This window comes from Lagierella sp. (assembly GCF_029983815.1).
Taxonomy (GTDB): Bacteria; Bacillota; Clostridia; order Tissierellales; family Peptoniphilaceae; genus Mediannikoviicoccus.
In genome coordinates, this window is record NZ_JASBYU010000008.1 from 1 (window position 1) to 57,671 (window position 57,671).

The 57,671-nt window shown below is 36.1% G+C and carries 49 protein-coding genes and 1 riboswitch (1 of these 50 running past the window's edge); of the genes, 44 read left to right on the plus strand and 5 right to left on the minus strand.

Features of this window, described 5'->3' with window-relative positions; genetic code table 11:
- Positions 1–35: 35 nt before the first annotated feature.
- Positions 36–1,490 (minus strand): nicotinate phosphoribosyltransferase, encoded by a 1,455-nt coding sequence (locus tag Q1K37_RS04525; RefSeq protein ID WP_300409827.1) that lies wholly within the window; start codon positions 1,488–1,490, stop codon positions 36–38.
- 127 nt (positions 1,491–1,617) lie between these two features.
- On the opposite strand from Q1K37_RS04525, the gene Q1K37_RS04530 reads away from it, so the two are divergent.
- From Q1K37_RS04530 to Q1K37_RS04580, 11 genes are all read left to right on the plus strand, one after another.
- Positions 1,618–3,966, plus strand: a complete 2,349-nt coding sequence (locus Q1K37_RS04530; RefSeq protein ID WP_300409829.1) for a heavy metal translocating P-type ATPase — start codon at positions 1,618–1,620, stop codon at positions 3,964–3,966.
- A 12-nt stretch (positions 3,967–3,978) separates the two neighbouring features.
- Complete coding sequence (locus Q1K37_RS04535; protein ID WP_300409832.1) at positions 3,979–4,188, plus strand: heavy metal-associated domain-containing protein; 210 nt, start codon at positions 3,979–3,981, stop codon at positions 4,186–4,188.
- A 173-nt stretch (positions 4,189–4,361) separates the two neighbouring features.
- Entirely contained in the window at positions 4,362–4,841 is a 480-nt protein-coding gene (locus Q1K37_RS04540) for a CarD family transcriptional regulator (protein WP_300409835.1), read from the plus strand.
- Between the two features lie 35 nt (positions 4,842–4,876).
- On the plus strand, positions 4,877–5,959 hold the full coding sequence (locus Q1K37_RS04545) for a PIN domain-containing protein (protein WP_300409839.1): 1,083 nt from the start codon (positions 4,877–4,879) through the stop codon (positions 5,957–5,959).
- A 185-nt stretch (positions 5,960–6,144) separates the two neighbouring features.
- Positions 6,145–6,849 carry a 2-C-methyl-D-erythritol 4-phosphate cytidylyltransferase gene (gene ispD, locus Q1K37_RS04550; protein WP_300409841.1) on the plus strand — a complete coding sequence of 235 codons (705 nt, stop codon included), beginning with the start codon at positions 6,145–6,147 and terminating at the stop codon, positions 6,847–6,849.
- Entirely contained in the window at positions 6,846–7,319 is a 474-nt protein-coding gene (gene ispF / locus Q1K37_RS04555) for a 2-C-methyl-D-erythritol 2,4-cyclodiphosphate synthase (protein ID WP_300409844.1), read from the plus strand. Before ispD ends, ispF begins: the two co-directional genes overlap by 4 nt.
- Before the next feature lie 51 nt (positions 7,320–7,370).
- A riboswitch (SAM riboswitch) is annotated at positions 7,371–7,464 on the plus strand.
- 84 nt (positions 7,465–7,548) lie between these two features.
- Positions 7,549–8,727, plus strand: a complete 1,179-nt coding sequence (gene metK / locus Q1K37_RS04560; protein WP_300409847.1) for a methionine adenosyltransferase — start codon at positions 7,549–7,551, stop codon at positions 8,725–8,727.
- Between the two features lie 212 nt (positions 8,728–8,939).
- The gene (locus Q1K37_RS04565) at positions 8,940–10,385 is read left to right on the plus strand and encodes a DUF1700 domain-containing protein (RefSeq protein WP_300409850.1); all 1,446 of its coding nucleotides are present in this window, start codon (positions 8,940–8,942) and stop codon (positions 10,383–10,385) included.
- 147 nt (positions 10,386–10,532) lie between these two features.
- Positions 10,533–10,847 (plus strand): PadR family transcriptional regulator, encoded by a 315-nt coding sequence (locus Q1K37_RS04570; protein ID WP_300409853.1) that lies wholly within the window; start codon positions 10,533–10,535, stop codon positions 10,845–10,847.
- Positions 10,844–11,461 (plus strand): DUF1700 domain-containing protein, encoded by a 618-nt coding sequence (locus Q1K37_RS04575; RefSeq protein ID WP_300409856.1) that lies wholly within the window; start codon positions 10,844–10,846, stop codon positions 11,459–11,461. The genes Q1K37_RS04570 and Q1K37_RS04575 overlap by 4 nt, the downstream gene beginning before the upstream one ends.
- Entirely contained in the window at positions 11,458–12,267 is an 810-nt protein-coding gene (locus Q1K37_RS04580) for a hypothetical protein (RefSeq protein ID WP_300409858.1), read from the plus strand. Before Q1K37_RS04575 ends, Q1K37_RS04580 begins: the two co-directional genes overlap by 4 nt.
- A 108-nt stretch (positions 12,268–12,375) precedes the next feature.
- On the opposite strand, the gene Q1K37_RS04585 is transcribed toward Q1K37_RS04580, so the two are convergent.
- Together Q1K37_RS04585 and Q1K37_RS04590 are read right to left on the minus strand one after the other, a co-directional pair.
- Positions 12,376–13,644, minus strand: coding sequence for an MFS transporter (locus tag Q1K37_RS04585; protein ID WP_300409861.1), 1,269 nt, complete (start codon positions 13,642–13,644; stop codon positions 12,376–12,378).
- Positions 13,644–14,924 (minus strand): ectonucleotide pyrophosphatase/phosphodiesterase, encoded by a 1,281-nt coding sequence (locus Q1K37_RS04590; RefSeq protein ID WP_300409865.1) that lies wholly within the window; start codon positions 14,922–14,924, stop codon positions 13,644–13,646. The genes Q1K37_RS04585 and Q1K37_RS04590 overlap by 1 nt, the downstream gene beginning before the upstream one ends.
- Positions 14,925–15,043: 119 nt before the next feature.
- On the opposite strand from Q1K37_RS04590, the gene Q1K37_RS04595 reads away from it, so the two are divergent.
- The 7 genes from Q1K37_RS04595 to Q1K37_RS04625 all read left to right on the plus strand — a co-directional run bounded on the left by Q1K37_RS04595 (position 15,044) and on the right by Q1K37_RS04625 (position 22,208).
- Positions 15,044–16,102, plus strand: a complete 1,059-nt coding sequence (locus tag Q1K37_RS04595; protein ID WP_300409868.1) for a rod shape-determining protein — start codon at positions 15,044–15,046, stop codon at positions 16,100–16,102.
- Positions 16,103–16,320: 218 nt separating this feature from the next.
- Complete coding sequence (locus Q1K37_RS04600; protein WP_300409871.1) at positions 16,321–16,866, plus strand: ferritin family protein; 546 nt, start codon at positions 16,321–16,323, stop codon at positions 16,864–16,866.
- Positions 16,867–16,917: 51 nt separating this feature from the next.
- Positions 16,918–17,175: an HPr family phosphocarrier protein gene (locus Q1K37_RS04605; protein WP_300409872.1), complete on the plus strand. Its 258-nt coding sequence runs from the start codon at positions 16,918–16,920 to the stop codon at positions 17,173–17,175.
- A gap of 271 nt (positions 17,176–17,446) precedes the next feature.
- The gene (locus Q1K37_RS04610) at positions 17,447–18,064 is read left to right on the plus strand and encodes a DUF2812 domain-containing protein (RefSeq protein WP_300409875.1); all 618 of its coding nucleotides are present in this window, start codon (positions 17,447–17,449) and stop codon (positions 18,062–18,064) included.
- Between the two features lie 174 nt (positions 18,065–18,238).
- Positions 18,239–18,808: an O-acetyl-ADP-ribose deacetylase gene (locus tag Q1K37_RS04615; protein WP_300409878.1), complete on the plus strand. Its 570-nt coding sequence runs from the start codon at positions 18,239–18,241 to the stop codon at positions 18,806–18,808.
- A gap of 50 nt (positions 18,809–18,858) precedes the next feature.
- The gene (locus tag Q1K37_RS04620; protein ID WP_300409880.1) at positions 18,859–20,340 is read left to right on the plus strand and encodes a hypothetical protein; all 1,482 of its coding nucleotides are present in this window, start codon (positions 18,859–18,861) and stop codon (positions 20,338–20,340) included.
- A gap of 359 nt (positions 20,341–20,699) precedes the next feature.
- Positions 20,700–22,208, plus strand: coding sequence for an LTA synthase family protein (locus Q1K37_RS04625; protein ID WP_300409881.1), 1,509 nt, complete (start codon positions 20,700–20,702; stop codon positions 22,206–22,208).
- 142 nt (positions 22,209–22,350) lie between these two features.
- Here the strand turns inward: Q1K37_RS04625 and Q1K37_RS04630 are convergent, their stop codons facing one another.
- The gene (locus tag Q1K37_RS04630) at positions 22,351–23,739 is read right to left on the minus strand and encodes an aspartate ammonia-lyase (RefSeq protein WP_300409884.1); all 1,389 of its coding nucleotides are present in this window, start codon (positions 23,737–23,739) and stop codon (positions 22,351–22,353) included.
- Positions 23,740–23,888: 149 nt separating this feature from the next.
- On the opposite strand from Q1K37_RS04630, the gene Q1K37_RS04635 reads away from it, so the two are divergent.
- From Q1K37_RS04635 to Q1K37_RS04715, 17 genes are all read left to right on the plus strand, one after another.
- Positions 23,889–24,839 carry a LysR family transcriptional regulator gene (locus Q1K37_RS04635; protein WP_300409886.1) on the plus strand — a complete coding sequence of 317 codons (951 nt, stop codon included), beginning with the start codon at positions 23,889–23,891 and terminating at the stop codon, positions 24,837–24,839.
- Positions 24,829–25,533 carry a formate dehydrogenase accessory sulfurtransferase FdhD gene (fdhD, locus tag Q1K37_RS04640; RefSeq protein WP_300409889.1) on the plus strand — a complete coding sequence of 235 codons (705 nt, stop codon included), beginning with the start codon at positions 24,829–24,831 and terminating at the stop codon, positions 25,531–25,533. The genes Q1K37_RS04635 and fdhD overlap by 11 nt, the downstream gene beginning before the upstream one ends.
- 45 nt (positions 25,534–25,578) lie before the next feature.
- Entirely contained in the window at positions 25,579–27,342 is a 1,764-nt protein-coding gene (locus tag Q1K37_RS04645) for an ABC transporter ATP-binding protein (protein ID WP_300409892.1), read from the plus strand.
- Positions 27,332–29,125, plus strand: a complete 1,794-nt coding sequence (locus Q1K37_RS04650; protein WP_300409895.1) for an ABC transporter ATP-binding protein — start codon at positions 27,332–27,334, stop codon at positions 29,123–29,125. The genes Q1K37_RS04645 and Q1K37_RS04650 overlap by 11 nt, the downstream gene beginning before the upstream one ends.
- Positions 29,126–29,312: 187 nt before the next feature.
- Positions 29,313–30,980 (plus strand): MBL fold metallo-hydrolase, encoded by a 1,668-nt coding sequence (locus Q1K37_RS04655; protein WP_300409898.1) that lies wholly within the window; start codon positions 29,313–29,315, stop codon positions 30,978–30,980.
- Between the two features lie 391 nt (positions 30,981–31,371).
- Positions 31,372–33,261 carry a 1,4-alpha-glucan branching protein GlgB gene (gene glgB, locus Q1K37_RS04660; RefSeq protein ID WP_300409901.1) on the plus strand — a complete coding sequence of 630 codons (1,890 nt, stop codon included), beginning with the start codon at positions 31,372–31,374 and terminating at the stop codon, positions 33,259–33,261.
- Positions 33,262–33,270: 9 nt separating this feature from the next.
- Entirely contained in the window at positions 33,271–34,410 is a 1,140-nt protein-coding gene (locus tag Q1K37_RS04665; RefSeq protein ID WP_300409903.1) for a glucose-1-phosphate adenylyltransferase, read from the plus strand.
- 10 nt (positions 34,411–34,420) lie between these two features.
- Positions 34,421–35,539, plus strand: coding sequence for a glucose-1-phosphate adenylyltransferase subunit GlgD (gene glgD, locus Q1K37_RS04670; protein WP_300409905.1), 1,119 nt, complete (start codon positions 34,421–34,423; stop codon positions 35,537–35,539).
- A gap of 1 nt (position 35,540) precedes the next feature.
- Positions 35,541–36,980 carry a glycogen synthase GlgA gene (glgA, locus tag Q1K37_RS04675; protein WP_300409907.1) on the plus strand — a complete coding sequence of 480 codons (1,440 nt, stop codon included), beginning with the start codon at positions 35,541–35,543 and terminating at the stop codon, positions 36,978–36,980.
- The gene (locus Q1K37_RS04680) at positions 36,973–39,348 is read left to right on the plus strand and encodes a glycogen/starch/alpha-glucan phosphorylase (RefSeq protein ID WP_300409910.1); all 2,376 of its coding nucleotides are present in this window, start codon (positions 36,973–36,975) and stop codon (positions 39,346–39,348) included. Before glgA ends, Q1K37_RS04680 begins: the two co-directional genes overlap by 8 nt.
- A gap of 8 nt (positions 39,349–39,356) precedes the next feature.
- The gene (pulA, locus tag Q1K37_RS04685) at positions 39,357–41,258 is read left to right on the plus strand and encodes a type I pullulanase (protein WP_300409913.1); all 1,902 of its coding nucleotides are present in this window, start codon (positions 39,357–39,359) and stop codon (positions 41,256–41,258) included.
- A 1-nt stretch (position 41,259) separates the two neighbouring features.
- Entirely contained in the window at positions 41,260–41,820 is a 561-nt protein-coding gene (locus Q1K37_RS04690; protein WP_300409916.1) for a hypothetical protein, read from the plus strand.
- Between the two features lie 9 nt (positions 41,821–41,829).
- Positions 41,830–43,524, plus strand: a complete 1,695-nt coding sequence (locus tag Q1K37_RS04695; protein WP_300409918.1) for a phospho-sugar mutase — start codon at positions 41,830–41,832, stop codon at positions 43,522–43,524.
- Between the two features lie 185 nt (positions 43,525–43,709).
- Positions 43,710–44,294, plus strand: a complete 585-nt coding sequence (locus Q1K37_RS04700; RefSeq protein ID WP_300409921.1) for a xanthine phosphoribosyltransferase — start codon at positions 43,710–43,712, stop codon at positions 44,292–44,294.
- A gap of 87 nt (positions 44,295–44,381) precedes the next feature.
- Positions 44,382–44,891, plus strand: coding sequence for an FHA domain-containing protein (locus Q1K37_RS04705; protein WP_300409923.1), 510 nt, complete (start codon positions 44,382–44,384; stop codon positions 44,889–44,891).
- The gene (locus Q1K37_RS04710) at positions 44,881–46,221 is read left to right on the plus strand and encodes an FtsW/RodA/SpoVE family cell cycle protein (RefSeq protein ID WP_300409925.1); all 1,341 of its coding nucleotides are present in this window, start codon (positions 44,881–44,883) and stop codon (positions 46,219–46,221) included. Before Q1K37_RS04705 ends, Q1K37_RS04710 begins: the two co-directional genes overlap by 11 nt.
- The gene (locus Q1K37_RS04715; protein ID WP_300409929.1) at positions 46,209–47,636 is read left to right on the plus strand and encodes a penicillin-binding protein 2; all 1,428 of its coding nucleotides are present in this window, start codon (positions 46,209–46,211) and stop codon (positions 47,634–47,636) included. The genes Q1K37_RS04710 and Q1K37_RS04715 overlap by 13 nt, the downstream gene beginning before the upstream one ends.
- A 164-nt stretch (positions 47,637–47,800) precedes the next feature.
- Here the strand turns inward: Q1K37_RS04715 and Q1K37_RS04720 are convergent, their stop codons facing one another.
- On the minus strand, positions 47,801–48,583 hold the full coding sequence (locus tag Q1K37_RS04720; RefSeq protein ID WP_366524087.1) for an NAD(+)/NADH kinase: 783 nt from the start codon (positions 48,581–48,583) through the stop codon (positions 47,801–47,803).
- Positions 48,584–48,979: 396 nt separating this feature from the next.
- Between Q1K37_RS04720 and Q1K37_RS04725 the strand changes: the two genes are divergently transcribed.
- The 9 genes from Q1K37_RS04725 to Q1K37_RS04765 all read left to right on the plus strand — a co-directional run.
- Entirely contained in the window at positions 48,980–49,534 is a 555-nt protein-coding gene (locus Q1K37_RS04725; RefSeq protein WP_300409933.1) for a YtxH domain-containing protein, read from the plus strand.
- 40 nt (positions 49,535–49,574) lie between these two features.
- Positions 49,575–50,015, plus strand: coding sequence for a hypothetical protein (locus tag Q1K37_RS04730; RefSeq protein ID WP_300409935.1), 441 nt, complete (start codon positions 49,575–49,577; stop codon positions 50,013–50,015).
- Between the two features lie 90 nt (positions 50,016–50,105).
- On the plus strand, positions 50,106–51,008 hold the full coding sequence (locus tag Q1K37_RS04735; protein ID WP_300409937.1) for a YegS/Rv2252/BmrU family lipid kinase: 903 nt from the start codon (positions 50,106–50,108) through the stop codon (positions 51,006–51,008).
- 2 nt (positions 51,009–51,010) lie between these two features.
- On the plus strand, positions 51,011–52,018 hold the full coding sequence (locus Q1K37_RS04740; RefSeq protein WP_300409939.1) for a LacI family DNA-binding transcriptional regulator: 1,008 nt from the start codon (positions 51,011–51,013) through the stop codon (positions 52,016–52,018).
- Between the two features lie 65 nt (positions 52,019–52,083).
- Positions 52,084–52,344, plus strand: coding sequence for an HPr family phosphocarrier protein (locus Q1K37_RS04745; protein WP_300409941.1), 261 nt, complete (start codon positions 52,084–52,086; stop codon positions 52,342–52,344).
- Between the two features lie 104 nt (positions 52,345–52,448).
- A complete protein-coding gene (ptsP, locus tag Q1K37_RS04750) occupies positions 52,449–54,158 on the plus strand; it encodes a phosphoenolpyruvate--protein phosphotransferase (protein ID WP_300409943.1) in 1,710 nt (569 codons plus the stop codon).
- 340 nt (positions 54,159–54,498) lie between these two features.
- Entirely contained in the window at positions 54,499–55,362 is an 864-nt protein-coding gene (locus Q1K37_RS04755) for a hypothetical protein (RefSeq protein WP_300409945.1), read from the plus strand.
- A gap of 25 nt (positions 55,363–55,387) precedes the next feature.
- On the plus strand, positions 55,388–56,320 hold the full coding sequence (gene arcC / locus Q1K37_RS04760) for a carbamate kinase (protein ID WP_300409947.1): 933 nt from the start codon (positions 55,388–55,390) through the stop codon (positions 56,318–56,320).
- Between the two features lie 216 nt (positions 56,321–56,536).
- On the plus strand, positions 56,537–57,671 hold the 5' portion of the coding sequence (locus tag Q1K37_RS04765) for a catalase (RefSeq protein WP_366524088.1). It continues 542 nt past the right edge of the window; the window shows 1,135 of its 1,677 coding nt (coding positions 1–1,135); it begins with the start codon at positions 56,537–56,539; the stop codon falls past the right edge of the window.

The window sequence follows — 57,671 nt, forward strand, 5'->3', positions numbered from 1 at the left end:
ATTTATACTTCATGAGTGCTTTTTTTAAATTTAATCTATTTGTGCTTTGTCTCTTGTATAAGTCTATTTTTTATGTCCCATACCTTTTGTGAAAGGTCTACGATATAGATATGAGGGTAGTCGAAACGCTGAACTTCATCCCAAAGTCTTTTCACTTCTTCTATCCTCTTGTTTTTAATCTCCTCTAAGGTCGGTAGGTCATAGACCAATTTACCTTCTTTAAAGATAGGAACGAGTAGTTTTCTAACTGTGAAGTTTTCTAAAGTCTTTCTCTTCCAGGTATGCACTGGGTGAAAGATTTCTATTGGCTTGTCTTCATCTATCTTTTCGTCATGTAGACAGACTAAATCTGCAATGGCCTTATCGTCTTCTTTGCTATAGAATCTAAAGACCTGTTTAAAGCCTGGGGTAGTTATCTTTTCAACATTTTCGCTGATCTTAATCTTTGGTATGATTGTACCATCTTTTTCAGTTGCTACAAGTTTATAGACTCCACCAAAAACTGGATGGGAAGAGGAGGTGATAAGTCTTTCGCCAACTCCAAAGGAGTCCACCTTTGCTCCTTGTTCCAACATCGCCTTTATTTTAAATTCATCTAGGGCGGAGGAAGCAACTATTTTACAGTCATCATAGCCTGCTCTGTCCAACATCTTTCTAGCTTCCTTGGATAGATAGGCTATGTCTCCGCTATCCAGGCGAATTCCTACAGGCCTTTTTCCCATAGGCTTTAAAACTTCATCAAATACTCTTATTGCATTTGGAATTCCAGATTTTAAAGTGTCGTAGGTGTCCACCAAAAGCGTGGTATCGTTAGGGAAGGTCTCTGCGTAGGCCTTAAAGGCTTCGTATTCATTTTCAAACATCATAACCCAGGAATGGGCCATTGTTCCAAGGGCGGGAACTTTGAATAGTTTGTCTGTAAGGGTATTTGCCGTTCCAAGGACTCCACCTATATAGGCGGCCCTTGCACCTATGGTTGCGGCGTCGGCACCCTGTGCCCTTCTAGAACCGAATTCCATGACGGCTCTTCCGTCGGCGGACTTTACGATTCTATTTGCCTTTGTGGCAATAAGGGTTTGATGATTTATTAAAATTAGTGACATGGTTTCGATTAACTGGGCTTGAATAGCCGGCCCTCTTACGATAAGTAGAGGCTCGTTAGGGAAGATTACCGTTCCCTCCTCCATGGACCAAATATCACATTTGAATTCAAAGTTCTTTAAGTAATCTATAAATTCTTCTGAAAAAATCTTTTTGCTTTTGAAATATTCGATATCCTCGTCATCAAAATGTAAATTTTCAATGTATTCTACAAATTGTTCCAGACCTGCAAAGATTGCAAAACCTCCATTGTCTGGTACAGATCTAAAGTAAAGATCGAAATATGTTATAGTATCCTGTATATTTTCTTTGAGGTAACCGTTTGCCATTGTAAATTCATAAAAATCCGCTAAAATCGATAGGTTACGCTCATTTTTCCAATTTATCATATGCTCCTCCTTCTGGGTATAATTATATTATACGATATCTCAAGGCTTTTTGTTAGTGGCGAAAAGGTGTATAATTTAATTGGATATCAATAATGATTATCATATTATTGGGAATGGAGGAATTAGTTTGAAAAAACTTAATATAGAAGTACAGGGGATGACTTGCGAAGCCTGTTCAGCAAGAATTGAAAAAGTCCTTTCAAAACTGCCTCAAGTCTCCCAGGTAAATGTAAATTCAGTTACCGGTTTGGCTACGGTGACTTTAGAGGATGAAGAAAATTTAAAGCAGATTCCTGAAAAGATAGAGAAGGCTGGATATGAGGTCCCTTTAGAAACTGTAAAACTGGATATTCAAGGGATGAGCTGTGAAGCCTGCAGCAATAGGATAGAAAAGATGCTCGGTAGGCTGCCAATTGAGGAGGCTGTAGTCAATTCCATTACAAATTCTGGAGTTGTACGCTTTAAAAACGGTCTAGTTACCGAGGAAGAGATAGTCGGACAAGTGGAAAAGGCCGGGTATTCAGCTAAGGTCATTAGGGATGAAGAAAATGTAATCGATAGGGATGAGAAGGAACTTAAGGGTTTAAAGAGGGACTTGATTATCTCTGCGATCTTTACGATACCGCTATTTTCTGCGATGTTCTTTCATATGGCGGGAATTCACACGCCTCTTTCCAATGGCTGGGTCCAACTTATTTTGGCAATACCCGTTCAGTTTTATATTGGTAGAAGATTTTATAAAGGTGCCTTCAACTCCCTACGAGGTGGAGGGGCCAATATGGACGTATTAATAGTAATGGGAACTTCGGCTGCCTTTTTCTTTTCCCTATATCATACGATAATAGGTTCACCGGACCTTTACTATGAGTCTTCTGCTGTTATCATCACTTTGATACTTCTTGGTAAGTTCTTTGAAAAAAGGGCTAAGACTAGAACTACTGACGCCATAAACAAGTTGATGGAGCTTCAAGCAAAGACTGCTGTAGTGGAAAGGGATGGAGAAAGGTTAGAAATACCTGTGGAAGAGGTTGTCATAGGGGACATAATCCAAGTAAAACCCGGTGAAAAGATTCCCGTTGATGGTAGAATTGTCCATGGTAATACCAATGTAGATGAGTCCATGATCACTGGTGAGTCCATACCAAGGGAGAAGAAGGAAGGGGACACTGTAATTGGTGGAACTATAAATAAGAATGGATTTATTAAGTTTGAAGCCACCAAGGTTGGAAAGGATACGATGCTTTCTCAAATCGTCAAGCTTGTGGAGGAAGCCCAAGGTCATAAGGCTCCGGTACAACGATTGGCGGATAGAATTTCTGGTATATTTGTACCGTCGGTTATAGTGATTGCCCTGTTAACTTTTGTTTTGACCTGGATATTAAAAAAATCCATGGATCAAGCTGTGATGCATGCCGTTGCGGTCTTGGTAATTGCATGTCCTTGTTCCTTGGGGCTTGCAACTCCTACGGCTATTATGGTGGGAACTGGTCGAGGTGCAAGCCTTGGAATACTCATAAAGTCTGGAGAGTATTTAGAGAGGGCATGTGACATACAGGCCTGTGTCTTTGATAAGACGGGAACATTGACTAAGGGAGAGCCCTTGGTTCAAAGTGTAAATAATCATTCTGATATAAGTGATAAAAAATTCTTAGAGATATTTTCTTCTTTAGAGAATGCTTCGGAACACCCACTAGGTGAGTCGGTGGTAAAATATGCAAAGGAAAAGGGAGTTTCACTTTTAGATGTGGAAGGTTTTAATTCTTTGACTGGAATGGGAGTTGAAGGAAAAATAGGGGATAAAAAGTACTATATTGGTAGTAAAAAGTTAATGGAGGAAAAGAAGGTCTCCTATGACTCTAATGAGATTGAAGCCTTTCAAGAAAAGGGGGAAACACCTCTTATGCTATTTGATGAAGATAGGCTTCTTGGTATAATTTCAGTGGCGGATGAAATAAAGGATAGTACTAAATCTGCCATTGAAAAACTTCACCAGATGGGTATAGAGATATATATGATTACTGGGGATAGTTTGAAGACGGCTTTGGCAATAGGTAAGAAACTTGGAATTGAAAAGGTACTTGCGGAGGTGTTGCCTCAAGACAAGTCTGAGAAGATAAAGGAAATAAAGAAAGAAGATAAGGTCGTTGCCATGGTTGGTGACGGAATCAACGATGCGCCGGCCTTGGCGGAAGCGGATATCGGGTTTGCCATAGGTACGGGAACGGATGTTGCAATTGAAGCTTCGGATATTACCATAATCAATGGGGATATCAATTCTGTACCAAAGGCAATCCAGCTATCTAAGAGGACCATGAGAACCATTAAACAAAATCTATTTTGGGCGTTTTTCTATAATATTATAGGAATTCCAATTGCTGCTCTAGGATTTTTAAATCCGATGATTGCAGGGGCTGCAATGGCCTTTAGTTCTGTTTCTGTGGTTGCAAATTCCCTTAGATTAAAGAGTTTTAAATAATTGGAGGTAAAAATGAATACTATATTAGTTGTAGACGGGATGACTTGTTCCCATTGTGAATCATCCGTTACAAAGGCTTTGGAAGGTGTTTCTGGAGTTAGTAATGTGGATGTGGATTTGGAAACAAAGGTTGTTAAGGTGGAACATTCTGAGGATGTAAAAAAAGAAAGTTTGAAGGAAGCCGTTGAAGACATTGGCTTTGACGTTTCTGAAATAAAATAATAGTTTGTTAAATGAGTCGTGTGTTCCACGGCTCTTTTTTTTAATAAATTTTTAAATCTTTATATAAAAATTCCCTGTATTAGGGAGGGGGTTGACAGATTAGATAATTTTTGATGTAATAATATGTTTACCAAATTTGAAATATGGACTATAATAATAGTAGAGGTGAAAAAATGTTTGAAATTGGAGATAAAATTGTCTATCCAATGCATGGTGCAGGAGTTATAGTTGAAAGGACTTTGAAAACCATACTTGGAGTTGAAAAAGAATACTTTATTCTGCTGATTCCAGTAGGAGAAATGAAGATTTCTGTACCTATTGATAAGATAAATGACGTAGGAATAAGGGACATCGTTAATAAGCCTGACTTAAAAGAAGTTATAGATACTTTAAAGCTTAAGGATGTGGAGATAACTTCAAATTGGAACGCAAGATATAGGGAAAATCTTGAGAAGTTGAGAAGTGGAGTCCTTATAGACATTGCTGAAGTTTTTAGAGATCTCTATACTTTGGATTTGGATAGAGGTTTGTCCATGGCGGAGAAAAAACTTTTACACACTTCGAAAAAAATGCTTATCTCTGAACTATCGGTAGTGGGAGAAAAAAATGTTGCTGAGGTAGAAAAGGATGTTTTAAGTATTTTTCAAGAATAATTTTTTATAATATTTTTAGAAAGGAGGTTGTGCACTTGGCTAGAAGAGTGGTCAATCTTATGATGACTCTATTGGGAGGTATTTTTGGCTTTACCATTGTATATCTATTGGATAAGGCAAAGCTTATTTCAGACCTTTCAAAGAATTGGAGAATCGGGATCTATGCTATTGGTATTATAATTTTTTCTATTGTTTTTTATAATTTTTTCCCGAAGATGTTAAAGAGTGTGGAAAATTCCACTGAAAAAGCATCTACTTATCTTAAGAAACTTTCAATTTCAGAGCTTGTTTCCATAGCAATCGGAATGATTATAGGTTTATTTGTAGCTTTTCTTATATCTATGCTTATCATCCAAATCAAATTACCTTTTGTAGGAAACGTTCCCTTTGTCATTGTTTCAATTGTTATCTACATTGCCCTAGGTTATATGGGAATGAAACTGGGAATGCAAAGATTTAAGGAATCTGGAAGTTTTTTTGAGAAGATAAAGTCCGGAATTGAAAAGCCGGCAAAGGAAATTACTGGAGATTATATTAAAATATTGGATACTTCTGTAATCATCGACGGTAGAATTAAGGATATTCTGGAAGCGGGGTTTATCGATGGAAAAATTATCATTCCAATCTTCGTCTTGGAAGAACTACAACATATTGCCGATTCTGACAATGATTTGCGTAGGAAAAAGGGACGTAGGGGACTTGACATACTAAATATGATTCAAAACGATTCTAAACTTCCTGTAGAGGTTTCTCATAAGAGATATAGAGAAATTAAAGATGTGGACTCAAAGCTTTTGCAACTTGCTAAGGATGTGGGAGGAAAACTTGTTACAAACGACTACAACTTAAATAAGGTTGCGGCTGTGAGAAAGGTTGAGGTTCTAAATATCAATGAACTGGCAAATGCAATGAAGCCCATTGTAATTCCAGGGGAACAGATGACTGTTACCATTATCAAAGATGGAAAGGAATCCAACCAAGGTTTGGCTTACTTAGTTGATGGGACCATGGTGGTCGTTGAAGACGGTAAGAGATATATTGGAAAGACAGTGGATACTACTGTCACATCTGTGCTTCAAACTGCAGCAGGTAAGATGATCTTTGTAAGGATCAATTAAAAGCTTTACTTTTTGTAAAGTAATAAGTAAAATACTAACTAGAGAATAAGAATTTTCATTTAAAAACCTTTCTACACCCGAAAATGCACTGTTTCAAATTATGGAGCAGTGCATTTTCAATTTATGTAAATTCTATTGTCTATCTTTGACAATTTTATTTAAAGGTCATATGGTATAATTTTCATATGGATAGAAAAAACTTGGATAAACAGATTTCTGTTATCATAACGGCAGCAGGATCTGGAATGAGAATGGGCTCCTTAGTGCCCAAACAATTTTTAAAACTCAATAATAAGGAGATTATTTACCGTACTGTAAGTAAGTTTTATTATTTGGATTATATAAAGGAGATTATTATAGTCGTCGCCCAAGAGGAGATGGATAGATGCAAAAGTATCTTAAAAGACTTTAAGGATAAACTTAAATTTGCCAAGGGGGGACAGACAAGGGAGGAATCTACTTACAACGGGTTGATGATGGTTTCTGATGAAACGGACATTGTTCTCACCCACGATGGAGTTAGACCCTTTGTAACTGAAAGGGTGATTAGAGGGGCCATTGAGGAGCTTTCAGAGGAGAATGCCATTGTGGTCTGTGTTCCAGCAAAGGACACTATAAAGAATGCAAAGGATGGCTATATCGCCTACACTCCCAATAGGTCAGAGCTTTACAATGCCCAAACGCCCCAGGTCTTTAATAGGGGGCTTTTGATTGAAGGCTACGAGAAGGCCCTTAGGGAGAGGATTAAGGTTACGGATGACTCTTCTTTGATGGAAGTTATTGGCCAGCCGGTCAAGGTATACATTGGCGAATATGACAATATAAAGATAACCACCAAGATAGATTTGGTTATTGGAGAAATTTTGGCGAAGATGGAGGACGAAAGTTGAGAATTGGTTTTGGGTATGATGTGCATAAATTAGTTGAAAACAGAGATTTAATCCTAGGTGGAAAGAAAATCCAGTATGACTTTGGGCTTTTAGGTCATTCTGATGCGGATGTTTTGGTCCATGCCATCATGGACGCCATTTTAGGTGCACTTGCCCTGGGAGACATTGGCAAGTTATTTCCCGATACGGATATGGCGTATAAGGACATAGACTCTATGATTTTATTGGATAGGGTTTATAAGGTGATGGATGAAAATGGGTTTGAAATAGGAAACGTGGACTGTACTATTGCCTGTGAAATGCCAAAATTAGCTCCCCATATTGAGGATATGAGACTAAATATTGCAAATGGCCTTAGAACTTCCTATGAAAATATATCCATAAAGGCTACAACCACTGAAAAAATGGGATTTGAAGGAAGAAAAGAAGGCATATCTGCATATTCTGTGGTGCTTCTTGAAAAGAAATAGTTGAAAAATTTATTCCATAGTGGTACAGTAGGAGTGTAAAAAATAAATAATGACTTATTAAGAGTGGTGGAGGGAAAGGCCCTGTGAAACCCGGCAACCTATTAGGTTAGGTGCTAATTCCTGCAGATTATCTGAAAAATAAGATTAGAGACCTTGCTTTTCAGCAAGGTTTTTTTAATAATCAAAGACTTTTGGATTTGATTTTTAAAAGAGTATAGGAGGAGAAAAAATGGAAAGAAAATTATTTACATCCGAGTCCGTTACTGAAGGACATCCAGATAAAATATGTGATCAAATATCAGATGCCATACTGGATTCCATCTTGGAAAGGGATGAAAATGCTAGAGTTGCCTGTGAAACTTTGACAACTACGGGAGCTGTTGTAGTAGTAGGGGAAATTTCTACAAATACCTATGTGGATATTCCTACAATTGCCAGAGAAACCGTTAGAGAAATAGGATATGATAGAGGAAAATATGGTTTTGACTGTGACACCTGTGCGGTTTTTACGTCTATTAATGAACAGTCTAAGGACATTGCCCTTGGAGTGGATAAGTCCATGGAAGCAAAGGGTGGAGAAGATGAAAAATATGACAGGATTGGTGCAGGAGACCAAGGTATGGTCTTTGGTTATGCATGTAATGAAACGAAGGAACTTATGCCTCTACCAATCTCCTTAGCCCATGAGCTTTGTAGAAATTTAACTAAACTTAGAAAAGATAAGGTCTTGGAATATTTAAGGCCTGATGGCAAGTCTCAAGTTACTGTGGAATATGTAGATGATAAACCGGTGAGGGTGGATGCAGTTGTCGTTTCTACTCAACACGATCCCCATGTCACCACTGAAGAGCTAAGAAAAGATATTAAAGAAAAGTTGATTCTAAAGACTATTCCTGCTGACTTAATAGATGATAAGACTAGATTTTTTATAAATCCAACAGGTAGATTTGAAATCGGTGGACCTATGGGAGACGCTGGGTTAACTGGAAGAAAGATAATAGTAGACACCTATGGAGGTTTTTCTAGACATGGTGGTGGAGCCTTTTCTGGAAAGGATCCAACAAAGGTTGACAGATCAGCTTCCTACATGGCAAGATACATTTCTAAAAACCTGGTAAAAGCTGGACTTTGCGACAAGGTAGAGGTGGGTTTGGCATATGCAATCGGGGTGGCAAAACCAGTTGCAATCTATGCAGATACCTTCGGTACAGGAATGGTATCAGAGGATAAACTAGTGGAAATAATAAAAGAACATTTCGACACAAGACCTCTTGCTATCATTGAAAATTTAAACCTTCGAAGACCAATCTATAAACAAACTGCTGCCTATGGCCATTTTGGTAGGGAAGAACTAGGATTTACTTGGGAACTTACTGACAAGGCAGAGGAATTGAAAAAATATCTATAGGTCCTTATTATAGAAATTAAAATAGGGTTTAAACTCTAGTCCTTTGATATTTAATATATTTTAATTGGAGCGCTTAACAAACTGTAATCTATAAGAGTTTGTTAAGTGCTCTTTTTTTATGCCTAGCTTTAAAATGGAGTCTACATTATAATGTCCTTAGGAGAAAGCTTAAGGGTGAAGGTTATAGGCAGTTAAATAATGGGGGGGTTTTTATGACAAGGGAGGAATTTTTAGATTCCCTTAGGTACTATCTGTCTGAGATGCCTAAGGGGGTGTTGGATAAGATTCTCGAAGAGTATGCTAACATTTTTGATGAGGGTAGAAAACTTGGGAAGACAGATGAAGAGATTATAAGGGAACTGGGTTCTCCTAAGGAGATAGCCCTGGAATACATAGAATATCAAAGGGTTACAGAGGAGAATACATCAAGGAAAAATTATCGCACCAAGGGATTCTTTAGGCATAGTGACACGGGAGAAATCAACTGGGGAATGGTTATTTTAGCAATTATGTCTTCACCTATAACACTTCCAATGATATTTGCCTTTTTTGGACTTACTCTCGGTTTTGCAATTATTATTCTAATAGGTGGAATTTTCTCCATAGTATTTGGACTGTATTTGGTTATGGGAAGTTTATTTTCTGCTTTGCCCTTTGTAAAAATACCACCCTTTTTAGAGCCCATAAGCCTTCTAACTAAAATTTTAATTGGGGCTTCCTCTGTAGTTTTCGGCATTGTATTGGTCAATATCATTATTATCTTTATAAAGGCCCTGATTGAAAAGATAAATAATAGGGGTAAAGAGGTTAAGGATAAAGAAGAAAAGAAAATTTTAAAATCAAGAAACCGGTTTAACTCAAGAATGTTCCTTCTGTTTATACTTCTCTTATTCTTATCCATCACATCCTTTATCTTCCTGGATAGGGATAAATACAGAGGAAAGAAGATGGATATTGGAAAAAATGTTTCAGAGATCTATCTTGATTTAATTAGAGGAAGCAAAAACATACCCTATGAAAAATATGGTTTAACAAATCCCATTCCAAAAGTGATTCTTGATGAAGTCGAAGAAAAAGTTGCAAAAACTGAAAGCTATGAATATGATATTTCAGATATTAAAAAGCTAAATATAAGAAGTGGTTCGATTAATTGTAAAATTGTTCCATCAGATTCAAATAAAATTTTGTTAAATGTGACGGAATATGAGAAGGATATTGGTGATTCTAATGAGTTTACCCCCTTTGAAGAGTTTAAAGATGGAGAGGTTCTAAGTTTCAATTCTAAGGGGCATACTTCCTTTGAAATAACCATCAATATCCCGACTAAAAGTGATTTAAATGTATATCTAAGTGGAGCTAAGGTTAACCTTGAAAACAACTGTCTTTTAAAAGAGCTTACCATAGATGGGACTGATATCAGTTGTGTAAGTCACACTGAAAAGTCCTTTGATATTAAGATCGACTCCCAGTCCATAGATATGGATGTTTTAGTAAGGGAAAATAACTTTGACTGTATCCTTACTGGGTTTAAGATAGATTATGAAATCTTTGATAAAAAGGGAAAAAGGATGGTTTATCTTAAAGAAAAATTTGGAACTGGGGAAGATAAGCTATTATTAAATGCATTTTCCGTAGATTTAACCATGGGTGAAGAGTAGAAAACTATGTCAGCTTTTATTAAATTGCAGGACAAGAATAGGGAATTTATATAGAAGTTCAAAAAGTACTCGAAATTGAGTACTTTTTCTACAACGATACCTTGCAATAAAAGGTACTGTGCATTATAATGGTACCAGGAGGAAAAAATGAATATTCAATTAAAAAAGGGAGTGTTGGAACTGCTTGTGTTAGCGCTTTTAAACCATAGGGATTGTTATGGATATGAATTGGTTGAGGAGATTTCCAAATATGTGGATATTTCAGAGGGCACAATATATCCTCTATTAAGAAGGTTTAGTAAGGCTGGCCTAGTGGAATCCTACTTGCAAGAGTCAGAGTCGGGGCCTCCACGTAAGTACTATCGACTTACGGTTGAAGGTGAAAAAAATTTTAAAGTTCAAATTGCTCAGTGGGATGAATTTATTAAAGGTGTTGAAGAATTGTTAGGGAGGTTGTTATGACAAAGGGAGATTTCTTGGATTTACTTAGGTACTATCTATCGGAATTACCTAGAGGAGTTGTTGATGAAATAGTAGAGGAATACAATCTACATTTTGAAGAGGGAAAGGAACATGGAAAGACTGAAGAGGAGATTTCAGAGAATTTAGGTTCTCCAAAGGATATTGCCTTAGAATATTTAAACTGCGAAAAGTCTCAAAGAAAAAATACTAATGATCAGACTCCAAGAAAAAATGGATTTTTTAGAGACGGATATGGAAATATAAACTGGGCTGCAATCATATTGTTAATTTTAGTATCTCCCATAGTATTTCCCCTTGGAATTGCCTTTATAGCCATGGTATTTGCCCTGGGGGTTTCCATTGTTGCAATAGGTTTTTCTTCCATAGTAGCAGGTGGCGCAGTGATTCTAGGTACTTTTTTTCCTTTTTTACCCTTTATAACCATGGGACAAGGATTTAGGATGTTAAGTCCAATAACAAAAATCCTTATAGGATTAACGGCTCTAGTTATAGGGATAATTGTGGTAAGGGTACTAATTAAGTTATTTTCCTTCATAATTGGGAAGATTAGGGATAGATATGAAACATATAAATGGAGAAGGAGTAGAAGATGAATAAGACAAAGGATAAACTAACTTTAAAACTCTTGATTGTATTTTTCATCCTGCTTATTTTAACGGTAGTTTCCTTCTTGCTTTTGGACAAGAAAAATTTAGAGGATAAGGGTTACTATTTTGGTGATAATATGGACGAATTTTTTATAAATGTCCATGAAGGAAATAGAAAAGTTACCATAGGAAAGAATGGTATCAACATTGGTACTCCCCATATTAGCATTGGGGAAGTTGAGGAAGGTCCTAAAGAGTCAAAAGTCTACGAGTATGATATTAAAGATTATAAGAAGATAAGTGTTGATGCAGTGAGCGTTGACTGTAGGATAGTTCAGTCCGACCTAAATAAAATGGAAATAAAAGCAAAGGGTCCAAAGGGTAAGAATTTATTAGATGTGAAAAAGGGAACAGACTCTTTGACAATTGACGCTAAGGACAGAGGAGAGGTTGAGATTAGGATAGAAACTCCTTTGGCAAGTGACTTTCTTTTGGAACTATCCGGATCTTCTGTGAATTTGGAAAATAACTGTAACCTTAAAGGTCTTTCAATTTCCAGCATGTCGACGGAATTTACAAGTAAAACTGAAAACTCCTACGATATTGAGATTGATTCTATGTCTATTGAAGCGGATATTAGTGTGACAAATAATAATTTTGTCTTGTCAGCTGATGGAATGAGCATCGGTCATAATCTTCCCAATGAATCGGGAAATGTGACTGGTAGTATTGAAAAAAGATACGGAACTGGTGAAAATAAACTGAATTTAGAGGCTATGTCTGTGGAATTGAATTTGGTGGAAAACAAATAAGTATTTCCATAGGATAAAAATAGTTAAAGCACTCAAATCTTATGAATCCTAGATTGTGGTTAGCTTTTTGGGTTAACCTTAAAGGATTATAAGTTTGAGTGCTTGATTTTACTTTACTCTGGTACTTGAATTTACTTTTCTTTCGATATTTAAAAATATAAAGCCTAGGATAAATAGTACTATTAGACTTAGTACTCCATTTCTAACCTCGCCTGTTATCTGTGTAATAAACCCTACTAGGAAAGGTCCCATTATTGCGGCGAATTTTCCAAAGATATTATAAAAGCCGAAGTATTCATTGGAGTTTTCCTTTGGGATAAGCCTTGCAAAGTAGGATCTTGAAATGGCCTGTATGCCACCTTGGGAGGTTCCTACTAAAAATGCCAATATAAAGAAGTCCCTCGGTGTCTTAATAAAGTAGGCATAGATACAAATGATGGTGTAGATTACAACTCCCACATATATCATAAACTTTGGACCATATTTCTTTGAAAGCTTTCCATAAATGATGGCGAAGGGAAATGCTACAAATTGTGTTAATAATAATACCAACAATAGGACTGTAGCAGATAGACCCAAGGCGGTACCATAACTAGTTGCCATTTTTATTATGGTGTCTACTCCGTCAATGTAGAAGAAATAGGCTATTAGAAAATAAAAGGCCCTCTTATGACCTAGAATTTTGATAAAACTCTTCTTTAAATCCCTAAAGGCGTTAAGTGGATGGTTTTGAACACTTGGCACACCATAGACCTGTTCAACTTCTTTGTACATTGGCAAAGTGAATACAAACCACCAAATTGCTGTAATAATAAAGGAAATCTTGGTGGATAGGTTAACGGATAGTGGAATTATCTCCTTTTGGGATAAAATTATAAGGGCCATACATAGAATAAAAGGTATGGTAGAACCGATATAGCCTAGGGCAAACCCTGTGGTGGAAACCTGATCCATCCTTTCGTCCTCTGTTACGTCGGTTAAAAAGGAGTCATAGAAGACATTTCCTAAAGAAAAGCCTAGCACCGTCAAGATATAAAAAATCATCAGTATTATCCATTTTCCATAGGGTACTATTCCTAGAAGACCGGTAAATATGATCCCCATAAAGGAAAATACAGTAAATAATTTTTTCTTCATTCCGATTTGGTCTGCCCAGGCCCCTAAAATTGGGGAGAGTAGTGCGACTATAATAGAAGCTATGGAATTTGTATATCCCCATAGGCTGGTGGCAGCGGAGGAAGTTTTTCCTGCTGCAGTGACCATGGCGGTAAAATAAATTGGTAAAATAGCTGAAGTTACTGTCATAGAATAGGCTGAGTTGGCCCAGTCGTATAGTATCCATGACCATTCTTTTTTTGTAAATCTGTTTTTAAACATTATTTCAATATCTCCTTTAATATTCTTCCATCAACATTTTTCATTTCAAAATTACAAAGTCTTGCAAAGGTTGGTCCTTCGTCTACCAGACTCATCTTTCCAATGTTTATATTGTTCTTTATACTTGGTCCCTTTGCCATAAAGACGGTTTCGTAGTCCTCTTTTAAATAGGGGGAGTAGCCATGGTCGTTGGACTTGCCCTTAATATTGTTTTCTTTGAGTTCCTCTAAAGAATAGAGAAAGTCCTCGGGAAGCTTATCCGAAAAGGCGTATCCTTTTTTTGCCTCCAACATAAAGGCTGCCTTTGAAGAAACCTTCATTTGGATTAACTCTTCTGTGCTATAGATTTTCTCTATTTCACCTTTTTGAAAAGTCTCCTCTATAATTTTCTTTACTCTATCCTTAAGTTCATCCTTGGATAGATATATATAAGAAGATCCTCCTTGTGTTTTACCGTAGGCCTTCCAGGACTTAATCCTATTGTTTTCCATGGTTATTAATCCCTGGTTTCTAAAAAGGCTATTTAGAAATATTTTATTTTGAGCATCCATACTTGAATGGTCTCCTAGAAGGATAATATCCGTATTGTCAAAACCATAAACCCTGTCTATTCTATCTAAAATTTTGCCAAGCCTAGCTTCATGTCTATCTAAAGCCTCAAAGGCTTCTTTAGAACTAAAGCCGAATTTATGTCTTTGACTGTCAAGGTCTGTAAAGTGAATCATGGAAATGTCTGGCTTGTACTTTGCCATGGCGTAGATGTAGGAACTTGTCACAAATTCATCTAAATAAGGCTGGGCAATTCCCTTTAAAAGGTGTTTAAACTTCATAAACATCTCTATTTGAAATAGTTTAGAACCGTTCATCAGTGAAACTAATATCTGATTTTTATAGGGCCTATTGGCAAGGATTTCTGGTATATTATACTTTGCTTTTCCTCCTGCATTAACGGGCCATAACATGGTCATTACAGTGTAGCCCTCCTTAGTAGCCATCTCTTGGAAAGTAGGTTTTTGAATATCCTTTGAATACCAGTACCAGTCGGGAGACTTTCTATTTGGCTGTAAGAATGTATTGTCAACTATTCCATGATTTAAAGGATAGCACCCTGTACTAATTGAAGTGTGGGCAGGGTAGGTTACAGAAGGATAGACCGAATCCACTTGAAAGGAATAGGAAGCGTCTTTTAAAAATGAACTGAAATTTGGCTTTGTCTTTAGATAGTCCATGTCCAGTTTAGACAAGCCATCAAAAGAAATTATCTGTAAATATTTTTTCATGGTTAACCTCCAAAGATAGTATATCATTTAAATGTTAAATTTAGATGTATTCCACTGGTCCTATAAATTTTAAGGGTTTTGTGATATATTTAATCTAGTATGTAGAAAGGAAGAAAGAAATGGCAGATTTAAGAAAGAATATAGCGATTGACCTGGGTACGGCTTCGGTTTTAGTCTTTATGAGGGGAAAGGGAGTCGTTATAAATGAACCTTCTGTAGTGGCTATGGACAGTTACACCGGAAAAGTTATTTCTGTAGGAAGGGAAGCAAAAAAGATGCTAGGGAGAACTCCTGGCAATATAATTGCAACTAGACCTATGAAGGATGGTGTCATTGCAGATTTCAACACTACAGAGAAGATGCTAAAGTACTTTATGGAAAAGGCCCTTGGAAAATCTTTCTTTAAACCAAATGTGGTAATCTGTGTTCCCAGTGAAATTACTCAGGTGCAAAGAAGGGCAGTCATTCAGGCATCACGCTTTGCAGGTGCCAACAAGACCTATTTGATTGAGGAGCCACTGGCTGCAGCAATAGGAGCTGGAGTGGATATATCCGATGCAGGTGGCAATATGATAATTGACATTGGTGGAGGAACCACTGATGTTGCAGTAATAGCTTTAGGTGGAATCATCATAAATAAATCCATTCCCGTTGCAGGGGATGAATGTGACCTTGCAATCTCCGACTATATTAAAAAGAAATACAATATGATAATTGGAGAAAGGACTGCTGAAGAGATAAAGATAAATGTTGCTAGGGCATCTTCTGGAAATGACAATGACCTATTTGAAGTTAAGGGAAGGAATCTAATAAACGGTCTTCCAATGCATGTATTTGTAACTTCCCATGACATTTCTGAAGCCTTGGTTAAACCCTTGAATCAAATTGTGGATACTGTACATTCTGTCTTGGAACAGACTCCGCCAGAACTTGCAGCAGACCTTTTTGAAAGAGGGGCCATTATGACGGGAGGAAGCTCTCTTATAAAGGGCCTTGACAAGAGAATTGAAGAAAAGATTGGCATAAAGGTTCAAATAGCAGAAAGTCCTGTAACTGCAGTGGTTAGAGGAACGGGAAAGGCATTAAATTGGATAGAGAAACTAGACTCCAGTGAAATGGGTGAAGAATCCAATAGAAAACGTGCCATAGAAGAAAGGCTAAAAAGGGAGAATGGGTAAGATAAAATATTCTTTTTTAGCATAATTGTACAATTTTCTAAATAAGTATGGATTTTTTTATAATTTAGTGATAGAATAGGATAAGTAGGGAGTTGGAACGTTTTCACAGACCCGCTTAAAATGAAATCATTACAAAAATGTATCGAAAACTGGTAAAAAGTTTAATTATATGTTAGTATAGTGGTGTAAATAATTAAATAAAAGGGGTGTTTTTGTAAATGAGAGATATGACACAAGCAAATTTAAGATCTGCTTACGGTGGAGAATCACAAGCAAGAAACAGATATGATATCTGGGGAGATATCGCAAAGAAAGATGGTTACCCAAATGTTGCAAGATTGTTCCATTGTACAGCTGATGCAGAAAAGATCCACGCAGGATTACACTTTAAGGCTATGAAAGATGTTAAAGGGGACTTCTTAGTAGCTAGTATGGCAGGATTTGGTATTGGAAGTACTTCTGAAAACCTAGCAGCAGCTAGAGGTGGAGAAGTGTTCGAATACACTGAAATGTATCCAGCATATATCGAAGTAGCTCAAATGCAAGGCGAAGAAGAAGCTGTTAAGGCTATGAGATTTGCAGTTGAAGCAGAAAAGATACACGCTGAGTTATTTGGAAAAGCTAAAGAGGCTGTAGATTCAGGAAAAGACCTTGATAGCGAAAAAATTTACTTATGCCCTGTATGTGGATTTGTATCATTGACAGGAGAAGAAGAAGTTTGCCCTCTATGTGGATGTAAGAGAGCAATATTCGTAGAATACTAAATTCTAGGGAAGCCGTGCTTCCCTTAGAATTTATTTTTAAGGGAGATAGTTATGGTTGAGGAAAAGGTTATTTTACAAAACGAAGAAGGACTGCATGCCCGCTCGGCTGCAAGGTATTTACAACAATCGGTAAAGTTCGACTCAGATATAACTCTAGTTAAAGACGATAGGGAATATGACGGTAAAAGTATTCTTTCTATTCTTAGTATGGCTGCATTTAAAGGAACGGAAATTCTTATTAAATGCGATGGTATTGATGAAAAGGAAGCGCTAGAAAGTCTTGTGAACTTTATAGAAAATGAATTGTAGAAATTGAGATAAGTTTTATTAAAATATACCCGGGAGTCATTTGAGTTATGGCTGTGGGTAATTACATATTCAAATTAGGTCTATGAAAAAAATACTTTGAATAGGCCCTTTTTGTATTTTTAAACATCTGGAACATCCAGTAATGAGGTGGTAATTTCTAAGGACAAAATACTATTCTTTTCCTAGCCTATGGCAAAGGAGTCGATTTTTAAAGTATAATGATAGTATGGTTTTGCCATAGTAAAGTGAAGAATAAAAATTTGGAGGTTATATGAGAAAATTAAAGTTTTTTTTGGATCCAGTAAGTCAAGTAGCCCCCTGGTTAAATAGATGGGAAGAGCATGGATATATATTAGCCAATGTAGATAAATACACTTATATTTTCAAAGAGGATAACACAGAACTCTTATATGAGGTTCAATACGTTGGAGATTTTAAGATAAAGGAATTACAAGGGTATAAGGATTTCTTAAGAAAAAGTGGTAAGAGATATTTTCACCTGCCTTTGGACCAGGGAGGTCTTTTAACAGGAGATCTTGGTTTTTTTAGGCCCTTTAGTAAACAGGCTGAAAAGTTGGAAAGCACCTTCTCCATGAAAAATAGGGAATTGTTGTTAATAGAGTCTAGAAGGGACGATCCTTTAAATCCCGATAGCAATTTTGAACATCTTAGCGATGAATATGTGGGCATTTCCAAGAAGTACTTAGTCAGTTTAATTCTAGTGGTTTTAGGTGCCTTTTTGGTTCTTAGGTCCATATTAAAAGACGGCTTTAGATTTATTGCAGCAATCGCTTTAATACTTCTCTTTGTCTTTTTAATTGACTATCTTGTACTCTATATCTTTTCTAATAAAAACGCTGCAAAATATCGTTCCATGTCAAAGGAATAATTCAAATAATAATTAATGGGTAAATTAGAATAAAGGTACCGGCGAGCAAGTTTTTTCTAATCTCTTATTCCTATATTCAAATTTTAAGGATAAAAACAAGAGATGGTATGGATATAAATTTGAAAGCCGGTTTTTTAGTAAATTATATTGGTATTTAACCGAATGGAGGTTTCTATGTTTGAAGGTATATTGGATAACGAATTACAGGAATTGTTTAAGGAAAAGTATGAGAAGGGAGAGATCTTGTTAAACCTGGGAGACATTACCAAGTTGGATGTAACGGCCATAGTAAATGCGGCGAATGAGACTCTTCTAGGCGGTGGTGGTGTGGACGGTGCCATCCATAGGGCCGCGGGACCAAAGCTATTGGAGGAATGTAAGAAGTTAAATGGCTGTAAAACTGGAGAAGCTAAAATTACAAAGGGTTATAATCTGCCAGCTAAGTATGTGATACATACGGTTGGACCTATATATGATGAGGATAAGAATCCAGAGCTTATGTTGTCAAACTGTTATAAAAACTCTTTGGATTTGGCAGTGGAGAATAATATTGATTCTATTGCCTTTCCAAATATCTCAACTGGCGTCTATGGCTATCCTAAGGAGGAGGCTTGTAAGGTTGCAATACATTCTGTGGTGGAATGGTTTAGGGAAAATTTAAGTGACATTAAAGTTATCTTTGTATCCTTTGATGAAAATTCACTGGATATATATAAAGAAGCCTTTAAAAGTTTAGGGGTATAATTTCTAAATAGGTATTAGAGTTAAATTTTAAAATTAGCATGGGGTGAAAAATGAGGAGTAGTTTAAACCATAGAGATTTAAAAAAGTATGAAAATTTCAGTAAGAAGGAACTTGGCGTAAGACTTGCAAGGCTTATGAGGGTGGCTGAAGCAGAAGACATTCCAGTTCTAATAATTATAGATGGCTTTGAGTCTTCAGGAAAGGGATATGTAATAAATGATTTAGTGGAGGAGTTAAACCCTAAATACTATGATGTTGACGTGTTTGACAGACCTTCTGAAGAGGAAAACAGATACCCCTTTATGACTAGGTTTTGGAGAAAGATTCCAAGAAAGGGTCATACTAAGGTTTTTGATAGGTCCTTTTATTTTGAGGTAATGTCAAATCCAACTCTATCCGAGAAGAAGACTAAGAAGATGGTGGACGGGATAAGTTCTATTGAAAGGGTACTCTATGATGACTATACGGTTATTGTGAAGGTCTTTTTAGAAATTTCCCAGGAGGTTCAAAAGGAGACCATAGATAAGTACCTGCATTCCAAGTACAATTCCTTCTATGTGGACAAGATAGATCTGGATCAAAATAAAAATTACGATAAATATCGAAAGCATATTAAATATGTACTGGAGGAATCTAACTTTAGCTTTGCTCCTTGGAATATTATAGATTCTACCAATAGAAAGTCGGCATCTAAAGACGTTTTAGGACTGGTAATAGAGGAGCTAACCAAGGGAATTGAAAGGGTTGCAACAAAGAGGGAAGAGGGAATAAGGTTAAAGAGAAATTATATTCCACTAAATAGGCCAATAGACCACTTGGATATGAAAAAGAGCCTATCTCAAGAGGAGTATGACAAGGTCTATAAGGACTTACAAAGTCAAGCGGCGGACATATCCTATAGGATGTATAGTGCTGGAATTCCTTCTATTATAGTATTTGAAGGAGTGGATGCGGCTGGCAAGGACGGGGCTATAAAAAGGCTGGTTAAAAAGATGGATCCAAGGCTCTATACCGTACATGCCATCTCTGCACCGGATGAAACGGAAAATAGTTACAACTACCTATGGAGGTTCTTTACAAAGATTCCAGAAGATGGTTATATGGGAATCTTCTCCCGCTCCTGGTATGGCAGGGTGATGGTTGAGAGAGTGGAGGGCTTTGCCCAGGACAATGAATGGGAAAGGGCCTATGATGAGATTTTGGATATGGAGAAACAGTTCTATGACCATGGTGCATTTTTGTTGAAATTCTTTGTGGTAATCGATAAGGATACTCAACTAGAAAGATTTGAGTCCAGGGAGGAAGTTCCAGATAAACAATATAAAATCACAGAAGAGGATTGGCGAAATAGGGACAAATGGGATGAATATCTAGATGCTATGAACGAGATGTTGGATAGAACCGACGTGGAATATGCCCCTTGGGTTCTGGTTGAGGGAAATGATAAGAATTATGCAAGGGTAAAGGTCTTAGAGAAATTCATCGAGTATGGAACTAAGAGGCTTGAAGAGTTAGAAAAAGAGAAAAAATAAAATTTAATAACTGAAAAGATAATAGGTCTTGTTTTGAAAAATAGGTCCAGGTTGATTTTATAACAAATTAACCTGGACTTTACTATTCTATGTGGTATACTAATATTTACAATTATTTGGATTTAAAGAGAAAAATAGATGAAAACCTCTAAATCTTAAGATTTTTGTAAGAATTGAATGGTATTATTTGATGTATAATATAGACAAGGATGGGATTTAGAGATTAATTCGTAAAAAATCTTTAAATTTTTTAAAAAGTAAGTGATTTTTATGTTAGTTTTATGTTAAAATACTAATTCGTTAGGTATCAAATTTCATAAAACCATAGATATTAATACTATTAGAATGGATGGAAAAAGATGAAGGGAAAAGAAAAGAACTTAAAAAAGCAAAATTTTATATCGGTGATAGTTTTGATAATGCTATCGACTTTACTTATCCTAACCACCTTATATTTGACTTTGAATTTTAGGAACAAGGGGATTAAGGATCTTGTGTTCCAAATCAAAGGTGGAGTTGAGGGAACTTCTCCAGAGATGATGTGGGGAATTATTCTTGCCAATGTCCTTCCTTTTCTTGGAATAATGTTGGTGCTTTTAATTCCAATACTGATTATTTGGAAGAAGACTGGGTTTAGAACTAAAGAATCCAGAAGGATTAAAGCTATATATCCAATTGGGGTCTTTATTATATCCTGTGTAGCCTTTTATACATTTTTAGATGGTCCAGATTATTTAAAGGCGGTTTTTCAAGATTCAAATATGATTGGGGAAAACTATGTTAGACCTGAAAATGTAAAGCTTACATTTCCTGAAAAGAAGAGGAATCTTATCATAATATACGCTGAATCTATTGAAAATTCAATTATGAATAAGAATATCGGCGGTGGATGGGATTACTCTATAATGCCGGAGTTGGAAAAACTTGCCTTGGAAAATACGGTCTTTTCCAATACTGAAGATTTAGGTGGGTTTTATCAAACGGAAGGAACTTCCTGGAGTATTGCTGGAATAACGGCTTCTATGTCAGGGATTCCAATTAAAGGATTTTTAAACAATCAATACAAATCTACTAACTTCTTAAACGGGGCCTATTCCCTTGGGGATATCCTGAGAAAGGAAGGCTATAACAATGAAGTTATAATGGGTTCGAAATCGGAGTTTGGTGGAAAGAGACAATTCTTTAAAAATCATGGAAATTATGACATATTCGACTTATACCATGCCATAGCCAATGGATATATGACCTATGAGGACAAGGTATGGTGGGGATATGAAGATAGTAAGTTATTTGCCTGGTCAAAGGAAGAGGTTACAAAGTTGGCAAATAGAGAAGAGCCATTTCACTTTGTAATAGAAACGGTGAATACTCACTTTACAGACGGTTATTTGGAGCCAGGAGCAGAGGAGAAATTCTCAACACAGTATGAAAATGTTCATGCTCTTTCTTCAAAACAAATCTATGATTTTGTAGAATGGGCAAAGGGCCAGGACTTCTATGATAATACAACTATAGTAATCCTGGGAGACCATTTGGGAATGCAGGACAAGTTCTATACTGAAAATATGATGAAGGGATATGACAGGACTGTATTTAATACGATTATAAACCCTGCTATTCCAGCTAGTAACAATACAAATAGAATTTCTACGACCTTTGACATGTACCCAACGATTTTAGCTAGTATGGGAGTAAAAATCGAAGGTGATAGACTGGGTCTTGGAACTAATCTATATTCAAATAAAAAGACTTTAGCGGAAAAGTTTGGATATAGAAACTTCAATGAAGAACTTAAGAAGAACTCTGAATTTTACAATAAGGAAATCCTAGGCGAAGACGCCGAAGATGCAATTACCATAAAAAAATAGACCAATAGATGAAAAAAATTAAAGGAGCACTGAAATTTTCAGCGCTCCTTTATTCATGTTCAAAAAAGAAGGAGAGCCCTTATCATGGAGAGGAGGGATAAGGGCTCTTGCAGAATATTATATGATTAAATTTCGAAATATCTTATTTAGGTTCCAACATATGGAATGGATCCAATATGTCGTCTAATTTATCTTCATCTAATAATTTTTGATGTTCCAATAGACTTCTTACTGTAACTCCAGTCTTTAAGGCTTCTTTTGCTATAGTTGCAGATTTTTCATATCCAATATATGGATTTGCTGCAGTTATTAAGCCTATGGAGTTATTTACATGTCTTCTACAGTTTTCTTCATTTGCCTTTAAGTCTTTAATTGCGTTTATTCTAAAGGTGTTGATACCATTGGTTAAAGTTTCAATGGATTCTATAAGATTGTAGAAGATAACTGGTTCAAAGGCGTTAAGTTCCAATTGACCGCCTTCACAAGCCATAGCAATGGTCATATCATTTCCAATTACATTAAAGGAAATTTGATTTACAACTTCTGGAATAACCGGGTTAATCTTACCAGGCATAATGGAAGATCCATTTTGTTTAGCTGGTAAAAATATCTCGCTAAGACCAGTTCTTGGCCCAGAGTTCATAAGTCTTAAGTCATTTGCCATCTTTGATAGGTTGACTGCCAAAGCCTTAAGATTTCCAGATACTATGGTGTAACAGTCTAGGTTTTGCGTTCCATCCACCAAGTCTTCGCTAGCCCTTAGATTTAAGTCGCATACCCTGTCAAGCTCTATAACGATATTGTCGATATAGGCCTTAGATGCGTTTATTCCTGTACCTATGGCAGTTGCTCCCATATTTACAGATTCCATTTCTTCGATGGAATACTTTAGTCTTTTAATATCTCTTTTTATTCCACAGGCATAGGCTTGAAATTCCTTGCCAAGGGTTGTAGGAACTGCATCTTCCAATTGGGTTCTTCCCATTTTGATTACATCTTTAAATTCGATTGCCTTGACCATAAGGTCCTTGTATAGTTCATTTAATTCAACTTCTAAAAGTTTCAAAAGTTTAATAATGGTTATTTTACCTGCAGTTGGGAATACGTCATTGGTAGATTGGCTTAGGTTTACATGATCATTGGGATGAACGATTACATAATTTCCCTTGATATTGCCCAACTTTTCCAAAGCTATATTGGCAATGACTTCATTTGCGTTCATATTTGCAGAAGTTCCAGCACCGCCTTGAATAGGATCTACTATAAACTGGTCATGGAATTTTCCATCGATTATATCGTCACAGGCTTCAATTATGGCATTGCCCACTTCTTCCTTTAAAGCTCCAGTCTTTATATTTGTTATGGCACAGGCCTTTTTAACTTCTGCTAGGGACTGGATAATCAAAGGGTGCATCTTTCTTCCAGTGATGTTGAAATTGTTTTTTCCCCTAAGTGATTGTACCCCGTAATAGGCGTCCTTTGGTATCTCCAATTGTCCTACGGAGTCAAATTCTATTCTATAATCTTCCATTTCTTCCTCCTCGAAGGCTCTTTCTATATGCTTTAAAATTTTACATTTTACAAAGGTATTAAATTTCTTCCCCTTGATTATATTATATGATTAGATTACTATAGAATAAAATACAAATATCGGTATGAAAGTATAGGTGGAGGGTTATAATGTTCAATGCAAACAGATATGTATATGAAGTTTACAAAGAGAGGAGCTTTTCAAAGGCGGCAAAAAATCTCTATATTTCTCAGCCTTCACTAAGTGGAACTATAAAGAGGCTGGAAGAGGAGATAGGATATGAGATTTTTGATAGGTCTACAAAGCCCATTGGAATCACGGATATTGGACTAAAGTATATTAAAACCATAGAAAAAATCCTTACATTAGAACAGCATTTTACACAATATGTAAATGATGTGGAGGATTTAAAGGCGGGAAATATCTCTGTTGGAGGTACTCATCAATACACATCCTATATGTTACCTCCAATCCTTTCAAAGTTTATGGAGAAATATCCCAATATCAATATCGACATTATAGAAGCCAAATCCTCCTCTTTAAGAAATTATCTTATTGAAGGAAGAATCGATATTGCAATAGACAACTATCCATATGACGAGGAAGGCTATTATAGACAATTTCAAAGCAAGGACAGTATCTTATTGGCTGTACCTAGAAGTTTTTTATGTAATCAGGATTTAGAAAAATATCGTTTAAGCTATTATGATATCTACTCTGAAAGGTTTAAAGAAAGTGAAATTCCATATCTTCCTTTAAGTGTATTTAAAGAGGAAAAATTTATTCTGTTAAAAGAGGGAAATGACACCAGGACCAGAAGTGATAAAAAGTTTTTAAACGAGGGCTTTAAACCTAAAGTAATCTTGGAGCTGGAACAGCAGATAACCGCCTACAATTTAACTGCCTATGGAATTGGCATTTCCTTTATTTCAGATTATCTAATTAGCAATGTTGGAGAGAATAAAAATATCTACTATTATAAATTAGATGACTATGAAAATGATAGGGATATCTGTTTTTACTATCCAAAGAATAAATATATCACTAAGGCTCAAAGAGAGTTTTTAAAAATTGCGAAAGAGGTGCAAAATGGAAGATAGGACGTTAAAATATGAAGTTTTAACCTATAATGATGGAAATTGTAGTAGGGGAATAGAAAATGTAGTGGAGGAAGTTAATACGAAGGTAATAGTCAATGGAAAGAAGACTTTCAATCTTACAAGCTCCCCCTTTAACATAGAGGAGTTGGTAATTGGAAATATGTGGATGAGAAATCTTCTGGATAAAAAGGAAGATATTAAAACCATAAAGTATACCAAGGGTCTGATTGAGGTGGAATTAAACATTTTACTTAGAGAGGAAGAAAGAAAATATAGGGTTGTAAAGTCGGACTTGACTTTGGCAAAGAAACAAGTTCCAATCTTGATGAAAGAACTACAAGATAGGGCCAATCTCTTTTCAAGGACCGGAGGTGTTCATAATGCTGCCATTTCCGACGGGCAAAGGCTATTGGTCTTTATGGAGGACATAGGAAGGCATAACACTGTAGACAAATTGATGGGTTACTGTATTTTAAATGATATTAGCTTAGAGGATAAGATAATGGTCTTTTCTGGACGAATCCCCTTTGAAATCATCAACAAGCTTTCAAAGATGAACGTCCCAATCTTTATATCCAAGTCGGCTCCTACAAGTCTTGGAGTGGAGATGGCTAGAAAATATAACATCACCCTATGTGGCTTTACAAGGGGTGAAAGATACCATATCTATTCTGATGATGGTAGAATCCTGTAAAGTTTGGGTATAAGTTTAACTATATAATGATTGAGGGGTGAGGTATTGAAGAGACTTGTTAAATTTTTACGGCCAGTTGACTGGCTTTTTATTTCTATAAATATAATTCTAATTTTCGTAAGGGTCTATTTAGAGCTTCGAATCCCGGATTTTATGGAAGATATTACTGAAATACTCCAAAGTCGTGGAGGCTTTTCACAGATTGCACATATTGGCTTTTACATGTTGCTATGTGCTTTTTTAGTGTTGATATTTGCCTTTGTTTGTGGCTATCTAGTATCTCGAGTTGGGGCAGGTTTTTCCCAAAGAATTCGTAGGGCTGTATTTGAGAAGGTAAACAGTCTATCTGAAAGGGAAGTTAATTACTTTTCCACCGATAGTTTGATTACAAGGTCTACAAATGATGTAATTCAAGTGCAGAATCTGCTTATTATGGGGACTCAGCTAATGGTTAGAGCGCCTGTAATGGCTGTGATGGCACTTTGGAAGATTATGGGTAAAAACGGTGTTTGGACCGCTTTGACCTTTGGTGGTGTACTAACCATAGTTTTGGTAGTTGTGGTAATTTCAAGACTATCCATACCTAAGTTTAAAAAGGTTCAAAAGTTAATCGATAAAATCAATAGGGTTACAAGGGAAGGACTGGAAGGTATAAGAGAAGTAAGGGCCTTTAACGGTCAAAGTTTTCAAGAGAGTAAATTTGATAAGGCCAATAGGGACCTTATGAACAATCAGATGTTTACAGGAAGGGCTATGGAAATTTTAAATCCTGTGATGCGTTCCATGGTAAATATCATAAGTCTTGCCATATATTGGACGGGAGCTTCTATTATCCTTGGAGCTGCAAGGCCAGAAAGGCTTGAAATCTTTAGTGACATGGTAGTATTTAGCTCCTATGCTATGCAGGTGATAGTATCCTTTATGATGCTTTCTTTTATATTCATAATGATGCCTAGGGTAATGGTGTCAGTACAGAGGATTAGGGAACTTTTAGAAACTGAAAGTTCCATAGTGGAAGGAAATGTGACCGAAGCTAAAACTGAGATCGGTAAGGTTGAATTTGATAATGTGAGTTTTTCTTACTATGAGAGTAGAGAACCGGTGTTAAAAAATGTATCCTTTACTATAGATCCAGGGCAAACCCTGGGGATAATTGGTCCGACGGGTTCTGGTAAATCTACAATCGCAAGGCTTATACTACGCCTCTATGATCCAAATCAGGGCGTGATAAGAGTAAATGATATAGATATAAAGAAGTACAAGCTTGAAAGTCTATATGATTATATTTCCTTTATCTCCCAAAAGGCGCTTCTTCTTTCCGGAACGGTTAAGACCAACTTGGGTTTTGGTCAAGAAAATTCCAATACCAACGAAGAATTGTTGAAGGCCTTGGAGGTGTCCCAAGCTCTGGACTTTATAGATGAGGATAAAAATGGATTGATGGCTAGTGTATCTCAAGGTGGAACTAATTTCTCCGGTGGACAAAAGCAGAGGTTGTCCATAGCAAGGGGTTTAGTAAAAAATGGAAAAATTATGATTTTTGATGACTCCTTTTCTGCACTGGATCTACAGACTGACAAAGCTTTGAGAAATGCCCTTGATGACTATGCCAAGGACAACACTAAGATTGTAATCAGTCAACGGATAGGTTCCATTATGAATGCTGATAAAATCCTAGTCTTAGAAGAAGGGGAAGTTAGAGGTTGTGGAACCCATGAATCACTGATGAAATCCTGTCCACTCTATAAGGAAATTGCAAGTACTCAACTTTCAATAGAAGATGAAAGGGGGTTAGAGAATGCGAGGTAGAAGAGCTGGAGGAAAAAAACACAAAGACAAGCCTAAAAACTTTTTAAAGGCTTGGAAGATGCTCCTTAAAGAATTTAAAGACTATAAAGGAGCGACTATCATAGCTTTAATCCTTTCTTTTATAGCTAACTTGCTATTTTTAATGACTCCTAAAAGGTTAGGAGATATAGCAAATGAGATAAAAAATGCTATTACTGGAACCATAGACTATGGCTATATTCAGTCTGTGGCTTTGAATATGATAATTTTACTTCTAATTGGGGCGGTTCTACTATATGCTCAAGAGTATATTATAGTTACAGTAGTGCAAAAACTGTCCATGGACCTTAGAAATGATATCTCCCAGAAGATAAATAGGATTCCCTTAAGGTTTTTTGATAATAACAGTACTGGGGATATTTTAAGTAGGGTCACCAATGATGTGGATTTAATTTCCCAAACCCTATATATGGGAATGAGTTCTTTTATTGGCTCTATAACCTCCCTGGTGGGTTCTTTATATATGATGATTACGACAAATTTAATATTGACAGGGGCGGCTGTCGGTTCTACCTTAATAGGATTTGTCATAATGTTTATCATTATGGGACTTTCACAAAAGTACTTCTTTGAACAGCAATCTACATTGGGGGAGCTGAACGGTTACATTGAAGAGGCGTTTAAAGCCCATCCTCTAGTGAAGACTTACAATGCAAAAAATGAAGTTACAGATAAGTTTAACAATATAAATGAAAGGCTCTTTAATTCTGCATGGAAGGCGGAGTTTTTATCCAGATTTATGCATCCTGTAATGAACTTTATAGGAAACTTTGGATACGTTGCAATTGCAATAATTGGAGCCATGCTAGTAAGTAGAAATGTAATATCCTTTGGGATAATCGTCTCCTTTATGATGTATATTAGACAATTTACACATCCCCTTACAAACCTAGCCCAAATAGCTACCACAATGCAAGGTGCAGCTGCAGCTGGGGAAAGGGTCTATGAGTTTTTAAGAGAGGAAGAATTGGAAGACGAATCCGATAAAGAATCTATTCTAAACCCTAAAGAGGTACGGGGAGAAGTGGAATTTGAACATGTTTCCTTTGGATACAACCCAGGAAAATGTATTATAAATGATTTTTCCGTAGATGTAAAAGGTGGCCAAAAGGTTGCCATAGTAGGTCCTACGGGAGCAGGTAAGACCACTTTGGTCAATCTATTGATGAAATTTTACAATATCGATAAGGGAAGAATACGAATAGATGGTGTCGATATAGATGATTTGACTAGAAAAAATGTGGCAGAATTATTTTGTATGGTACTACAGGACACTTGGATTTTTGAAGGTACGGTCTATGAAAATATTGCTTACAATTCGGGGAAGAGCAAAGATGAAGTCATAGAAATAGCAAAATCCATTGGACTGCACCATTTTATCCAAGCTCTTTCAGACGGGTATGATACGGTTTTAAATACTAAGGTGTCCATATCCCAGGGACAAAGACAGCTTATTACCATAGCTAGAGCCATGGCAAAGGATGCACCTATGTTGATACTGGATGAAGCTACAAGTTCTGTAGATACTAGGACGGAACTTGTGATACAACGGGCAATGGACAAGCTTATGAAGGGTAAGACATCCTTTGTAATCGCCCATAGGATATCCACCATTGTCAATGCTGATAGGATTTTAGTTTTAGACGAAGGGGACATTATAGAAAGTGGAACCCATGATGAACTTATTTCAAAGAAGGGCTTCTACTACAATCTATACAATAGTCAATTTGAAGAGGCAGTTTAACTCGTCTCTAATATGAAGATATGATTTAAAAACTTAGCTCTATAGTAGGTATTTATTTGCATCTGACTTGGTAGCTAAGTTTTTTTATTTATTCAAATTGGGTTTACTATAATTTAAACTCTACCTATATTTGCATATCAGCTTCTATGTTTTGGGTATGTATTAGATATAATCTGGAGGGGATATTATGAAAATTAAATTTTTAGGAGCGGCAAGGGAAGTTACCGGCTCAAATTACTTAATTGAAACCAAGAATGAGAAGTTTCTAGTGGATTGTGGAATGTTTCAAGGAAAGAAGGAATTGGAGGAACTGAACAAGGAAGACTTTGCCTTCAATCCTACTGAAATCGACTTTATGATTTTAACCCATGCCCATATCGACCATAGTGGAAGGATTCCTCTACTTTATAAAAGAGGATTTAACAACCCTATTTTTGCTACAAAGCCTACGGTTGACCTATGTGACATAATGTTACAGGACAGTGCTAAGATTCAGGAGTCAGATGTAGAGTGGGCTAATAAAAAGAGGCAAAGGGCAGGTCGAAAATTACTTACTCCGCTATATAATGTAAATGATGCAAAAAATGTAATGAAGAATTTTCAAGGATGTTATTATAATGACATCATGAAGATAAACGACAATGTTTCTGTTAGATTTTCTGATGCAGGGCATATTCTTGGTTCATCGGTTTTGGAAATTTGGATAAAAGAGGATGAAAAGACAACAAAGCTTGCCTTTTCAGGAGATTTGGGAATGCCAAATAAACCTATTTTAAAAAATCCTGAGTTTATTGAAAAGGCGGACTATGTAATAGTGGAGTCCACTTATGGGGATAAGGTGCATCCAAAATATGAGTATTCCGTTCAAAGACTGGTAGAGATTATAGACAAGGTTTCTGCCAGGGGTGGTTCTGTGATCATACCTTCCTTTGCAGTGGGAAGAACCCAGGAATTGATTTACGATTTAAATAGCTATTATGATTATAATAAGGACATAGCCTATCACAATAGGGTTCCTATATATGTGGATTCACCCCTTGGTGTAAGGGCAACGGAAGCGTTTTTAAAAAATTCTTTCTTCTTTAACGACAAGACTAAGGACTTAATAAGAAGTGGAGATAATGTGTTTGAATTTGAAAATCTTCGTTATGTGTCTTCTGTTGAAGAGTCCATTGGTTTGAATAAGGTTAGGTTCCCAAGGGTTATAATATCCTCTTCGGGAATGGCTACGGCCGGTAGGATTAGACATCATTTAAAACACAATCTTTGGGATGAGAGAAATGCAGTGGTGTTTGTAGGTTATCAGGCAGAGGGCTCCCTTGGAAGACTTTTACTTGACGGATTAAAAGAAGTGAAGATCCTAGGAGAAGAAATCAAAGTCAACGCGGAGATTTACGACTTAGATGGATTTTCTGGCCATGCGGACAAGGATATGTTATTTGACTGGATGAAAAACTTTAAAAATAGTCCAAAGGTGTTTATAGTCCATGGTGAGGGAGAAGTTCAAAATATCTTCAAGAATGAATTGGAGGAGAAACTAGGACTACAATGTACGATTCCAAACCTTGGTGAGGAGTTTGAACTACAGCCGGGAGAAACGACTGTGGACATGGCATATGAAAATGTTGAAAAATCCTTTGAGATTGAATCGGAAGTGGACAATCTTATTAAAAATCTCAAAAACATTAAAAACAGGGATTTTAAAGAGGACTTAAAGGATATATCTAATGACCAATATTCTGAGATGAGAAGAAAAATCTACAATATAAGAAATGAGATTATGAGTATCTACAATGATATCTCGTCAGAAAATGAATCTAAGAAATTAAAACAAAATTCTACAGATGCCAAGTAGCTATACTTTATCCTTTGGAAGATAAGCTTTAATTACTGAAGAATAATATAGTAGAATAGCAAATTTTATCAAGAACCTACCAAATGTCCTAATGTGGTTAAGGTTCTTGATTTTTTAATAATATCCAAATGAACCTTAAAAAAGCGAATGGTGTTCTATTCTTTACATATATTTTAAGTGATTTTTTCCAGATTTAAGAAAAGGGTATTATAATTCTATTACATATCCAAATGGATTTCTTAAGTTTTATATTAATCTAACTATTAATTGAAGAACCTGGTCTTTTATTGTTTGATTATGAAAATTTTATTCTTGATAATTTCGAATTAACAGATATGGGTATAATAGATTAAAAGTATACTTTTCTTTAAAGTCAAGGGAGGGTTTAAAATTGGCTGATTCTATAGAATTTTTATATGAGAAAAACCTTGAAGAAGATGCTTATTTATTTAACGAGGGTAAGAATCTTAGGGCCTATGAGTTTTTAGGTTCCCATGAAATAAAAATAGATAATAAGAACTATGTGAGATTTGTGGTTTGGGCGCCTAGGGCTAGGTATGTAAATCTGGTTGGAGACTTTAACGACTGGAATGATTTGGATTTGCCACTAAAGCCCATTGGTGAAACAGGCCTTTGGAATATCACTTTAAGAAGAGTCGAAGTTTATGATGCCTATAAATATAGGATTGTAGGAGAAAATGGTGAAATAAAATACAAGGCAGACCCCTTTGCTTTTCATAGTGAGCTTAGACCAAAGACTGCCTCTAAGTATTATGACCTAAAAGGCTATGACTGGAGGGATGGTAGATGGATGGGGAAAAGGAAAAAGGAAAAAAATCAACCAAAGCCTATGTCCATCTATGAAGTAAACTTAAGTTCTTGGAAAAAGAAAGAAAATGGAGATTTTTATTCCTATAGGGAGATGGCCGACGAGTTGGTAAATTATGTAAAGTCCATGAAGTTTACCCATGTGGAACTTATGCCTATAATGGAACATCCCTATGATGGGTCTTGGGGCTATCAAATTTCCGGGTACTTTGCACCAACTTCCCGCTTTGGAACTCCTAAAGATTTTATGTACTTAGTTGATAGTTTTCACAAAAAGGATATTGGGGTTATTTTGGACTGGGTGCCAGGCCACTTTTGTCCTGATGACTTTGCACTAAGGACCTTTGATGGAAGTCCAACCTTTGAACACCCAGACTCTAACCTATCTGTAAATCCTCAATGGGGTACGATTAATTTTGACTTTAGTAAGAGTGAAGTTAGAAATTTTTTGATTTCCTCTGTGCTCTACTGGATGGATTACTATCATATTGACGGGATTAGAGTGGATGCGGTTTCGTATATACTACATTACAGTATAGAAGGGGAGCTTGGCAATCCAGAAAGTGAAAATGTAGATAGAAGTGGTCTATTATTCTTAAGGGAACTAAATGATATCGTTTCAAAAAACTATCCAGATGCAATGATGATTGCAGAGGACTCATCTGCTTGGCCAAGGGTTACAGGAAGTATAGAACATGGTGGTCTGGGATTTGATTATAAATGGAATATGGGTTGGATGAATGATATTTTAAGATATTCTACCTTGGATCCCATCTATAGAAAGGATAATCACAACTTAGTAACCTTTAGTCTTATGTATGCCTTTAATGAAAATTTCATATTGCCCTTTAGCCACGATGAAGTGGTCCATATGAAGGGGTCAATGATAAATAAAATGCCAGGTGGCTATAAGGAAAAATTTTTAGGACTTAAACTACTTATAATGTTTATGTATGGTCATCCAGGTAAAAAGCTTAATTTTATGGGCAATGAGATCGCTCAGTTCGACGAATGGAATGAATGGGAGTCTGTAACCTGGTCTGTATTGGATTTTGAAAAACACCAAAAGTATAAGAGGTTTTTCAAGGATTTAAACGATCTCTACAGAAAGGAAGAGGCTTTGTGGAAGATTGATGATTCCTATGATGGATTCGAATGGATTGAAGTGGACAATAGGGATGAATCGGTTTTTATATTTGAAAGATATTCTAAAGAGGAATCTATCATATGTGTTTATAACTTCACTTCTGTTCCTAGAAATGATTATCCAATTGGCGTAAGGGAAGAGGGGAACTATAAGGTTATTTTAAATAGTTATATGAAGAAATATGGTGGAAACCTTTCAAGAAATAAACCGAATAAGACAAAAAAGGAAAGTTTTCATGGCAGAGACTACTCCTTAAGAGTGGATATACCACCTTTGTCTGGAATGTTTATAAAGAAGAAAAAATAGGAGGAGATTATGAGGGCGAGAAAAAGAGTTGTAGCCATGTTATTGGCTGGTGGACAGGGCTCTAGGTTAAAGGATTTGACGAAGAATATTGCAAAACCTGCAGTACCCTTTGGAGGAAAGTACAGGATTATCGACTTTGCACTAAGCAATGCGACTAATTCCGACATTAGAGATATTGGTGTTTTAACCCAGTATAAGCCATTTTCTTTAAATGCTCACTTAGGTAATGGAGCGCCTTGGGACTTTGATAGAAATAATGGTGGACTTAGAATACTTTCTCCCTACTATACAGAGGAGGGAGGTAAGTGGTATGAGGGAACTGCCAATGCGATTTTTGAAAACATGAAGTATTTAGAAAATCTATCTCCTGAATATGTGCTTATTCTTTCTGCGGATCATATCTACAAGATGGACTATAATGAATTACTTAAGTACCACAACGAGAAGGGTTCTGTGTGTACCATTGCGGTAATGGAAGTTCCCTGGGAGGAAGCATCAAGATTTGGTATTCTAAATACAGATGAGGATAATAAGATTGTAGAATTTGAAGAAAAACCAGAAAATCCTAAAAATAATTTGGCATCTATGGGAATTTATATGTTCGATTGGCCTGTGCTCCGGGACTATCTACTAAAAGACAATAGGGATAAAAGTTCAAGTCACGACTTTGGAAAAAACATCATACCCCATATCATTGACGATAATAATCCTGTGTATGCGTGGAAATTTGATGGATATTGGAAGGATGTGGGAACGGTACGAAGTTACTGGGAGGCAAACTTGGATTTGCTGAAGGAAGACGACATGTTAAACCTTTACGACAAGGACGTTAGGGTGTTCACAAAGTCTAGAGAATTACCTCCACATTATGTATCCCATAAGGGGATTGTTAGAAGGTCCTTGGTTAACGAGGCCTGTGTAATCGAAGGGGAAATTTGTAATTCCGTACTATTTTCCAAGGTCACTGTAGAAGAGGGTGCGAAGGTGGAAAATTCAGTTATCCTTTCCAATGTAAAGATAAAGAAGAATTCAAAGATTTACAATGCTGTTATAAATGAAGATATAGTAATTGAAGAAGGAACTAAAATTGGAGAACCAAAGGATGAAAACATCTACTTGGTGTCCTCTGATGGGGTTTCGGTGGAATAGGAGGCAAGTTATGCAAGATTGTATAGGTGTAATAATCGGAGGAAAGGTAACGGATAAATTTGGTACTCTTTGTAAGACTAGACCTGCATATATGTTGCCCTTTGGAGGAAGATATCGACTTATAGACTTCACTCTTTCAAATTTAGCAAATAATGATTTATCCAATGTGGTTTTATACGGTGGAAGCAATTTGCGTTCAACACTAGACCATATTGGAAATGGTAAGTCCTGGGAACTAAATAGGAGAAGAAATGGTCTAGTTATCTTTCCAGAAGTCAAAAGTACAGTTACTGGGAGAAGCAATGAAATAAGTATGTTTTTTGAGACTTTGAAGTTCTTTGAAGACTCTAGGGAAGAATATGTGTACTTTGTGGATCCTATGGTGATAGATAAAGAGGACTTGACCACTTCCTATGAAAAAATGGTTCAAGAAGACTTGGATGTAATGCTTTTTTATGTGGAACAAGAGGATAGTTTAGGAAAGTTTATTGGTGAAAAGAAATTGATTTTTGACGAATCGGGAAATGTAATCAAGATTGGAACCAATTTAGGAACTGAAGAGAGCTTTCCAATGCTTATTAGGGCAGGCTTTATGAAGAAGGACGTCTTTATCAAAATGGTAAAAAAAGCTGTGGAAAATGCCGATGCCAAAACGGTTTTACAGGCCATTTCCAACAATCTAAAGAGTTTAAAAGTCGGTATTTATAAAGAGGAGACAAGTGCCGAACTGATAAGGGATTTAAAGAGTTTTTATGATGCCAATATGAAACTTTTGGACCAAAAGATCTACAATGAACTATTCTATGACAATGGAGTGGTGCTTACAAAATCTAAGGACGAGCCTTCTACCTTCTACGGAGAAAATGCGAAGATAACAAATTCTCTCATTGCTAACGGTTGTAAAATAGAGGGATATGTGGAAAATTCGATAATCTTTAGAGGTGTTGAAATTGAGCCGGGGGCTGTGATAAAGAATTCGATCTTATTTCAAATGACCAAGGTAAAAAGGGATGCAATCGTCGTAAACACTATAACGGATAAAGGAGCTTGTATAAAGGAAGAGGTTTCTATAGCTGGAACAAGGACGGCGCCTTACTTGGTAGAAAAGTATTTTGTGGTGGAGAATTAGCATGAATATATTATATTGTACTTCAGAGGCTGTTCCCTTTATAAAGACGGGAGGTCTTGCCGATGTGGCAGGGTCTTTACCTATAGAGCTAAAAAATATCGGAGAGGACATAAGGGTGGTACTTCCTCTATATGGTCAGATTTCACAGGAATATAGGGAGAAAATGACCTATGTAGGATATTATTATGTGGATATAGGCCTTCGTCATGACTACTGTGGAATTATGAAGTTGGTTCATGAGGGAGTGACCTTTTACTTTCTAGACAACGAGATGTATTTTAATAGATACAATATATATGGGGAAAGGGATGATGGTGAAAGATTTCTATTCTTTTCCAAGGCTGTGACTCTACTGCCTAAGGTAATAGATTTCAAACCAGATATCATTCACACAAATGACTGGCATACTGCCATGGTAAATGTCTATATTAAAGACTTTGCCAGGGGAGACGACTATTATAATTCCATCAAGTCTATCTTTACCATTCACAACTTAAAGTACCAAGGAGTTTTTCCTTCTGGCATATTAGGGTTTTCTGGCTTGTCCGCAGAGTATTTCAACGAGGAAGCTCTAAAATATTATGACTGTGTTAACTTTATGAAGGGTGGAATTGTATATTGTGATATCTTGACTACGGTGTCAAAGACCTATTCTCAAGAAATTCAACATGGCTATTTTGGTGAAGGTTTGGATGGAATCATTAGAAAGTACTCTTATAAGCTCTATGGAATTATAAATGGATTGGATTATAAAGTGTGGAATCCAAAAAGCGATCCCTATTTAAAGGCAAACTTTGGCTTGGACAACCTTGAGGATAAGGTAAAAAACAAATTGGAACTTCAGAGAATTTACAATCTTCCAGAAAATGCAGATATTCCACTTTTTATCATGGTTACACGGCTAGTTGACATGAAGGGATTGGATATTCTTCTTCATATTATGGATGAGCTTTTATACTTTGAGGACATTCAAGTGATAGTTTTAGGTACGGGAAGTGAAAACTACGAAAATTCACTTAGGTTTTTCCAAAGTAAATACCCTAGTAAATTGGCGGCTAGGCTATATTATAGCAACGATGAGTCCCATCTTCTATATGGCGGAGGAGATTTCCTTCTTATGCCTTCTCTAGCAGAGCCATGCGGTATATCTCAGTTAATGGCAATGAGATATGGTACTCTTCCAATAGTTAGAGAGACTGGTGGACTTAAGGACACTGTAAAGCCCTACAATAAGTTTACTGGAGAGGGAACTGGTTTTTCCTTTGCCAATATCAACGCCCATGAATTGCTATTTACAATAAAACAGGCTATTGAAACCTATTATGATAAAGAGGCCTTAAAGGGACTTGTGGTTTCAGCAATGAAGGAAAAGAACGACTGGGAACAATCGGCTAAGGAATATTTAAAACTTTACAAGAGATTGGTTGGTATCTATGAATAAAATTTCTAAAGAAGAATTGGCAGATAGAATAAAATATGAGTTACACAATAGGAAGGCTCTTACCTTTTATGAAATAAAACCCTTCGATATATATCTGGCAGTGGTTAAATGTCTTAGGGATATATTGGCAAGTTCTTGGACTAAGTCCAAGGAAAGGATTTTTGCAAAACAATCGAAGGCCCAGGAAAAAGGGTCTTTGATTGATAATGGGTCATTGGATCAAAAACAAGAGTTTTTTAATTCGCAAAGACAGATCTACCTTTTTTCTTTTGAATTTTTAACGGGGAAATTTTTAAATAGGACTTTAAACTACACAGGCTTGAGGGAGACACTTAAAGATAGTTTGGAACTTTTAGGATATGACTTTGATGAAATAATGAATATGGACATACTACCCTTCTTAGGGGAGGGGTCTTTAGGTGAGCTTTCCTTTTCTATTTTGGAGTCGGGCACTTGTGAAAATTTGAATATAAAGGGATATTGTCTTAGATATGAAAATGGACGTTTTAAACAGGAAATTGTCCATGGTTCCCAAATAGAAAAAACTATAAATTGGATTTCTAAAGGGTTTCCCTGGGAGGTTAAGAGAAGTGGTAGACAGACTATACAAATAGCTAATACAAATTTGGAGGCTGTTTCCTATGACATTCCGATAATAGGTTATGAATGTGAGGCTGTAAATACTTTAAGGCTATTTCAGGCAAGGGGTGACAGTCTTTTAAACCCGATGAATGTGATTGACAACAAAAACTCCGACAAGTCCTTAAACTATATATTAGTTAAAGCCCTCTCCAGTTTTATGTATATGGAAGATGTAAATTCCCAGGGGAAAAAGATCAGACTTGCCCAGGAATACTTTTTGGCTACTTCAGGTGTTAAGGACATCATAGAGGATTTAAAATTGAGAGGGATAGAGGATGGATTTGAAGATAGGATAAAAATACTTTTAAATGAACATCACACCCTTATTACCATTCCGGTATTTATGAAGGAATTTTGTGAAGTCTTTGAAATTTCTAAAGAGGACTGTATCGAGCTAATTCCTAAGATTTTTCAATATCGATCCTTTGAAGATATAATGGGAAGGCCTAAGATATGGTCAAAGGAATTGATAGTGGACATCTGTCCGGACTTAGTGGAATATCTGGACTATATTGTTAGAAGGATGGACCTTGAAGTAGAAAATAGCAAAAAAGATAGTAATGACTATGGTTTTGACTCTTCTTATAATTTAACTGAAATTATGATATATCTGGTTAAAGAGATAAGATTTTTATCTCAAATGCAGGAACATAGCTTAATTCAAGATTATAAGAAAATTCATAACGAAGGCTTTAACAAGAAGTTCAGAGTTGATAAAAGCCTACTAAATCTTTCAACCTGGATGGGGGAGGCTAACCCTAGACTACTAGATTATTTAAATAAAAAGCTTGATACGGATATTTTAAAAAATAGCAAGGGACTAAGTAGGCTTTCCTCTTTGATAAATGAAGAGATGATAAATGATATCTATAAAATAAAGAGGGATAATAAGCTTAGGATTAAAGAACTGGTATTTAAAAAATATCACAGGTCTATTAACCCTGAATCCATGTACATTATGAACCTTAGGACTTTTCAGGAACGCAGGAGACAGTTTTTAACTTGCCTTTATCTGACTGAAAAATACTTTGAGCTTATGGATAATGCAAATATGGATATGGTTGATAGGACCTATTTTATTGGGGGAATCTCTTCTCAGAAGTATCTTGCTTCAAAGTATGTGATTAAATATATTAACCAGTTGATGGAGATTATAAATAGGGATATCAGTATAAAGGATAAGATCAAAGTGATCTTTGTAGAAAATCTAAATAAAGAGAAGATGTTAAACTTGGTATCTGGTTGTGATATTGTGGAGCAGATTTCAACTCCTGGGCTTGAAGTTGTGGGAAGCAACCCTCTGATGTACATGGCAAGTGGAAGTCTTGTTATGGGAAGCAAGACAGGTCTTAACCTGGATATTAGAAATATGATTGCAGAGGAGAATATATTTTTATTTGGAAGGAGCAAGGAGGAAGTAGATTACGATTTTGCTCATAATTTTTACAATCCTGAAAGGTTTATTTCCGAGAATAGTAGACTAAAGAATTTAATCTACAGAATAAGGATGTCAACCTTTCCAGACTTGAAGGAGAGCTTTGAAAGTCTATATCATATTATTATAAAATATAATGACAGCTTCCAAGTCTTTAGGGATTATGACTCCTACTATGACACTTGGGAAAAAATCGCTAAGCAATTTAGGGACAAGGATAACTGGACAAAGAAATCTATAATAAACATAGGGGCTTGTGGTAATTTTTCACATCCTTTGGAAATAGATTAGGGGGAAACATGGATTACAATACTATTAAAGACAAGGTTTTAGGATTTGAATATAGTAAGGACGGATGCACTTTTAGAGTTTGGTCTCCCGTGAGTAAGTCTGTGTTTGTTGCCATATACGAGGAATACAACTTAAGCGAGAGAAGGCTATATAAGATGACAAGGGATACCTTTGGAGTTTGGGAAGTGGTAGTTCCAGGGGATTTGAACTTGAAATTCTATACCTATATCCTTGATGAAAAGTTTGAAGTAACGGACCCCTACAGCATATCAGCCTCTGTCAACAGCACCAAGTCAGCAATAGTGGACTTAAATCAGACGGATCCACCGGGTTTTAAGGACCATTCTATCCCCCAAAATAAACGGGAAGATGCAATTATTTATGAAACCCATGTAAAAGACTTTACCTACCATGAATCAAGTGGTGTAAAGGGGGAATATCGAGGAAAGTTCTTAGGAATAGCTGAAGAAAATACAAATTACCTTGGGCTACAAACTGGGCTGGACCATTTGGAAGATCTAGGGATAACCCATCTTCACCTAATGCCTATCTTCGATTATTTAACGGTGGATGAAACAGAAGAAAATTTTCACAATCCACATAATTATAATTGGGGCTATGACCCAGAGCTATACAATGTTCCAGAGGGTTCATATTCCTTAGATCCCTCCAATCCTGTATCTAGGATTAAGGAACTTAAAAAAATGATAATGAAGGTGCATGAGAAGGGGATTTCTGTGGTAATGGATGTAGTATACAACCACACCTACAGGTCGATGGACTCAAACTTTAACCAGCTAAATCCCTTTTATTATTATAGAATAGATAGGCAGGGTCATTTCTCAAATGGGTCAGGTTGTGGAAATGAATTCGCCTCTGAAGTGGAGATGGGTAGAAAACTCATTATTGATTCACTTAAATACTGGGTGCAGGAGTACAAGGTAGATGGGTTTAGGTTTGATTTGATGGCACTTATGGACAGAGAAACCGTAGATTTGATAGTTAAAGAGCTTAGAAATCTAAATCCCAATATCTTAATATATGGTGAGCCTTGGATGGCCTGGTCCACAACTCTACCTATAAATAGTCAGACATTACCCGGTTCTCAAAAGGGAAGGGGATTTTCTATATTTAACTCGGATTTTAGAGATGCCATTAAGGGGGACAATGATGGTGATGGAAAGGGCTATATTCAAGGAGAATACAGCCTTAAAAAAAGAGTTCAAATAGGAATTATGGGTTCGATTATCTCCCTGGATGGTTATGACGGTTTAACCATGTATCCTATGGAGAGCATCAACTATTTCAATTCACATGACAATTTAATCCTTGCGGATAAGTTAACAAAATCCTTAGATAAAGAGGATTTTATAAACTTTGATAAGATTACCAAAATGGCCTTTAATATAATTTTATTGTCCTTGGGACTTCCCTTTTTCCATGGTGGAAATGAATTTTCAAGAAGCAAATTTATGGAGCACAATACCTACAATAGTCCTATTTCCATAAATCAGATAGATTGGACTTTAAAGAGCAAGAACTTTGGAGTTTATAATCATGTGAAAAATTTGATTCACTTTAGAAGAGAGTACAAAGGTTATATGTTAAAGAGTTACGATGAGATGGCAGACAGTTTTTACTTTATTTATGATTTGCCCGAGTCTGTTATAGCCTACACTATTCTGGGAGAAGAGGGGATGCTTTTAATCCTTCATAATTGTGGTAGAGATGAATTTTTTATTAACTGGGATTTGATCTTTGATCATATTAAGTCCTGTTATGGAAATCTTGATGTAGAGGATATTGAACTTGTCTTTGATGAAGAGGCTAAGTTTAACAAGGACTTTACTAAGGGCGAATCTTTAAAAATTCCAAGTATTACCACGTATATACTAAGGATAAGGTGTTGAGATGGAATATATAGAACTTGAGGAATTCGATGAGTTTTTAGAGGACAAAAATTATATTTTTCTTAGGGATAGATTGTTTTTTAAAGATGACTTAAAGAGGTTCAATGGAAATCTTCAGGTGTTTACGATGTTATACTACCTATATTACAAGTTCGAGAAATACGACTATCTCTTTAAAGATATGGAAGAAGCTATTGAGGATTTTAAAAGAATATTTGATAAAAAAGCTTATTGTATATTGCAGATGACCCATAGGGTAAGGACCTTTAGCTCCAAGAGGGGCAGGACTTTACACTATATGAAAAACACTTGGAAATGGAATGAAGAGTCTGTTTATGACTATGTTAAAGGCGGACTGTATTACAACTACCCATGCTTGATGGTCACCTGGAACCATGAGGATATCTTTATAAAAAGGAACTGGAATTTAATCGTTGGTATAAAAAAAGAGGACTCTAAAATTGTAGCAAAGCTCTATAATGGAAAGGTCTTTTTTAAAATAAATATATCAAAGTGGATTAAGAGTAATTCACTATACAAGGGAATAGCATATTTTCAATAGGAGGACATAATGGAATATAAAGAAATATATAGAAAATGGTTAAATAGCGACAACTTTGATACGGAAGTAAAGAAGGAGCTTGCTTCTATTGCAGACATGGAAGAGGAAATTCAAGATAGATTTTATACTAGTTTACGTTTTGGAACTGCTGGTCTTAGAGGTAAGATAGGTGCTGGTACCAACCGTATGAACAAGTATATGGTGGCTAAGGCGACTCAAGGCTTTGCCAAGGCCATCATAGATAAGGGGGAGGAGTTTAAATCTAAGGGAGTTGCAATAGCCTATGACGTTAGGCATTTTTCAAAGGAATTTGCCCAAGTGACAGCGGAGGTCTTTGCAGGTAATGGAATTAAGGTCTATCTCTCCGATGACATTAGACCAACGCCTTTACTTTCCTATGCCATTAGAAATTTTGGTTGTGCCGGTGGTGTTATGGTAACTGCAAGTCACAATCCAAAGGAATATAATGGATACAAGGCATATGGGCCTGAGGGTTCTCAAATATTGGAGGATTTTGCAATTGAAATTGAGAAAAATATATTGGATATTAAAAATTTTGAGGATATTAAAACCCTTCCTATCCAAGAGGCAAAGGAAAAGGGACTTGTAAAGCTTTTTTCAAAGGAACTAGATGAGAAATATATGACTGATATCCTGTCTATGACTATAAATGACGAAAACTTAGATAAGGATATTAAGATAGTCTATACTCCTTTAAATGGTACGGGAAATAGGCTTGTGCGAGAAATATTAAATAGACGTGGATTTAATAATATCTATATAGTTGATGAGCAGGAAAACCCAGATCCAGACTTTTCTACAGTGGGATATCCAAATCCCGAAGACCCTAAGGCCTTTAAGTACGCCATAGACCTGGGGAAAAAAGTTTCCGCAGAACTACTTATTGCCACAGACCCGGATGCGGATAGGGCGGCTATAGAGGTTAGGGACAGTGAGGGTAACTATCAATTTTTAAATGGTAATAAGATTGGTGCTCTTTTGATTAACTATATTCTTAGCCAAAGGGATGCTCAGAATAACCTACCGGATAATTCTGTAATAGTTAAAAGTATTGTTACAGGGGATATGGGCAAGGAAATTGCAAATAAGTATGGTGTTGAGACGATTGAAACCCTAACGGGTTTTAAAAATATATGTGGTAAGGCCAATGAGTTTGATGTAACGGGAGAGAAGGAATTTATCTTTGGTTTTGAGGAAAGTATTGGGTACAACTACGGAACTTTCGTAAGGGATAAAGACGCTGTAAGTTCAACCATGATGATTTGTGAACTGGCAGCCTTCTATAAAAAACAGGGCAAGTCCCTTTTGGATGTTTTAAATGAACTTAGACAGGAGTTTGGATACTTTGAAGAAAAGCTAATTTCTATTATTTTAGAGGGAATAGCAGGACAAGAGAGGATTTCAAGGATAATGGAAGGTTTTAGAGCCAACCCTATTGAAGAGATTGAGGATATAAAATTGGTTAAAACTGTAGACTTTTTGAAGGATGACACGGGAACTCCTAAGTCCAATGTTTTAAAATATTACTTTGATGATGGTTCATGGTATGCCCTACGTCCTTCAGGAACTGAGCCTAAAATAAAGGTATATATTTATTCCAAGGCAGAGAATTTAAAAAGTGCAAATATGAAATTGGACATGATTGAAAAGGCCACAGTTGAAAAAATAGATAGGATTTCTTAAAAATTTGAGGGATGGCTACGATCGTCCCTTTTTTATAATGTGATTTTAGGAATAACAATTAAGATGTGGCGATATCTTATGTAGGACTATACAAATTCAAATTTATGGACATAGAAGTACTCCATTATTCTATAATTTGATATAATAATAGTTATAGAATTTCACAATGAATCGAGGGAAGAGTTTTGAACTTGTTAGAAAAAAGGATTTTGGAAGATGGTGTAGTTCTTCCAGGAAATGTGTTAAAGGTGGACAGTTTTGTAAATCATAGAATAGATCCTGACTTTTTTATGAATATCGGCAAAGAATTTGCAAAGAGATTTAAGGATAGAGAAATAGATAAGATTTTGACATTAGAGGTATCTGGTATTGCCATAGCCTTTGCAGTAGGGGTTTTCTTGGAAAAACCTGTAATATTTGCAAAAAAGACACAGTCTAAGACTCTAGGTGATTATGTTTATAAAACTTCTGTCTATAGCTACACCAAGGGTAGGGAATATGAAGTCAAAGTCTCTAAAGAGTTTTTAGAAGAAGGGGACAGAGTTTTGTTAATAGATGATTTTCTTGCAAATGGAAAGGCCTTGGAAGGGCTACTTGACATATGTAATCAAGCAAAGGCCAGTGTTGAAGGAATTGGTATTTTAATCGAAAAGGGATTTCAAGAAGGTGGAAAGAACTTAAGAAAAAAAGGGTATGAAATTGAATCCCTTGCTATAATTAAATCCTTGGAAGATGAAAAAGTAATATTTGATAAGGTGGAAGACTTTTAGCTTACAAAATTGTTACAAAAAGTCTAAATTATAGGAAAATTTAAGTTTTTCGTGTAGAATAATAGTACCAAGAATTTAGGAGAAGATATGAAGTTTATTATTGAATTACTAGAAAAATTTTTCTCTATTCAATTGACAGCAAATATGAAGCTATATGATCTATTGGCTATGATTTTTAAATATGCCTTTGTGATTATCATCTATTACTTCATCTTTAACATAATCAAGATGATTTACTTGGATATTAAGGGAATTAACAATTTGAATACCCCTGCAGATACTTATTTGAAGCTGATTAATAGAAAAGAGAGATTACCTTTTAAGATACAGGAACACTATTTTATAAAGGACAGCACGACTATTGGAAGAGCAGACAGCAACGATGTGGTTTTAAGGGATAGATTTATCTCTAAAAATCATGCCAGAATATATAAGCAAAGAGGTCTCTTCTATTTGCAGGACCTAGGCTCTGCCAATGGTTCCTATGTAAATGGACAGAAGGTAGACAGTGTTGTTCAGCTTAGAGATAAGGATTTAGTTGACTTCGGTCAAGTAGAGTTCCTATTTGTAGATGGTGATGATAAAAATGAAAAGTAAAAAGATGGCAAAGAATAGAAAGAAGGGATTTTTTAAGAGGATTTTAAATAAGGAGATGAGCTTTACAAAGAAGAGTGTAAAGAATCCTCTGACTTTACTATTTTGGTTTCAACTGCTCTCTTTGAGTTTGATTTTAGTCTCCAGTGGCGAGGATTTTAATACAAAGAATACCATGCTGTTTTTAGCTTTTATCCTTGGAGTCAATGTTGCAAACAGACTAATAGTCAAGGTTACAGACGGAGATAACTACCTGCTTTTAGTTGCCTCAATGCTATTTAGTATAGGTGTGGTGATGATATTTCGCCTTAACCCCTATGAGGGAACCAGACAGATATTTTGGTATCTCATAGGAATAATCATGTTCTATGCGACCTATTTTATTCTTAAGTCCTTTAGGGGATGGGAGAATTTAACAATTCTATACCTATGTGGATGTCTATTGTTGTTTTTTATAACCATGGTCTTTGGGATAGAAAAATATGGTGCTAAGAACTGGGTTCAATTTGGTCCAGTGGCCTTTCAGCCTTCGGAGCTTACAAAGATTCTATTTATTTTCTTTATAGCTTCCTTTGAGACCAATGAAAATCTTTTGACTGGAAAGCTTACTTCTAAATATCATTTCCTAGTTGAAAAGAGAAAGCCCTTTACCTTTATGCTAATTACCTATATTATGATTGGATTTTTCTTTATTCAAAAAGATTTAGGTTCTGCTGTGATATTTTTCATGGTGTATATCATATTCATGTATATTTTTGATTATAGCAGGTACTTCTTGGCTGCTAATTTGTTACTGGCAGTTTTTGGAGGAATCACTGCATATTTCCTATTTGCCCATATACGAGTTAGATTTGACATTTGGTTGGATCCTTGGAAGTCGGTACAGGATAAGGGATATCAAATAGTTCAGTCCCTATTTGCCATAGCTTCCGGAGGTTTTTTTGGAACTGGGTTTAGACTTGGTAGACCGGATTTAATTCCTGTGGCAAGTTCCGACTTTATTTTTCCGGCAATTGTCGAAGAGATGGGCGTATTTACAGGGATGGGGATTATAATGCTATTTATGATATTGGTATATAGAGGATTTAAAATTTCTATGGAGCAAGAAAATCCGTTTTTTAAATATGTAGCTCTAGGAATTTCCATTATATTCGCCTTTCAAGCGGTGTTTATGATAGGGGGAGTTTTAAAACTTATACCCATGACCGGTATAACAATTCCCTTTGTCAGTTACGGTGGTAGTTCCATGGTTACTTCCTTTATCTGCCTTGGTATTTTACAATTTAGCTCATCGGATATCAAAGAAAAGACGGTGGAAGAATGGAAAGAATAAATAAAAAGATAATAGTGGTCTTCTGTGTTTTCGTGGCACTTTTTCTAGGACTTGTACTTTACATGACCTATTTTCAAATAGTGAAGGCAAAGGACATTGCAACTGGGGAATACAGCCAATACAATAGAAGACACTGGGTTGATGAAAATAAAGTAAAAAGGGGAACTATTTACGATTCGGAGGGTAATGTTCTCGTAGAAACTCAAACCGATAGTGACAACAACAACTTTAGAAAGTTTACCTACGGTTCCATATACTCTCCTATAACAGGATTTAACTCTAAAAACTATGGAACTTCAGGTTTGGAAAAATCCTATGCAAAAACTTTGTTGAATATAAAAGAGGACACTCCTCTTTCTGAATTAAAAAAACTAGTTGAGACACAGGAAGATGGAAACAATTTGGTTTTAACGACCAATTCAACTTTACAAGCCTATGTAATGAAGCTTTTAAAGGACAATAAGGGTTCAATTGTGGTTATGAATCCAAAGACTGGTAAGATATATGCAATGGCTTCTTATCCAACATTTGACCCAAATACAATCACTTCCGATTGGCAGGATATAGTTGGAAATGAGGAAGAGGCAAGGCTTATAAATAGAGCTACCCAAGGGCTTTATACACCGGGTTCTGTATTTAAAGTCGTTACTGCTACGGGTATTCTTGAAAATCAGGATAAGGTTGAAAGTATGACAATAGAGGATGAGGGTTCCATCAAGATTGGTGGCTATAAAGTTAGCAATATAAATGGAATGGTAAATGGAGAAACTGATTTAAAAAAGGCCCTTGTAAAATCCTCCAATGTATATTTTAGTAAGTTGGGATCGGAATTGGGGCAAGAGATTTTATCTAATGTATCCAAGAGATACCTCATTGGAGAAAAATTTTCCTTTGATCTACCTACTTATAAGTCCAAAAATGGATTTTATGATGGGATTGATAAGGCCAATATTGCAACTACTTCCTTTGGTCAAGGGAACACTTTAGTCACTCCTTTAAATATGGCCATGGTAATGTCTGCCATTGCAAATGAAGGTGTAATGATGCAGCCTTATATTGTGGACAAGATTACAAATCCACAGGGAGAGGTGGAGTTTAAGAAAAACCCAGAGATACTTTCTAAGGTGACCAGTCCAGAAATTGCCAATGAAATCCTAAGGGATATGGTGGCGGTTGTAGAAAATGGATCTGAAGCTGGCCTTAGAGCGGTTACTGTAGCTGGAAAATCTGGAACTGCAGAAATTAAAGACAAGAAATCTACAAATGCCTGGTTTATAGCTACGGCACCAGCAAAGGATCCTAGTATTGCGGTGGCTGTAGTCCTTGAAGACAGTGGAACTGGTGGCGATGAGTCCGCAGGTCCTATTGCAAGGGAAACAATTAGAAAAGCTTTAAACCTAGGATTAGGAAATTAAATACAGGATGAATTAAAAAATGCAAGGCTATGTCCCTGCATTTTTTAATATAGTATTGTGAGCTTTTAGAATAAACTTACAATCACTAAGTTATGTGAAATTTCTTGTAAATGTTTTTGAGAATTTGAAAATTTTATAATCTTCGGACTTTGGTTTCTATTAAACTAAATAAACTTGTCCTTGATATTAAACCAGTACCAATTGTTGTTAAATTGCAATTTGTTAATCCATCTATCGGAAGTCTTAATATGGATGCTATCAAAGTCCTCACATAGTATATTTAATCCATCGTTTATAACCAGGGTGGAACTGTCGTCCTCTGGCCTTCTCTTAATGGTCAAAACCGACTCGCTGGGGATGACCAAGGGATTTAATAGTGATCTATATGCCTTTGAGTTAATGGGTGCTAGGGGCGTTAATTGATAGCCCTTTAAGGACCTATATAGCACAGCTCCTCCTGCTGAATAGTTATAGGCTGTTGAGCCGGAAGGAGTGGATACCAATAGGGCATCTCCTGCAAAGGTTTCTAGATGGTTGTCGTCTATGAATACATCTAAGTGAATAATAGAAGTGTCTTCTGATCTAATTACAAATTCATTTAAGGACCTATGCCTATATTCTTTATGTTCTCTAGAAAAGATACTTCCATCTAACAGGTCCAATTTCTCAATAGCATAGTCTCCAGACTGATAGTTTTTTATAAATTTATCGATTTCCAGAACTGAAATCTCTTGAAAAAAACCTAAAGTGCCCGTATTTATTCCTACAAAAGGGATTTCTGAAAAGCCGCTCTTATGCACCGACCTTAAGAAAGTGCCGTCTCCTCCAACGCAGATATTTAAAGTGGCGTCCGGGTTAAAATCAAAGGACGCTTCATACCCTATGGCTTCAAATTTGTGTTTTAATTCTTCGGCTATTATAAGAGATTTTTCCGTATTATTGGTCATTAAATTGATTTTCTTTTTCTCACACAAGGCTATTACCTCCTCTGTTATAAAAATTATAACAGAAATTAAGAAAAAATGTTTTAAATATCAACTTTGGGTATATATAGTTCTAAGAGTAGGTATCAAGCCGAAAAACCGGTTGAATGAAAGCGGATTTGAAAATGTTCTCTATTTTCTGTATAATTAGAGTAACCTTAGTGATATAACCTGTTATATTATACCTACACTTACTATAAGGGATGACGGGAGTTCTTACTTTGATGGAAAGCCTCTTTTAAGTGGACTTCAGAGATTTAAGACAGTTAACCCACCTTCACATACTGAAGGTTACTAATTTGCAGGCATCACTGAGGTTTTTTTAGTCCGAAGGAAATTTTAATTTTTTGGAGGTAATATATGAGTTTATTAGACTACATCGATGAAAAGAGAAGACAAAAGGTTAGAGAAATCAGAACAGAAATAAGATTAAAACAACTTGAAGACAGTTTAAAAACCGTTTCTACAGTTGCAGCTGGAGCTTTAGCTGGTCTTGCAGTTGGAGTGTTATTTGCACCTAAGTCAGGTAAGGAAACAAGAAAAGAAATTGCTGACTATGCAAAGGACAAAACTGATATGCTAGCTAATGAGTTGGAAAATGCAAAGGAAAACATAGCATTAAAGACTCAAGAGTTCGGTGACGATGTAAAAGACAAATATGATGAGATAAGAAACAAGGGATACACAGAACTTGAAAAGGCAGCTGGTGAAGTATCTAATAAAGCTCAAGATTTTGCTGATAAGACTGCTGAAAAGGTTGAAGAAACTGGTGAAAAAGTAGCAGATAAAGCCGTTGAAGTAGGAGAAAAAATAGAAGAGGGTTCAAAGGACTTAAAAAAGGATACTAAAAAAGCAGGCGATAAGGTTTCTGATGCAGCTAATAAGGTTAAAAACGAAGCGAACAAAAACAAGTAGTCGTCATTAGACTTTATAAACTAAGAAAGGAAAGGAAATAATGGCTTTAACAGAATATTTTCTAATTTTAGTGTATATATGTTTAGCGGCGTTTCTTATAGCTTTAACAGTGTTTATGTTTAAATTGGTAGGCGTTGTAAAACAGCTTAATAGCACAATTGAAAGAAACCGCAACGATATAGATGCATCTTTACGTAGTATTAGAGAGACAACAGAGAATGTTTCCGGAATTACCAGAAAATCCGATAGACTTTTGGAGGATGTATCTCCAGATATTAGAAAGGTTACAGGCGCAGTTGGAAACACTGCATCCAATGTGGATGGTTTAGTTTCAGATGTAACTAATACCATAGACTTTGTAGCCGAATCCGTAGTAGATGGGGCAGATGCTCTAAGACAAAAGGTTACCGGACATTCGGGAATAAAATCTTATTTTTATGACGTGGTTAATTACGTGATTTCTCTTTTTAAAAGAATTTAATTATGAAGGGGAGCCTGGCTCTCCTTTAATTTTACATATAAATGTTGCTAATTTTTTTAATATTTGATAATATTCTTATGGTGAGAAAAAGTGGAAAAAGTAAAAATAATATATAATCCAACCTCCGGTTATCAACTATCCAAGAAGATGGTGCAAAACATAGCCCTGAGTCTATTGGACTTAGAATATGTTGTAAGCCTATCACCTACTAAGGACACCAATAGCGCCTATGAGGAGACAGTAAAGGCCCATGATGAGGGTTATGATATCATATTAGCCTGTGGTGGAGATGGTACTGTAAATGAGGTTGTAAATGCTATGGCAGACTCTAAAACCGACATGAAATTGGGAATTTTTCCTACTGGTACTGTAAACGATTTCGCTACATACCTAGGTTTAGACGGGTCTTCAGACAATTTAATCAGACTTATAAAGAATGATTTTTATATTCCTGTAGACATAGGAAAGGCAAATGATAAGTATTTTGTTAACGTTGCTGCCGGTGGAAAACTTGCAAATATTGCTCATGAAACGGATAAGGGACTAAAATCTGTATTTGGGAGACTTGCCTACTATGCGGAAGGTGTGAAAGCTTTTCCAGATGCCATCTCTTCAGGCTTTAAGTTAAAGTATGAATTAGATGGGGAAAAATTTGAAGATGATGCTTTGGTGTTTTTGGTATCCAATTCATCGTCAATAGGTGGCTTTTCAAAGATTGCGCCAAACGCTTTAGTAACAGATGGCTATTTAGATGTTATAATAATAAAGGATACGGGTAATTTTGTAGATGTTGCCCAGATATTTTTCAAAATCCTATCTGGAGAACATGTGGACGATGCAAGGGTTTCCTACTTTCATGCAAAGAGCATAAAGATAGAATCGGACCAACCTATCGATGTGGACGTGGATGGGGAAAGTCTAGGGGAGTTACATGTAAATATTACTGTAGCGGATTATAAACTTAAAGTTTTTACAAATATAAAGGAGTGGTAAAGTTGTCATCACCTACAATTAAGGACGTTGCGAAACTAGCAGGTGTATCTATTTCTACGGTTTCAAGGGTTATGAATGATTCAAAACCTGTAAGTCCTGAAGCTAGAAGGAAAGTTTTAGATGCAATTAAGAAGTTAGATTTTAAGCCAAATGAATTGGCGAGATCTTTGGTTATGAGAAGATCTAATTTAATAGGAGTTGTCGTTAAGGATATAGCAATCTCCTATATGACTGAAGTGGTTAGAGGGATTGAGGAAGTTGGTAGAATGTACAACTACGATATTCTTCTTTCAAGTTTCTATGGGGATTTGGATTTAGCTAAAAAAATAATTAACTTTATGTTTACTAAACAGGTTGAGGGAATTGTGCTTGTTTCAGAGGATGCAAATCCAGAACTAATTTATATGCTAAACAATCACAAGGCTCCATACATGCATTTAGATAAATTCTATGATACTGAAGACACCTATTCTGTACATGTTGACTATCAAAAGGCTGCCAGTGAAATGACAGAGTTTTTAATAGAAAAGGGCCATGAGAAAATTCTTTTTGTTAAGGAGTATAAGAATGCAAAGATTGGTCTTGAAAAACTAAAGGGATATAGTCAAGTTATGAATAAGAACAATCTATATCCTTATGAGACTACGGTTGATGGTGTAACGGATAGAGAAGGGTATAAATATGGTGAAGAAATATGGAAGACCATAGAGCATGAAGGTATCACTGCTTGTTTCTTCTCTGAAGACGAGTTGGCAATAGGATTTTTAAACTATTGCTATGATAATAATAAATCCGTACCGGAAGATGTTTCAGTAGCCGGATTTGGGGATATAAAGATATCATCCCTATATAGACCGAGACTTACTACTATAAGGGAACCGTATTATGACTATGGTGCTGTTGCTGTAAGAAAGATAATCAAGAACTTAAAGGAGAACGAAACCATGGACAAGCACACTTCCCTACCAAGTAGTATAATAGTAAGAGAGACTGTCAAAGATATAAGATAGTAGTTTGTTGATAATTAGGATTTCTAGTGATAGACTAATTGTAAGTATAAAATTAGGAGGAAAAAATGGTAGAAAAAACCTTAGTTGTAAAAAATGAAACTGGTCTACATGCAAGACCTGCAGCTTCATTAGTTCAATTTGTTAAAAACTTTGAAGGCACAGTAGAGCTTATAAAAGATGGTAAGACAGCAAATGCTAAGAGCATTTTCAACGTTATGGCTTTGGGTGTTTCCAAGGGAACTGAAATTACAGTAAGAGTTACCGGGGAAAATGAGCAAGAAAATTTAGATAGACTTGTTGAATTCATTGAAAACTTGTCTGAATAATTGTACTTTAAGAAAAATATATGTAAAGGATGTCTCTAACATCCTTTATTTTTATGAACCAATAGAACATTCGAGACTTTGGATGCTTGATTTTGAGGTGTAAAATGACAAAGATAATGACAGGTGTTGTTGCATCTGAGGGGATTGCAGTTGGAAAGGCGTTTTTATTCTATAAGGAGAAACTGCAACCTAAAGTAGAAAAGATAGAAGATGGAGAAATAGAAGAAGAAAAGGCTAAATTTACAAAGGCCCTTTCAGATTATTCGAAATACCTGGAAGAGTTAGAAGTCGATTCCTTAGCACAAAAAAATGTTATTCAAGCCCATAGGGGAATGTTGGAAGATCCTTTCTTGCTTGAAACCGTAAACAATAAAATCGACTCAAATCAAAATGTTGAAAAGGCTTTAGATGACTCTATAGGTGAAATGGTTTCAATGATTGAAGCCTTGGATGACCCCTATTTAAAAGAGAGGGCAGTGGACTATAAGGATATTGGTGAAAAGTTGCTCTATATTTTAAAGGGGGTTGAACCTAAGAAGCTTTCACCTTTACCTAAGGATAGTATAATAGTCTCCAATGAGTTAACTCCTTCGGACACTTCTGTAATGGATAAGGAAAATGTCATTGGGTTTGCCATGGATTTGGGAGGTAAGACTGCCCATACATCCATAATTGCTCAAACCTTGGGAATTCCTGCGATAGTGGGAATGAAAACCGTATCTCAAAGTGTTAAAGATGGAGATACTATAATTATAGACAATGAACAGGGAAAACTCTTTATCGACCCTGAGGAAGAACTTCTGCAGGAGTATAGAAAAAAGGCTCTAAGATTAAAGGAAGAGAAGGAAAGACTCGATAAATTTAAAGACGAGGATGCTATTACTCCAGATGGTAAAAAGGTAGAAGTCGCAGTAAATATAGGTAATTTAGAGGACTTGAAGAAGGGTATCGAGAGAGGTGCTAAGTCTGTAGGACTGTTTAGAACAGAGTTTTTATATATGGAAAACACACATTTTCCTACGGAGGAAGAACAGTTCAATGTCTATTCCCAGGCGGCTAAAATGCTTGATGGAAACACTTTGATTATTAGAACTTTGGATATAGGTGGAGATAAGTCCCTGTCCTACTTTAAATTCCCTGAGGAGGAAAATCCATTTTTAGGATGGAGGGCACTTCGAATTTGTTTTGATATGCAAGATGTCTTTGAAACTCAACTAAAGGCGATTTTAAGGGCGTCAGCCTTTGGAGACGTTAAGATTTTACTTCCAATGGTAATATCCGTAGATGAAATCATCAGGGTGATGGATATACTAGAAGGTGTAAAAAAGGACTTAATCAAAAGAGAAGTTGAATTTAACCATGAAATAGAAGTTGGTATAATGGTGGAAACTCCTGCAAGTGCTATCATTGCAGACGACTTAATAGACCATGTGGACTTTTTTAGCATTGGAACAAACGACCTAACTCAGTATGTGTTGGCTGTAGACAGAGGCAACGAAAAGATTTCTGAGCTATATAGTACCTATAATAAGGCGGTTTTAAGGTCTATAAAAAGAGTTATTGAAATATCCCATGAAAAAGGTAAGTGGACTGGCATGTGCGGTGGTTTTGCTGGAGATGCAAAGGCTACAAAGATGCTACTTGGGTTTGGACTTGATGAATTTTCAGTCCCTGGGCCAAATGTTCCAAAGATTAAGGACATCATTCGAAATACGACTTTGGAAGAGGGACAAAATTTTTCAAATGAAATTTTAAATCTAAAGACGACAGGGGATATTGAAACCAGAATAGAGGAAGAATGGAAGAATAGATAAAAGATTTAGCATAATCTTTACATTGTTTGAATTTGATTTTTATAAATGTGGCCTATACTATCTTTGTAGGGTAGAACAGACCCTCACCCTTAAGAGATAATAAGTTACAAAACTACGTGTTAATCTTTTTCTTCCATTGCACAGGCTATTTAGCCTAAAAATTGAGTCAACCACCCAGTTGGCTCTTTTTTTATTTTCAAAATTACTTTTTAAGAGTCTAATTGTTGTGCTTCCAACAAATATAGAAAAAATCATCTCATATTTGGGTAAAATTGTTTCAAAGGTATTATTAATATGTTAGAATTAGAATATGTTTCCTTTGAGAGTAGGGGGTAGTAAGTTGAACGAGGACAAACTGATAAAAAGCTTAGAGGATTTGGGGATTGATAGGGTTAAAAACCTTGTTGAAAAAGAGGAAGGTTTATATGAGTTAGAACTGGAAAATGGAAATGGCTACAAACTAAAAACCTTTCCAATGGAACTGTTCTCTGACTTATCTAAACAAGTTAAAATCTTTGATGCCCTATTAAATAGAGGTGTCGAAATTGCGCCAAAGTTTAATATGGGCAAGGTGGAAGATGAAAACCAATTCTTTATACTTTCTAAAAAGGCTATGAAGGTTAGTAAGAAAGACTTTGATTTAGGAGTTAAATTGGGGAGTTTTCTTAGAGAGTATCATAGGTTTTCAGAAGGTGGAGATCCGAATTTGTGGGAGAAAAGATTTGGTCACCGCATGGTATTGTTTTTTCACAATTACTACCTTTGCAACTATACTGGTCCAAAGGACTATATTTTACTAGATTATTTAAAGGATAATAAGCATTTGATTTCCGATAGAGATACTGTTGAGTTTCTAGGAATTGACAATCTCTTGGATATTTCTCTAGATGATGAGGGAAGGTTAGGAAACTTGAAGTTTTTAGTTGAGGATAGGACAGATCCATACTATCAATTCAAGGACTTAAACTTATCAAAATCTAAGGATTGGGAATATTCTAGAGGATTGGTACAGGGCTATTTTAACGGAAAGCCACCTATTCTTTTCTTTAAAACCCTAGCAGTCTATTCTATTGTGGAATATCTTTATGATGATTTGGAAAAACAGAAAAGTGTGGACTGTGAAAGTCTAAGGAAAAAAATCGACTATCTACTAGAATTATATGAGGATTTTTCCAAAATCTATCCTAGATGGTATAAAAACTAATGCTTAATATATAGGAGGTATTTTTATGAGTGAAAAAGTTGTCATCGCCCTAGGAGGTAACGCTTTAGGTCATGACCTAGAAAGTCAAAGAATTGCAGTTAAATCTACAGCAAAGGCGATTGTGGATTTAATTGAAGCGGGGAATAAAGTTGTTATTACCCATGGTAATGGACCTCAAGTTGGAATGTTGAATAATGTGTTTGCAGATTATAAGAAGATGAACCCAAATTTTCAAGACATGCCTCTTTCCATGTGTGTTGCCATGAGCCAAGCCTATATTGGATATGATTTACAAAATGCAATTAGGGAAGAGTTACTTAATAGAAAAATTGAAAAATCTGTCGTTTCAGTTATCACTCAAGTGGTGGTAGATGAAAATGACAAGGCTTTTTCTAACCCAACTAAGCCTATAGGTCCATTTATGACTGAGGAAGAAGCGGAAATTGCCAAGGGTAAAGGTATGGATGTGGTTGAAGATGCAGGCAGGGGATATCGAAGGGTAGTTGCTTCTCCAAAACCTGTTGAAATTGTGGAAATAGAGAGTATTAGAAGACTTGTCGATGCAGATAGTGTGGTTATAGCCTGTGGTGGCGGTGGAATACCTGTTGTATCTAAGGGAAATGTCCTTGAAGGAAAGGGCGCCGTTATTGACAAAGATTTTGCTTCTTCGGTACTTGCTCAACAACTTGATGCGGATAAATTAGTGGTTTTAACCGCTGTTGAAAAGGTTGCCATAAACTTTGGGAAGGAAGATGAAACTTGGCTATCCAAGATGTCAGTTGAAGAGGCTAAGGAATACAGCGATAGGGGAGAATTTGCTCCAGGGTCCATGCTTCCAAAGGTTCAAGCGGCAATCGACTTTGCAAATTCCAGAGACAATAGGGAGTCCCTTATAACTTCATTGGAAAAGGCCTCTGAAGGACTTAAGGGAAATACTGGAACTAAAATTTATAAGTAATGTTGAATTGTAGACAGGGTATATGCTCTGTCTTTTTCTTTTATTGATATATGAATCGATTGATTTGTATAAATTTTTTAAATAGTACTACATAGTGTTAATGGACAGCTTCTTCGGGTATATATTTATAGGCAGGGTATTAAATATGAATTATCGAACTGAAATATAGGAGGATATATGAAAGAAGATAAAGATATGATTAATAAAGACCCGAGAATGAAAAATGGTCTGGGAGACCATTTACCAAGTAGAAATGATGTTAAGGGAGAAAATCCTCATATAACCAGAGCTACAGGTGCTCCTGTAGAGAACAATCAAGATTCTATGACTGCAGGGGAAAGGGGACCTCTAGTACACGACGATGTGTGGCTATTTGAAAAACACGCCCATTTCAATCGGGAATTAATTCCTGAAAGAAGAATGCATGCTAAGGGTTCTGGAGCATTTGGTACTTTTAAAGTAACTAATGATATAACAAAGTATACAAAGGCTAAAATATTCTCCGAAGTGGGAAAAGAAACTGAGATGTTTGCAAGGTTCTCACTAGTTGCAGGGGAAAGGGGCTTTCCTGATGCGGATAGAGATATAAGAGGATTTGCTCTTAAATTTTATACTGAAGAAGGTAATTGGGACTTAGTAGGTAATAATACACCGGTATTTTTCTTTAGGGACCCAATGAAATTTATAGATTTAAACCATGTGGTTAAAAGGGACCCTAAGACCAATATGAGAAGTCCTAACAACAACTGGGACTTTTGGTCATCACTTCCTGAGTCCTTATTACAAGTTACAATTATTATGGCGGATAGAGGAATTCCATCTTCATATAGATATATGCATGGGTTTGGTTCTCATACCTATTCTCTGATCAATGAAAACAATGAGAGGACATGGGTGAAATTCCATTTTAGATCTCAACAGGGAATAATGAACTATACGGATCAAGAAGCGGAAAAAGTTAAAGCTATGGATCCAGATTCTCACCAAAGAGACCTATTAGAAGCTATAGAAAAAGGACAATTTCCTAAGTGGAAGATGTATCTTCAGGTGATGACTGAAGAGGAAGCAAGAAAAATGGAAACAAATCCATTTGACTTGACTAAAATGTGGTTAAAGAAGGATCATCCATTTATCGAAGTGGGTGAATTTGAGTTAAATAGAAACCCTGAAAACTACTTCCAAGACGTGGAACAAGCTGCATTTAATCCTTCACAAAATGTTCCTGGAATTGGATTTTCACCGGATAGAATGTTGCAAGCAAGGCTATTTGCCTATGGCGACGCCCAAAGATATCGTCTAGGAGTTAATCACCATCAAATACCTGTAAACTCTCCTAAGGGAGTTGATCCAA

What these genes read in the sequence shown, in the direction of transcription:
- metK (WP_300409847.1), top strand. Translation starts at nt 7,549, where the DNA reads ATGGAAAGAAAATTATTTACATCCGAGTCCGTTACTGAAGGACATCCA.
- arcC (WP_300409947.1), top strand. Translation starts at nt 55,388, where the DNA reads ATGAGTGAAAAAGTTGTCATCGCCCTAGGAGGTAACGCTTTAGGTCAT.
- Q1K37_RS04745 (WP_300409941.1), top strand. Translation starts at nt 52,084, where the DNA reads ATGGTAGAAAAAACCTTAGTTGTAAAAAATGAAACTGGTCTACATGCA.
- Q1K37_RS04600 (WP_300409871.1), top strand. Translation starts at nt 16,321, where the DNA reads ATGAGAGATATGACACAAGCAAATTTAAGATCTGCTTACGGTGGAGAA.
- Q1K37_RS04715 (WP_300409929.1), top strand. Translation starts at nt 46,209, where the DNA reads ATGGAAAGAATAAATAAAAAGATAATAGTGGTCTTCTGTGTTTTCGTG.
- Q1K37_RS04525 (WP_300409827.1), bottom strand. Translation starts at nt 1,490, where the DNA reads ATGATAAATTGGAAAAATGAGCGTAACCTATCGATTTTAGCGGATTTT.
- Q1K37_RS04680 (WP_300409910.1), top strand. Translation starts at nt 36,973, where the DNA reads ATGAATAAAATTTCTAAAGAAGAATTGGCAGATAGAATAAAATATGAG.
- Q1K37_RS04610 (WP_300409875.1), top strand. Translation starts at nt 17,447, where the DNA reads ATGAGAAAATTAAAGTTTTTTTTGGATCCAGTAAGTCAAGTAGCCCCC.
- pulA (WP_300409913.1), top strand. Translation starts at nt 39,357, where the DNA reads ATGGATTACAATACTATTAAAGACAAGGTTTTAGGATTTGAATATAGT.
- ptsP (WP_300409943.1), top strand. Translation starts at nt 52,449, where the DNA reads ATGACAAAGATAATGACAGGTGTTGTTGCATCTGAGGGGATTGCAGTT.
- Q1K37_RS04690 (WP_300409916.1), top strand. Translation starts at nt 41,260, where the DNA reads ATGGAATATATAGAACTTGAGGAATTCGATGAGTTTTTAGAGGACAAA.
- Q1K37_RS04580 (WP_300409858.1), top strand. Translation starts at nt 11,458, where the DNA reads ATGAATAAGACAAAGGATAAACTAACTTTAAAACTCTTGATTGTATTT.
- Q1K37_RS04595 (WP_300409868.1), top strand. Translation starts at nt 15,044, where the DNA reads ATGGCAGATTTAAGAAAGAATATAGCGATTGACCTGGGTACGGCTTCG.
- Q1K37_RS04720 (WP_366524087.1), bottom strand. Translation starts at nt 48,583, where the DNA reads ATGACCAATAATACGGAAAAATCTCTTATAATAGCCGAAGAATTAAAA.
- Q1K37_RS04565 (WP_300409850.1), top strand. Translation starts at nt 8,940, where the DNA reads ATGACAAGGGAGGAATTTTTAGATTCCCTTAGGTACTATCTGTCTGAG.
- Q1K37_RS04605 (WP_300409872.1), top strand. Translation starts at nt 16,918, where the DNA reads ATGGTTGAGGAAAAGGTTATTTTACAAAACGAAGAAGGACTGCATGCC.
- Q1K37_RS04650 (WP_300409895.1), top strand. Translation starts at nt 27,332, where the DNA reads ATGCGAGGTAGAAGAGCTGGAGGAAAAAAACACAAAGACAAGCCTAAA.
- Q1K37_RS04540 (WP_300409835.1), top strand. Translation starts at nt 4,362, where the DNA reads ATGTTTGAAATTGGAGATAAAATTGTCTATCCAATGCATGGTGCAGGA.
- Q1K37_RS04575 (WP_300409856.1), top strand. Translation starts at nt 10,844, where the DNA reads ATGACAAAGGGAGATTTCTTGGATTTACTTAGGTACTATCTATCGGAA.
- Q1K37_RS04615 (WP_300409878.1), top strand. Translation starts at nt 18,239, where the DNA reads ATGTTTGAAGGTATATTGGATAACGAATTACAGGAATTGTTTAAGGAA.
- Q1K37_RS04710 (WP_300409925.1), top strand. Translation starts at nt 44,881, where the DNA reads ATGAAAAGTAAAAAGATGGCAAAGAATAGAAAGAAGGGATTTTTTAAG.
- fdhD (WP_300409889.1), top strand. Translation starts at nt 24,829, where the DNA reads ATGGAAGATAGGACGTTAAAATATGAAGTTTTAACCTATAATGATGGA.
- Q1K37_RS04725 (WP_300409933.1), top strand. Translation starts at nt 48,980, where the DNA reads ATGAGTTTATTAGACTACATCGATGAAAAGAGAAGACAAAAGGTTAGA.
- Q1K37_RS04730 (WP_300409935.1), top strand. Translation starts at nt 49,575, where the DNA reads ATGGCTTTAACAGAATATTTTCTAATTTTAGTGTATATATGTTTAGCG.
- Q1K37_RS04695 (WP_300409918.1), top strand. Translation starts at nt 41,830, where the DNA reads ATGGAATATAAAGAAATATATAGAAAATGGTTAAATAGCGACAACTTT.
- Q1K37_RS04585 (WP_300409861.1), bottom strand. Translation starts at nt 13,644, where the DNA reads ATGTTTAAAAACAGATTTACAAAAAAAGAATGGTCATGGATACTATAC.
- Q1K37_RS04655 (WP_300409898.1), top strand. Translation starts at nt 29,313, where the DNA reads ATGAAAATTAAATTTTTAGGAGCGGCAAGGGAAGTTACCGGCTCAAAT.
- glgD (WP_300409905.1), top strand. Translation starts at nt 34,421, where the DNA reads ATGCAAGATTGTATAGGTGTAATAATCGGAGGAAAGGTAACGGATAAA.
- glgA (WP_300409907.1), top strand. Translation starts at nt 35,541, where the DNA reads ATGAATATATTATATTGTACTTCAGAGGCTGTTCCCTTTATAAAGACG.
- Q1K37_RS04665 (WP_300409903.1), top strand. Translation starts at nt 33,271, where the DNA reads ATGAGGGCGAGAAAAAGAGTTGTAGCCATGTTATTGGCTGGTGGACAG.
- Q1K37_RS04705 (WP_300409923.1), top strand. Translation starts at nt 44,382, where the DNA reads ATGAAGTTTATTATTGAATTACTAGAAAAATTTTTCTCTATTCAATTG.
- Q1K37_RS04630 (WP_300409884.1), bottom strand. Translation starts at nt 23,739, where the DNA reads ATGGAAGATTATAGAATAGAATTTGACTCCGTAGGACAATTGGAGATA.
- Q1K37_RS04535 (WP_300409832.1), top strand. Translation starts at nt 3,979, where the DNA reads ATGAATACTATATTAGTTGTAGACGGGATGACTTGTTCCCATTGTGAA.
- ispD (WP_300409841.1), top strand. Translation starts at nt 6,145, where the DNA reads ATGGATAGAAAAAACTTGGATAAACAGATTTCTGTTATCATAACGGCA.
- Q1K37_RS04635 (WP_300409886.1), top strand. Translation starts at nt 23,889, where the DNA reads ATGTTCAATGCAAACAGATATGTATATGAAGTTTACAAAGAGAGGAGC.
- Q1K37_RS04625 (WP_300409881.1), top strand. Translation starts at nt 20,700, where the DNA reads ATGAAGGGAAAAGAAAAGAACTTAAAAAAGCAAAATTTTATATCGGTG.
- Q1K37_RS04570 (WP_300409853.1), top strand. Translation starts at nt 10,533, where the DNA reads ATGAATATTCAATTAAAAAAGGGAGTGTTGGAACTGCTTGTGTTAGCG.
- Q1K37_RS04620 (WP_300409880.1), top strand. Translation starts at nt 18,859, where the DNA reads ATGAGGAGTAGTTTAAACCATAGAGATTTAAAAAAGTATGAAAATTTC.
- Q1K37_RS04590 (WP_300409865.1), bottom strand. Translation starts at nt 14,924, where the DNA reads ATGAAAAAATATTTACAGATAATTTCTTTTGATGGCTTGTCTAAACTG.